General features: G+C 66.8%; 46 protein-coding genes (2 of these 46 running past the window's edge). 15 read left to right on the forward strand and 31 right to left on the reverse strand.

All coding sequences use genetic code 11. From position 1 onward, the window contains the following. The 8 genes from GO999_RS18880 to GO999_RS18915 form a co-directional block, all read left to right on the forward strand. Positions 1–359: the end of a NarK family nitrate/nitrite MFS transporter gene (locus tag GO999_RS18880; RefSeq protein ID WP_064478574.1), read on the forward strand. 1027 nt of this gene lie to the left of the window's left edge; 359 of the gene's 1386 nt are visible here — the last part of the coding sequence; the start codon falls outside the window, past its left edge; the stop codon is at positions 357–359. A 168-nt stretch (positions 360–527) separates the two neighbouring features. Then, complete coding sequence (locus GO999_RS18885) at positions 528–4265, forward strand: nitrate reductase subunit alpha (protein WP_058908450.1); 3738 nt, start codon at positions 528–530, stop codon at positions 4263–4265. Then, positions 4262–5809, forward strand: coding sequence for a nitrate reductase subunit beta (gene narH, locus GO999_RS18890; protein ID WP_011004267.1), 1548 nt, complete (start codon positions 4262–4264; stop codon positions 5807–5809). The genes GO999_RS18885 and narH overlap by 4 nt, the downstream gene beginning before the upstream one ends. A 17-nt stretch (positions 5810–5826) precedes the next feature. After that, positions 5827–6507 carry a nitrate reductase molybdenum cofactor assembly chaperone gene (gene narJ / locus GO999_RS18895; RefSeq protein WP_211907111.1) on the forward strand — a complete coding sequence of 227 codons (681 nt, stop codon included), beginning with the start codon at positions 5827–5829 and terminating at the stop codon, positions 6505–6507. A gap of 7 nt (positions 6508–6514) precedes the next feature. Beyond that, complete coding sequence (gene narI / locus GO999_RS18900) at positions 6515–7198, forward strand: respiratory nitrate reductase subunit gamma (protein ID WP_019719643.1); 684 nt, start codon at positions 6515–6517, stop codon at positions 7196–7198. Between the two features lies 1 nt (position 7199). Further along, complete coding sequence (gene mobB / locus GO999_RS18905) at positions 7200–7721, forward strand: molybdopterin-guanine dinucleotide biosynthesis protein B (RefSeq protein WP_011004270.1); 522 nt, start codon at positions 7200–7202, stop codon at positions 7719–7721. A 61-nt stretch (positions 7722–7782) separates the two neighbouring features. Then, entirely contained in the window at positions 7783–9738 is a 1956-nt protein-coding gene (locus GO999_RS18910; RefSeq protein ID WP_028854380.1) for a type IV pili methyl-accepting chemotaxis transducer N-terminal domain-containing protein, read from the forward strand. Between the two features lie 35 nt (positions 9739–9773). Continuing rightward, positions 9774–10442, forward strand: coding sequence for a response regulator (locus tag GO999_RS18915; protein WP_016727496.1), 669 nt, complete (start codon positions 9774–9776; stop codon positions 10440–10442). A gap of 485 nt (positions 10443–10927) precedes the next feature. Here the strand turns inward: GO999_RS18915 and GO999_RS18920 are convergent, their stop codons facing one another. Further along, positions 10928–11515, reverse strand: a complete 588-nt coding sequence (locus GO999_RS18920) for a TetR/AcrR family transcriptional regulator (RefSeq protein WP_019719641.1) — start codon at positions 11513–11515, stop codon at positions 10928–10930. Between the two features lie 179 nt (positions 11516–11694). On the opposite strand from GO999_RS18920, the gene GO999_RS18925 reads away from it, so the two are divergent. Both GO999_RS18925 and GO999_RS24995 read left to right on the forward strand, forming a co-directional pair. Further along, entirely contained in the window at positions 11695–12738 is a 1044-nt protein-coding gene (locus tag GO999_RS18925; protein WP_028854383.1) for an SGNH/GDSL hydrolase family protein, read from the forward strand. A 426-nt stretch (positions 12739–13164) separates the two neighbouring features. Next, positions 13165–13287: a hypothetical protein gene (locus tag GO999_RS24995; protein WP_264297099.1), complete on the forward strand. Its 123-nt coding sequence runs from the start codon at positions 13165–13167 to the stop codon at positions 13285–13287. Positions 13288–13558: 271 nt separating this feature from the next. Here GO999_RS24995 and GO999_RS18930 read toward each other — a convergent pair whose 3' ends face one another. After that, a complete protein-coding gene (locus GO999_RS18930; RefSeq protein WP_225891710.1) occupies positions 13559–13825 on the reverse strand; it encodes a hypothetical protein in 267 nt (88 codons plus the stop codon). A 393-nt stretch (positions 13826–14218) separates the two neighbouring features. Here GO999_RS18930 and GO999_RS18935 point away from each other — a divergent pair, with 393 nt between their 5' ends. Beyond that, positions 14219–15022, forward strand: coding sequence for a helix-turn-helix transcriptional regulator (locus GO999_RS18935; protein ID WP_020830007.1), 804 nt, complete (start codon positions 14219–14221; stop codon positions 15020–15022). 39 nt (positions 15023–15061) lie between these two features. Here the strand turns inward: GO999_RS18935 and GO999_RS18940 are convergent, their stop codons facing one another. The 3 genes from GO999_RS18940 to gbd all read right to left on the reverse strand — a co-directional run bounded on the left by GO999_RS18940 (position 15062) and on the right by gbd (position 18430). Beyond that, positions 15062–15658: a thiamine phosphate synthase gene (locus GO999_RS18940; RefSeq protein ID WP_011004276.1), complete on the reverse strand. Its 597-nt coding sequence runs from the start codon at positions 15656–15658 to the stop codon at positions 15062–15064. 124 nt (positions 15659–15782) lie between these two features. Continuing rightward, on the reverse strand, positions 15783–17126 hold the full coding sequence (locus GO999_RS18945; RefSeq protein WP_211907187.1) for an MFS transporter: 1344 nt from the start codon (positions 17124–17126) through the stop codon (positions 15783–15785). A gap of 155 nt (positions 17127–17281) precedes the next feature. Next, on the reverse strand, positions 17282–18430 hold the full coding sequence (gene gbd / locus GO999_RS18950; RefSeq protein ID WP_211907112.1) for a 4-hydroxybutyrate dehydrogenase: 1149 nt from the start codon (positions 18428–18430) through the stop codon (positions 17282–17284). A gap of 94 nt (positions 18431–18524) precedes the next feature. Between gbd and GO999_RS18955 the strand changes: the two genes are divergently transcribed. After that, on the forward strand, positions 18525–18707 hold the full coding sequence (locus GO999_RS18955) for a hypothetical protein (RefSeq protein ID WP_043876849.1): 183 nt from the start codon (positions 18525–18527) through the stop codon (positions 18705–18707). Positions 18708–18841: 134 nt separating this feature from the next. On the opposite strand, the gene GO999_RS18960 is transcribed toward GO999_RS18955, so the two are convergent. Genes GO999_RS18960 through GO999_RS18985 form a run of 6 tightly spaced genes read right to left on the reverse strand, consistent with a single transcriptional unit; the run spans position 18842 to position 23232 of the window. Continuing rightward, positions 18842–18988, reverse strand: coding sequence for a hypothetical protein (locus GO999_RS18960; protein WP_211907113.1), 147 nt, complete (start codon positions 18986–18988; stop codon positions 18842–18844). Continuing rightward, on the reverse strand, positions 18957–19601 hold the full coding sequence (locus GO999_RS18965; RefSeq protein ID WP_211907114.1) for a hypothetical protein: 645 nt from the start codon (positions 19599–19601) through the stop codon (positions 18957–18959). The genes GO999_RS18960 and GO999_RS18965 overlap by 32 nt, the downstream gene beginning before the upstream one ends. After that, on the reverse strand, positions 19598–20281 hold the full coding sequence (locus tag GO999_RS18970; protein ID WP_165591910.1) for an SCO family protein: 684 nt from the start codon (positions 20279–20281) through the stop codon (positions 19598–19600). The genes GO999_RS18965 and GO999_RS18970 overlap by 4 nt, the downstream gene beginning before the upstream one ends. Positions 20282–20329: 48 nt before the next feature. Then, positions 20330–20941 carry a c-type cytochrome gene (locus GO999_RS18975; RefSeq protein WP_011004281.1) on the reverse strand — a complete coding sequence of 204 codons (612 nt, stop codon included), beginning with the start codon at positions 20939–20941 and terminating at the stop codon, positions 20330–20332. A gap of 18 nt (positions 20942–20959) precedes the next feature. Continuing rightward, positions 20960–21583: a cbb3-type cytochrome c oxidase subunit II gene (locus tag GO999_RS18980; RefSeq protein ID WP_019719634.1), complete on the reverse strand. Its 624-nt coding sequence runs from the start codon at positions 21581–21583 to the stop codon at positions 20960–20962. Then, a complete protein-coding gene (locus GO999_RS18985; protein ID WP_016727504.1) occupies positions 21580–23232 on the reverse strand; it encodes a cbb3-type cytochrome c oxidase subunit I in 1653 nt (550 codons plus the stop codon). The genes GO999_RS18980 and GO999_RS18985 overlap by 4 nt, the downstream gene beginning before the upstream one ends. A 402-nt stretch (positions 23233–23634) precedes the next feature. Between GO999_RS18985 and uvrA the strand changes: the two genes are divergently transcribed. After that, the gene (gene uvrA, locus GO999_RS18990) at positions 23635–29472 is read left to right on the forward strand and encodes an excinuclease ABC subunit UvrA (RefSeq protein ID WP_211907115.1); all 5838 of its coding nucleotides are present in this window, start codon (positions 23635–23637) and stop codon (positions 29470–29472) included. Positions 29473–29558: 86 nt separating this feature from the next. Here the strand turns inward: uvrA and GO999_RS18995 are convergent, their stop codons facing one another. Then, positions 29559–30902: a dicarboxylate/amino acid:cation symporter gene (locus GO999_RS18995; RefSeq protein WP_016725365.1), complete on the reverse strand. Its 1344-nt coding sequence runs from the start codon at positions 30900–30902 to the stop codon at positions 29559–29561. 147 nt (positions 30903–31049) lie between these two features. Next, a complete protein-coding gene (locus GO999_RS19000) occupies positions 31050–32135 on the reverse strand; it encodes a tartrate dehydrogenase (RefSeq protein ID WP_011004286.1) in 1086 nt (361 codons plus the stop codon). A gap of 114 nt (positions 32136–32249) precedes the next feature. Here GO999_RS19000 and GO999_RS19005 point away from each other — a divergent pair, with 114 nt between their 5' ends. Further along, positions 32250–33170, forward strand: coding sequence for a LysR family transcriptional regulator (locus GO999_RS19005; protein ID WP_011004287.1), 921 nt, complete (start codon positions 32250–32252; stop codon positions 33168–33170). A gap of 111 nt (positions 33171–33281) precedes the next feature. Here the strand turns inward: GO999_RS19005 and GO999_RS19010 are convergent, their stop codons facing one another. From GO999_RS19010 to GO999_RS19030, 5 genes are all read right to left on the reverse strand, one after another. Next, positions 33282–33875 carry a rhomboid family intramembrane serine protease gene (locus GO999_RS19010; protein WP_211907188.1) on the reverse strand — a complete coding sequence of 198 codons (594 nt, stop codon included), beginning with the start codon at positions 33873–33875 and terminating at the stop codon, positions 33282–33284. Between the two features lie 544 nt (positions 33876–34419). Continuing rightward, complete coding sequence (locus GO999_RS19015) at positions 34420–36120, reverse strand: hypothetical protein (RefSeq protein ID WP_028861742.1); 1701 nt, start codon at positions 36118–36120, stop codon at positions 34420–34422. A 158-nt stretch (positions 36121–36278) separates the two neighbouring features. Continuing rightward, positions 36279–37397, reverse strand: coding sequence for a hypothetical protein (locus tag GO999_RS19020; RefSeq protein ID WP_016725369.1), 1119 nt, complete (start codon positions 37395–37397; stop codon positions 36279–36281). 133 nt (positions 37398–37530) lie between these two features. After that, a complete protein-coding gene (locus GO999_RS19025) occupies positions 37531–39243 on the reverse strand; it encodes a hypothetical protein (RefSeq protein ID WP_029240553.1) in 1713 nt (570 codons plus the stop codon). Between the two features lie 140 nt (positions 39244–39383). Continuing rightward, positions 39384–40304, reverse strand: a complete 921-nt coding sequence (locus tag GO999_RS19030; protein WP_011004293.1) for a hypothetical protein — start codon at positions 40302–40304, stop codon at positions 39384–39386. A gap of 708 nt (positions 40305–41012) precedes the next feature. On the opposite strand from GO999_RS19030, the gene GO999_RS19035 reads away from it, so the two are divergent. Continuing rightward, entirely contained in the window at positions 41013–43010 is a 1998-nt protein-coding gene (locus tag GO999_RS19035; RefSeq protein ID WP_028861744.1) for a polysaccharide biosynthesis protein, read from the forward strand. Positions 43011–43043: 33 nt separating this feature from the next. On the opposite strand, the gene GO999_RS19040 is transcribed toward GO999_RS19035, so the two are convergent. From GO999_RS19040 to wecC, 13 genes are all read right to left on the reverse strand, one after another. Further along, positions 43044–44410 (reverse strand): IS3 family transposase gene (locus GO999_RS19040; protein ID WP_089190850.1). Its coding sequence is split into 2 segments (ribosomal slippage): positions 43044–43936 and positions 43936–44410, totalling 1368 coding nucleotides; the frame shifts between segments, so codons are not numbered across the junction. Positions 44411–44486: 76 nt separating this feature from the next. Beyond that, positions 44487–45158 (reverse strand): membrane protein, encoded by a 672-nt coding sequence (locus GO999_RS19045; RefSeq protein WP_020371946.1) that lies wholly within the window; start codon positions 45156–45158, stop codon positions 44487–44489. An 82-nt stretch (positions 45159–45240) separates the two neighbouring features. Further along, entirely contained in the window at positions 45241–46428 is a 1188-nt protein-coding gene (locus GO999_RS19050; RefSeq protein ID WP_028854397.1) for a DegT/DnrJ/EryC1/StrS family aminotransferase, read from the reverse strand. Positions 46429–46445: 17 nt separating this feature from the next. Then, on the reverse strand, positions 46446–47093 hold the full coding sequence (locus GO999_RS19055) for an acetyltransferase (RefSeq protein WP_211907116.1): 648 nt from the start codon (positions 47091–47093) through the stop codon (positions 46446–46448). A 3-nt stretch (positions 47094–47096) separates the two neighbouring features. After that, positions 47097–47708, reverse strand: coding sequence for a sugar transferase (locus GO999_RS19060; RefSeq protein ID WP_011004298.1), 612 nt, complete (start codon positions 47706–47708; stop codon positions 47097–47099). Positions 47709–47741: 33 nt separating this feature from the next. Next, positions 47742–48995 (reverse strand): glycosyltransferase family 4 protein, encoded by a 1254-nt coding sequence (locus GO999_RS19065; protein ID WP_118872696.1) that lies wholly within the window; start codon positions 48993–48995, stop codon positions 47742–47744. Further along, a complete protein-coding gene (locus GO999_RS19070; RefSeq protein ID WP_011004300.1) occupies positions 48992–50830 on the reverse strand; it encodes a heparinase II/III family protein in 1839 nt (612 codons plus the stop codon). The genes GO999_RS19065 and GO999_RS19070 overlap by 4 nt, the downstream gene beginning before the upstream one ends. Then, complete coding sequence (locus tag GO999_RS19075; protein ID WP_011004301.1) at positions 50827–52968, reverse strand: bi-domain-containing oxidoreductase; 2142 nt, start codon at positions 52966–52968, stop codon at positions 50827–50829. The genes GO999_RS19070 and GO999_RS19075 overlap by 4 nt, the downstream gene beginning before the upstream one ends. A gap of 2 nt (positions 52969–52970) precedes the next feature. Further along, entirely contained in the window at positions 52971–53483 is a 513-nt protein-coding gene (locus GO999_RS19080) for an acyltransferase (protein ID WP_011004302.1), read from the reverse strand. Then, positions 53480–54643: a glycosyltransferase family 4 protein gene (locus GO999_RS19085; RefSeq protein WP_011004303.1), complete on the reverse strand. Its 1164-nt coding sequence runs from the start codon at positions 54641–54643 to the stop codon at positions 53480–53482. The genes GO999_RS19080 and GO999_RS19085 overlap by 4 nt, the downstream gene beginning before the upstream one ends. 72 nt (positions 54644–54715) lie before the next feature. Continuing rightward, positions 54716–55972: an EpsG family protein gene (locus tag GO999_RS19090; protein WP_071013128.1), complete on the reverse strand. Its 1257-nt coding sequence runs from the start codon at positions 55970–55972 to the stop codon at positions 54716–54718. 76 nt (positions 55973–56048) lie between these two features. After that, positions 56049–57359: an MATE family efflux transporter gene (locus GO999_RS19095; protein WP_016724776.1), complete on the reverse strand. Its 1311-nt coding sequence runs from the start codon at positions 57357–57359 to the stop codon at positions 56049–56051. Between the two features lie 12 nt (positions 57360–57371). Continuing rightward, a protein-coding gene (gene wecC, locus GO999_RS19100) for a UDP-N-acetyl-D-mannosamine dehydrogenase (protein WP_011004306.1) crosses the window boundary here: on the reverse strand, positions 57372–57671 show its 3' end. The gene runs 972 nt beyond the window's last position; 300 of the gene's 1272 nt are visible here — the last part of the coding sequence; the start codon falls outside the window, past its right edge — the gene reads right to left on this strand; it ends in the stop codon at positions 57372–57374.

Below are 57671 nucleotides of genomic sequence, written 5' to 3' on the forward strand. Positions count from 1 at the left end.
CGGGCTTCCTCGCCATGTTCATCGTGCTGTTCGCGCTGACCGGTATCGGCAACGGCTCGACCTTCCGCATGATCCCGATCATCTTCCTCACGCAGCATCAGCGGGCGGCCCGGGGCCAGGACGACGCCGCGCAGCGCCAGGCCGTCCAGGACGCCGGCAAGGAATCGGCCGCCGTGCTGGGCTTCACCGGCGCGATCGGCGCGTACGGCGGCTTCTTCATCCCCAAGAGCTTCGGCACCTCGCTGGAGCTGACGGGCTCGGTCAATGCCGCGCTGTACTGCTTCATCGCCTTCTACGTGGTGTGCGCACTGGTGACGTGGGCCATCTACGCCCGCCGCAACGCGCCCATGCCGTGCTGAGCGCTGGCCGGGCGGCATAGTTCTTTCGAACTAGGTGCGCGGCGCGGGCTAGCTCCACCGCAGTGCATCGGCACACCGCCCGGCGAATAGGCGCGCCCGGCACCACTCCGTAAGCTCAAACCATCCCCGCAAACACCGCGTGCCGACAGGTGCGCGGACCATCGCATCATGAGTCACTTTCTCGATCGCCTGAAGTTCCTCACCCATGTCCGGTCGACCTTTGCCGACGGCCATGGCGCCGTCGTCAACGAAGACCGCCGCTGGGAAGACGGTTACCGCAGCCGCTGGCAGCACGACAAGATCGTGCGCTCCACCCACGGCGTGAACTGCACGGGTTCCTGCTCGTGGAAGGTCTACGTCAAGAACGGCCTGATCACGTGGGAAACCCAGCAGACCGACTACCCGCGCACCCGCCCCGACCTGCCCAACCACGAGCCGCGCGGCTGCCCGCGCGGCGCGTCGTACAGCTGGTATGTCTACTCCGCCCAGCGCGTGAAGACGCCGCTGATCCGCGGCCGCCTGATGCAGATGTGGCGCGAGGCCCGCAAGACCATGGACCCGGTCGCCGCCTGGGAATCCATCAGCCAGAACCCGGAGAAGGCCAAGCGCTACAAGAGCGTGCGCGGCCAGGGCGGCTTCGTGCGCGCCGACTGGGACACCGCCACCGAGATCATCGCCGCAGCCAACGCCTACACCATCAAGCGCTACGGCCCCGACCGCGTGGTCGGCTTTTCGCCCATCCCGGCCATGTCGATGGTCAGCTACGCGGCCGGCGCGCGTTACCTGAGCCTGATCGGCGGGGTGTGCCTGTCGTTCTATGACTGGTACTGCGACCTGCCGCCCGCCAGCCCGCAAGTGTGGGGCGAGCAGACCGACGTGCCGGAATCGGCCGACTGGTACAACTCCACCTACCTGATGGTGTGGGGCTCCAACGTGCCGCAGACCCGCACGCCGGACGCGCACTTCTACACCGAAGTCCGCTACAAGGGCACCAAGACCGTGGCGATCTCGTCCGACTACGGCGAGATGGTCAAGTTCGGCGACATCTGGCTCGCCCCCAAGCAGGGCACCGACGCCGCGCTGGCCATGGCGATGGGCCACGTGGTGCTCAAGGAATTCCACGCGACGGGCAAGTCCGCCTACTTCCGCGACTACGTCAAGCAGTACACCGACATGCCGATGCTGGTCCTGCTGCGCGAGGCTGAAAACGGCAGCTACACCAGCGACCACTTCCTGCGCGCCTCGCACTTGGCCGGCAACCACGGCGAGGCCAACAACCCCGAGTGGAAGACGCTGCTGATCGACGCGCCGACCGGCCGGCTGGTCGTGCCCAACGGCACCATCGGCCTGCGCTGGAACGAAGCGCAGCACGACGGCGGCGCCAAGGTCGGGCGCTGGAACCTCGAACTGAAGGACGCCGCCGACGGCGCGGCGATCGACCCGCTGCTGTCGCTGAACGGTGCGCACGACGAGGTGGTGGACGTCGGCTTCCCGTACTTCGGCGGCGAGCACGATGCGCGGCTCCTGCGCCGCGTGCCGGTCAAGCGCGTGACGCTGGCCGACGGCAACACCGCGCGCATCGCCACCGTCTACGACCTCCAACTGGCCAACTACGGCGTCGACCAGGGCCTGGGCGGCCCCAACGTCGCCGCCGGCTTTGACGACGACGTGCCCTACACCCCGGCCTGGCAGGAAAAGCACACCGGCGTGCCGCGCCAGCAGGTGATCCAGGTGGCGCGCGAATTTGCCGACAACGCCGACCGCACGCGCGGCAAGAGCATGGTCATCGTCGGCGCCGCGCTGAACCACTGGTACCACAACGACATGATCTACCGCGGCATCATCAACCTGCTGATGATGTGCGGCTGTATCGGCCAGAGCGGCGGCGGCTGGGCGCACTACGTGGGGCAGGAGAAGCTGCGCCCGCAGTTCGGCTGGGCACCGCTGGCGTTCGGGCTGGACTGGTCGCGTCCGCCGCGCCAGATGAACGGCACCTCGTTCTTCTACAGCCACACCAGCCAGTGGCGGCACGAGAAGCTCTCGGTGGACGAGATCCTCAGCCCCACGGCCGACCGCGCGCGCTACGACGGCCTGTCGCTGCTGGACCTGAACGCCCGCAGCGAGCGCATGGGCTGGCTGCCTTCCGCGCCGCAGCTCAACGCCAACCCGCTCGACGTGACCGATGCCGCGCAGGCGGCCGGCCAGGAGCCGGTGGCCTACACCGTCGAGCAGCTCAAGGCCGGCAAGCTGCGCTTCGCCTGCGAAGACCCGGACCACCCGGACAACTTCCCGCGCAACATGTTCGTCTGGCGCTCGAACATCCTGGGCAGCTCGGGCAAGGGCCATGAGTATTTCCTGAAGTACCTGCTCGGCACGCAGAACGCGCTGTTCAGCGATGAGTCCGCCGCCATCAAGCCGGCCGAAGTGGAAGTGCGCGAAGCGGCCGAAGGCAAGCTCGACCTGCTGACGGTGCTGGACTTCCGCATGAGCACGACCTGCCTGTACGGCGACATCGTGCTGCCCACCGCCACCTGGTACGAGAAGGACGACCTCAACACGTCCGACATGCACCCGTTCATCCACCCGCTGTCGGAGGCGGTGCAGCCGCTGTGGGAGTCCAAGACCGACTGGGAGATCTACAAGACCATCGCCAAGAAGTTCACGGAAATCGCCGGGCCACTGCTGGGCACGCGCCGCGACCTGGTCTGCACGCCGCTCATGCATGACACCCCGGGCGAACTCGGCCAGCCGTTTGCCCCCCGTGACTGGAAGCACGGCGAGTGCGACCTGATCCCGGGCAAGACCGCGCCGGCCATGACGGTGGTCGAGCGCAACTATGCCGACATCTATCGCAAATTCACCTCGGTCGGGCCGCTGCTGGACAAGCTCGGCAACGGCGGCAAGGGCATCAACTGGGATACTGAGCACGAGGTGCACGAGCTCGCCGGCCTGACGCACAAGGTGACCACGCCCGGCGTCAGCCAGGGCCGCCCGCGCCTGGAGACGGCCACCGACGCGGCCGAGATGATCCTGACCTTCGCGCCCGAGACCAACGGCCACGTGGCGGTCAAGGCATGGGACGCGCTGTCGAAGATCACCGGCCGCGACCACACGCATCTGGCCGTCGGCCGCGAGCACGACAAGATCCGCTTCCGCGACGTGCAGGCGCAGCCGCGCAAGATCATCTCCGCGCCGACGTGGTCGGGGCTGGAGTCCGAAGAGGTCAGCTACAACGCCGGCTACACCAATGTGCACGAGCTCATTCCATGGCGCACGCTCACCGGCCGCCAGCAGTTCTACCAGGACCACCGCTGGATGCTCGACTTCGGCGAGGGCGTGTGCCTGTACAAGCCGCCCATCGACACCAAGACCGTGCAGCCGATGCTGGGCAAGCATAGCAACGGCAACCCGGAGCTGGTGCTGAACTGGATCACGCCGCACCAGAAGTGGGGCATCCACTCGACCTACTCCGACAACCTGCGCATGCTCACGCTCTCGCGCGGCGGGCCGCACGTCTGGGTGTCCGAACCCGAGGCGAAAGCCGCGGGCCTGCGCGACAACGACTGGGTGGAGGTCTTCAACGTCAACGGCACGCTCACGGCGCGACTGGTGGTCAGCCAGCGCGTACCGCGCGGCATGTGCCTGATGTACCACGCGCAAGAGAAGATCGTGAACGTGCCGGGCGCCGAGACCAGCGGCATGCGCGGCGGTATCCACAACTCCGTCACCCGCACCGTCACCAAGCCCACGCACATGATCGGCGGCTATGCGCAGCTGGCCTACGGCTTCAACTACTACGGCACCGTAGGCAGCAACCGCGACGAATTCGTGATCGTGCGCAAGATGCAGCGCATCGATTGGATGGAAGAACAACTGGCCGAAACACTCCCGGGAGCCTCGCAATGAAAATCCGTGCCCAGGTGGCCATGGTCCTCAATCTGGACAAATGCATCGGCTGCCATACCTGCTCCGTGACGTGCAAGAACGTCTGGACCTCGCGCGACGGCGTGGAATACGCCTGGTTCAACAACGTCGAAACCAAGCCCGGCGTGGGCTACCCCAAGCAATGGGAGAACCAGGACAAGTGGCAGGGCGGCTGGCAGCGCAACGCCGACGGCAAGCTCACGCCGCGCCAGGGCGGCAAGCTGAAGATCCTCGCCAACCTGTTCGCCAACCCGAACCTGCCGCAGATCGACGACTACTACGAGCCCTTCACCTACGACTACGCGCGCCTGCAGAACGCGCCGCTGTCGCAGACGCCGCCCACCGCTCGCCCGGTCTCCGCCATCACCGGCAAGACCATGGAGAAGATCGAATGGGGCCCGAACTGGGAAGATGACCTGGCCGGCGAGTTCGACTCGCGTGGCCGCGACCAGCTCTTCGAAGACATCCAGAAGGAGATGTACTCGACCTTCGAGAACACCTTCATGATGTACCTGCCGCGCCTGTGCGAACACTGCCTGAACCCGACCTGCGTGGCCTCGTGCCCGTCGGGCTCGGTGTACAAGCGCGAGGAAGACGGCATCGTGCTGGTCGACCAGGACAAGTGCCGCGGCTGGCGCATGTGCGTGTCGGGCTGCCCATACAAGAAGATCTACTTCAACTGGCAGAGCGGCAAGGCGGAGAAGTGCGTGTTCTGCTTCCCCCGCATCGAGGCCGGGCAGCCGACGGTGTGCTCGGAGACCTGCGTGGGCCGCATCCGCTACCTGGGCGTGATGCTGTACGACGCCGACCGCATCGAGGCCGCCGCCAGCGTGGAAAACACGCAGGACCTGTACAACGCGCAGCTCGACGTGTTTCTCGACCCGCACGACCCGGCCATCCAGGCCGAGGCGCTGCGCCAGGGCATCGCGCAGAACTGGATCGACGCGGCGGTCAAGTCGCCGGTCTACAAGATGGCCTGCGAGTGGAAGGTGGCCTTCCCGCTGCACCCGGAATACCGCACGCTGCCGATGGTCTGGTACATCCCGCCGCTGTCGCCGATCCAGTCGGCGGCGGAGTCCGGCGTCATGGGCATGGACGGCATGATCCCCGACGTGAAGAGCCTGCGCATTCCGGTGCGCTACCTCGCCAACCTGCTCACCGCGGGCGAAGAGGCACCGGTGGTCAGCGCGCTCGAACGCATGCTGGCCATGCGCGCCTACAAGCGCGCGCAGACCGTGCACGGCGCGCAGGATCTCGACGTGCTGCAGCAGGTGGGCCTCACGCCCGCGCAGGTGGAAGACATGTACCAGATCATGGCGATCGCCAACTACGAAGACCGCTTCGTCATCCCGGCCTCGCACAAGGAGATGACGCAGGACAGCTTTGACGAGAAGGGCGCGTGCGGCTTCAGCTTCGGCAACGGCTGCTCGGGCGGCGTGTCCGAGGGCACGCTCTTCGGGCGCAAGAAGGCCAGCGTGTCGACCATCAGCATGCCGGTCTCGCGCAAGAAGACCAGCGCAGCCTGATGCCACCGGAGACCATCATGACCCAGCCTTCGCTGTACCACCTGCTCTCCACCCTGCTCGCCTACCCCGAGCCGGAGCTGCTGGACGCCCTGCCCGAGATCGACCGCCTGCTCAGCGCCACCCCCGATGCACACCGGCGGCTGGCGCCGCTGCTCGACACGCTGCGCGGCACCGATCTCATCACCTTGCAGGAACACTACGTTGCCACCTTCGACCGTAACCCGTCGCATGCGCTGCATCTGTTCGAGCACGTGCACGGCGAGAGCCGCGACCGCGGCCAGGCCATGGTCGACCTGATCGAGGAGTACCGCAAATACGGCGTCGAGCCCGCTGCCAACGAGCTGCCGGACTACGTGCCGCTGTTCCTGGAAGTGCTCGGCCACATGGACGCGACCGGGCACGGCGAGCAAGCCACGACCTTGCTGGGCGACGCCATCCACGTGCTGGCCGCCGTCGGCGAGCGCCTGGCGCGCGACGGCACGTCCTACGCCGCCGTCTTCGATGTCCTGCTCACGCGCAGCGACGTGCAGCCGCAGCCGCTGACCGAGCCGCCCATCCGCGACATGGACGAGGCCATGGAGCACTTCGGCCCCGGCGCGGACGGCGTCGAGCCGCTGCTGCGCCCCGCGCCGACGGCGGAGCAGCCCGTGCAGTTCCACCCGCGCAAGGGCGCGGCTGCGCACCCCACCCCTCTGTGAGCCTGACATGACGATGCTCAACACCCTGCTCTTCGGTATCTACCCGTACATTGCGGGCACCATCTTCCTGCTCGGCAGCCTGCTGCGCTTCGAGCGCGAGCAATACACCTGGAAGAGCGACAGCTCCCAGCTGCTGCACACCGGCACGCTGCGCGTGGGCAACCTGCTGTTCCACGTGGGCATCCTGGGCCTGTTCGGCGGGCACCTGGCCGGCCTGCTCACGCCGGTGGCGGTGTGGGACGCGCTGGGCGTGCCCCATGGCGTCAAGCAACTGGTGGCGATGACCGCCGGCGGCGTGCTCGGCAGCCTGTGCCTGATCGGCCTGCTGATGCTGATCTACCGGCGCCTCTCCAACCCGCGCATCCGTGCCGTCACGCGCCGCGGCGACAAGCTGCTGCTCGCCTGGCTGCTCATCACGCTGCTGCTCGGCCTGACGACCATCTTCACCTCCGCCGGCCATCTGGACGGCCACGTGATGGTGCTGCTGATGACCTGGGCCCAGCACATCGTGACCCTGCAGGCAGACGCCTCCAGCTTCGTCGCCGACGTGCCGCTGATCTTCAAGCTGCACCTGTTCATGGGGATGTCGCTGTTCCTGATCTTCCCGTTCACGCGGCTGGTGCATGTGTGGAGCGGGCTGGCGTCGGTCACGTACGTGGGCCGCGCCTGGCAGCTGGTGCGGGGACGCTGACATGGCAACGCGCAAGCCGGCCGTGTTCGGCATCACCGGCCGCTCCGGCAGCGGCAAGACCACGCTGATCGAGGCCGTGCTGCCGCTGCTGCGCGCCCGCGGCTTGCGCGTCAACGTGATCAAGCACAGCCACCACAGGCTGACGCTGGAGCCGCCGGGCAAGGACAGCGCCCGGGTGCGCGCCGCCGGCGCCAGCGAGGTGATGGTGGCCTCCCCCTACCACTACGCCATCGTCCACACGCTGCAGGACGTGCCGGAACCCACGCTGGATGCGCTGCTGGCGCGCATGAGCCCGGCCGACCTCACGCTGGTGGAAGGTTTCCGGCGCGAGCCGATCCCGCGCCTGGAAGTGCATCGTCCAGCACTCGGCAAGCCGCCGATGTATCCTGACGACGACAGCATCCTCGCCGTGGCCAGCGATGTGGCGCTGTCGCTGGACCGCCCGAACCTGTTCCTTGATCGGCCGCAAAGCGTGGCGGACTTCATCTGGCAGATACTCGAACTCGATCCACTGCCCGCATAAGGCCACCCCGACTCGATCCAAGTCCAGCGGAGGATGGCCGGGCTTTACACGCGCCCCAACCATGAACGCTGCCTCCGTCCCGCTTTCAGCGATGCTGCCTCCTGTGCGGCAACGGCTGTCGACCCGTATCGTCTCGGCCTCCCTGGCGGCGCTCACGCTGGTGCTGGCGATGATCTGCGGCACGCTGTGGCTGTCGTGGCAGCTTGAAGGCGCCGGCGCCGCCATCAACGACACCGGCAGCCTGCGCATGCGCGCCAGCCAGATCGGCGTGGCCGTGCTGCAAGCGCGCAACGGCGATACCCGCCTGCTCGACCAGCAGGTCAGCCGGCTCGACACCACCCTCGACAGTCTGAACAAGGGCGACGCCCAGCGGCCGCTGTTCCTGCCGGCCGACACCGATGTCCACAGCCAGTTCGACGCCGTCTGCGCCGCCTGGCGGAACCGCCTCAAGCCCAGCATCGCCGCCGACATCGTCCGGCCGCACGGGGCCCCGTCGGCCTATCTGGCGCATCTGCCGGGCTTCATCGACCAAGCCGACCAGCTCGTGCGCATGATCGAGCAAAGCAACGCCCACAAGACCACGCTGCTGCGGCTGTCGCAGTTCGCGCTGGCCGCCATGGCCAGCGTGGGCTCCCTGGCGATGATCTATCTGCTGTACCTGTGGATCATCCTGCCGGTGCTGCGCCTGCAGGACGGGCTCCAGCGCATGGCGGCGCGCGAGTTCACCACGCGCCTGACGGTGGAGTCGTACGACGAGTTCGGCCTGCTGGCGCACGGCTTCAACCGCATGGCCGAAGAGCTGCAGGGGCTCTACGCCGATCTCGCCTCGCGCGTGGCGCGGAAGACCGAAGAGCTGGCCGAGCAGAACCGCGAGCTGTCCGCGCTGTACGACATCACCGCGTTCCTCAACATCTCGTCCGATATCGACGCGATGTGCCGCGGCTTCCTGCATCGCGTCACCACGCAGTTCGGCGCCGCGGGCGGCAGCATCCGCGTGATGGACCCCGACGGCGAGCGGCTGCACATGGTGGCGTCCGTCGGCCTGCCCGCCGAGCTGGAAGAGGCCGAGCAATGCATGCGCGCCGATACATGCCTGTGCGGCCAGGCCACGCAGCAAGACGTGGTGATCGTGCACGACTTCCACCGCATGCGGTCCAAGGCGGAGCCGGCGGCGCCCATGGCACTGCCCTGCCAGCGCGAGGGCTACACCACCGTGGCGGTGTTCCGCATCCTGACGCAGCAGGCCGTGCTCGGCACCTTCTCGCTGCACCTGCGCGACGACCGCCAGCTGCCGCCCAACGATCTGCGCCTGCTGGAGACGCTGGGCCAGCATCTCGGCATCGCGCTGGAAAACCTCCGGCTGCAGGCCAAGGCCACGCAGCTGGCCGTGGTGGAAGAGCGCAACCTCGTCGCACAGGGGCTGCACGACAGCATCGCGCAGGGCCTGAATTTCCTGAACCTGCAAGTGCAGATGCTGGACACCGCCGTGCAGGACGAAAACCTCACGGAGGCGCGCGAGACCGTGCCGCTCCTGCGCTGCGGCGTGGAGGAGTGCTACCAGGATGTGCGCGAGCTGCTGCTGAACTTCCGCAGCAAGCTGGAGAGCGGCGAGCTGCGCCCGGCGGTCGAGCAGACGCTGGCGCGCTTTGCGCGGCAGAGCGGCATCGTGCCGACGCTGCGCTACCAGGAAGCCGGCGGCGCGCCCCTGCCGGCGGATCAGCAGTTGCAGGTGCTGTTCATCCTGCAGGAGGCGCTCTCCAACGTGCGCAAGCACGCCATGGCCAGCCGCGTGGACGTGGCCATCACCAACGGCCGCGACTTCGAGCTGCGCGTGGAAGACGACGGCCGCGGCTACGATGCCGCCGAAGTCGCCGAATGCGGCGAGGCCCACGTCGGCCTGAACATCATGCGCGAACGCGCTGCGTGGCTGTCGGCACAGCTGCGGCTGGAGGGCTGCCCCGGCCAGGGCGCCTCCGTTATCCTGCTGCTGCCCGGACAGCAGCGTCAGGCCGCCTGACCTCAACACTCCATCGCTCCACCGCGCCGACCACCATGACCATCCGCATCCTGCTCATTGACGACCACACCCTGTTCCGCTCGGGCATCCGGCTCCTGCTGCAGCGGCAGCCGGACTTCGAGGTCGTCGACGAAGCCGCCGACGGGCTGGAGGGCATCAAGCTCGCCAAGCGGCACCGGCCCGACGTGATCCTGCTCGACCTGAACATGCCGGGGCTGTCCGGGCTGGAGACCCTGCAACTGCTGGCGCAAGACCTGCCGGAAACGGCCGTGGTCATGCTGACCGTGTCCGAAGAGGCCGACGAATTGAAAGCCGCGCTGCGCGACGGCGCGCGCGGCTACCTGGTGAAGAACATCGAGGCGGACACCCTGGTGGCGGGCGTGCGCCGCGCGGCGGCTGGCGAGCCCGTCATCTCGGAGAGCATGACGGCCAAGCTGGTCGCGCATTTCCGCGCGCCGGAAAAGGCTGCGCCGGCGGCCCCCGCAGCCGCCGCGTCCGTCAGCGCCGACCGGCTCACCCCGCGCGAGCGCGAGATCGTCCGGGGCCTGGCACGCGGCGAAAGCAACAAGGAAATCGCCCGCGCGCTGGACGTGGCCGAGAGCACGGTGAAGATTCACGTGCAGAACATCCTCAAGAAGCTCAACCTGACCAGCCGGGTGCAAGTGGCCGTCTATGCCGTCGAACATGGGCTGAACAGCGCTTGATGGCGCTGGCGCACCGGCAACGCCGCACGCCCGATCCCGTTTTCGTTCTCCGTCGCCGCCCTTCCCCACGAGCGGCATCCTCGTCGGCGCGCCCCCTCTGCGTGGGCACGGTGGGCGCTGAAAACCTCGGACGCCCCTCCAGCCGCTGCACCAGCCTCGGTGCCGCCAGGACATCGCCACCACTGTGCCCCCCTCCAATCCCGGCATCCGACGAGGCTGCGGGCAATGAGCACGGGGGACTGGATCGCTGCAAGGTCATCCAAGCTGCCGATGTCGGTCTGATGGCCTGGCGTGCCGCGGGGAAGCTCGGCATCTCCAAGCACCAGGTCAAACTGCAGGCTGATCTCGATGCACGGCTTGGCCGATACAACAACCAGCGCGAACCTCAATGGCCATGGTGTTACGGTACCCCCCCATGCGCATCCTCTGACCGCGCAGTACCCTCCCGCCTCTGATCACCTTCGCCGAAATCGGCAGATTGATCATCATTGAGGTTTCAGGAAGCGAGAGATGAGCAGCTTCATGTTTGCGAAGCTCCGGTTCTTGTTCAGCTTCGGATCGCGGATGGTCATCGCCTGGGCGCCATCTACGACAGCCAGCAGCACCGCTGCCGCCATATCTGCATCGAGGCTACTGTCGACCTGCCCCTTTTCCTGCGCTGTCCTCAGGAAATTCGTCAATAGCGACCGCACTTCGCGGCTGTGATCCCTCACGATTTCGGCGACTGCCGGGTTGTGTCCAGCCTCTGCCAGCATATCGAGCACGAGCGACTGGCCAGCTTGCCCATGCCTCGTTTTTGCTGCCTGGTCAATGAAGCTACCGATCGGATCCAAGCTTGCCATCATCTCCTCAACGCGAGCGGTGCCGCGCATGAGTCCTGTCTCGACAATGGTGCGGAGAATCTCTTCCTTGCTGGAGAAGTAGTGATAGAGGTGCCCGGAGCTCATCCGGGCCTCGGCACAGATGTTGGAGATGCTGGCGCCTCGAAATCCGTCGCGGCGGAAGCACCGGTCTGCCGCCGCGAGAATTTCCTGCCGTCGCTTCTCATGTTTGACCGGGTCGATAGTCCTCACTGAAACACCTCATAACTAGATTGCTCACTCTAGCACACGGGCTCAAGCGGCTCCGTCGCAGCAGTGAGGTTCTTCTCCGGCCAGGTCAAAACTAGATCGATCGCTCTAGTTAACTTGACGGTCTGGCTGATCAATAATAGAGTGAACGATCTATCTATTAATTGAAAGGAAAACAGACAATGAGCCTGCGTCAATGGATGGTCGCCGCGACGGCTGCCCTCGCCCTGAGCCTGACCGCATGCGGGGGCGGGGAAACCGACCAGAGCGGCAATCCCAGCGTCGTCAAGGTGCAGCGCATGGTGGTGTTCGGCGACAGCCTGAGCGATGCTGGCACCTACACCCCGGTCGCGCAGGCGGTGGGCGGCGGCAGGTTCACCACCAACCCGGGCCCTGTCTGGGCCGAAACCGTGGCGTCGCAACTGGGCGTAGCGCTGACGCCGGCCGTGATGGGCTATGGCACCTCCGTCCAGAGCTGCCCCAAGGCCGGCTGCTTCGACTACGCGCAGGGTGGCTCACGAGTGACGGACCCGGACGGCATCGGCCACAACGGCGGCGCCGGCGCGCTGACCTATCCGGTCAAGCAGCAGCTCGCCAACTTCTACGCTGCCAGCAATAACGCGTTCAACGGTAACAGCGACATCGTCTTCGTGCTCGCGGGCAATAACGACATCTTCTTCTGGTCAGCCGCGGTGGCCACCAGCGGTTCGGGCGTGACGCCCGCCATCGCCACAGCCCAGGTGCAGCAGGCGGCGACGGATCTGGTCGGTTATGTCAAGGACATGATTGCCAAGGGCGCGACGCAGGTCTACGTGTTCAACCTGCCCGACAGCAGCCTGACGCCGCAGGGCGTGGCAAGTGGGACGACCGGCCAGGAACTGCTGCGTGCGCTGGTGGGCGCGTTCAACACGACGCTGCAAAGCGGGCTGGCCGGCACCTCGGCGCGCATCATCGACTTCAATTCGCAGCTCACCGCGGTGATCCAGAACGGCGCCTCGTTCGGATTTGCCAACACCAGTGCCACAGCTTGCGATGCAACTAAGGTCAACGCCCTGGTGCCGAATGCCGGGGGCAGCTCGCTGTTCTGCTCGGCCAACACGCTGGTGGCTTCCGGTGCGGACCAGAGCTACCTGTTCGCCGACGGCGTGCACCCGACCACGGCCGGCCATCGTCTGATTGCCAGCAACGTGCTGGCGCGTCTGCTGGCGGACAGCGTAGCGCACTGAGCGTGGCACACGGTTCTACAAAACGCCCGCAGTGGTCGCGGGCGTTTTTGCTTTCAGGTGCGGGACGCCGACAGTAATTTGATCTACCAGACCTTCATCCGACTCTCCGATCAAGGTTCTGATCGGACAACGCACAAGCACTGATTCGGTTGTCATGGATTTGGCAATCCTCATCCTCGTTTCTTCCAGGACACCTAGCCCGCGCGTCGGGTTGGGTTGCTCAATAGGCGAAAATTTCGGATAGTGACGGCAGGAAACGGATCGCTCCCTGCCTGCGCAGCTACCTGAAATCCAGATCAAATCAGGCGCCCGATTCAACCCAACCGCGACGCGCCGGCACACGATCCCCGCGAACGGGTGAGGCGAAGCGAAGTGTCTCACCCCTCCGTCAACCGCGGTTATTTCAGGCTACGCCGCCCCCAAAGCATGACCGTGAAAGCCTTGCTGCGGCTGGCATTTGCGTCACTGACCGCTCTGATGCTCGCGCTGGCCGGCATCGCCGTGAACTCGATGAATGACGCCAGCAATCAGGCTTCCCGCTACACCTAGGGCATCGGGGCCCGCGCCGCAACGATGGAAGCGTACCGTGCGTCCGTGCGCCGGCACGCCATTTCACTGCAGCGCGTGATGCTGGCGGCGAATCCGGCCGAACTGGAGGTGGCGCGGTCGATGGAATCGAAGGCAGCGACGCAGTCGCTCGAAGAACAGGCCACCCAGTTGACTGCCGCCCGCGCGGGGCCCGGCAAGCGCCACGGCCACGCATGCATCGCGCCGGACGGACGTCGATGCGGCGTCCGGTCTGCCCGGCTTCGGCCGGGGTCTAGCGCTGCAATCTGCGCAGCAGGCACACCGCAGCCACCAGCAGGAACCCCACGGCCAGCGGCATCCATGAGCGCCAGTCAACCATGACCCCGGTCACCCAGCAGATGGCCCGCTCCATCCCAACGGGATGCTTCCTGTTCAACATCGCGACGGCCATGACCAGGCTGAGGATCAGGAACAAGACCCCGAACGCCACACTCTGCTCGAAGACGTAGTCCCGGGCATCCTTGACGTGCACCCGCTTCTCGAGCGGATAGGCATCCACACTTCTTTCCCGCTTCATCGCTCCGACTCCATCGCACACGCACGTCCCACCACGTCTTGACGTGCGCAGAGGGAACATCTCTTCCGTTTCAGAAGTGCTTAGCCTGCCTCAATCGCAAACATTTATTGCAATTCACATCTGCAATAAATAATGCTCACGCCCATTTCCCCAACCGTCCCGCCAAATCAGCCGTAGGGGCTTGACTCGATGGTCATCGGACACCGACGACACTACAATTCGTGCCGAATGGTCTGCCCGGCGGATCCATTTGCGCGCCCACCCTGCAAAAAATTCAAGGTGGAATTAAGTAAAGGGTAATGATTGCCTTGGCAGTTCAGGCATTTTCTTACGAGCAATCCCACAAAACATCCGTACAAATTACGGACGAATCTTATGCAGCTTGACATTGCGATGAAGAAAACACCGGAATTCATTTTTTCAGGCGCCCGCAACTTATGCCAACCGTTCTTTAATGAAACCGGATTAAATTCCTTCTCGTATTCGCGCCTGTTCATGGATGGAACGCGATCCGAAGTGTGGAGCGACGCCGGGGCGTTCGAACACACCTTCCACAAGGCCCGCTACATTGTCGGCGCCTATACGCCGCAATATTTCGAACAGCGTGAACGCTATTCCATTTTAGACAGGAAGGTTGAAACCTATCCTGCACATCTTCGAACGCGCTACCGCCAGCAGCTCGCGGATCAACGTGATTACTTTGATTACGACCACTGTTTTGCGATATTGAATCAGAACCATGCGTTCAGCGAATATTTTATTTTTTACGCGCCGCGCAGCAATGTCATGGCGCTGAATTTCTACCTGAACAATTTTGATCGGCTCGAAAATTTTTCGAGCTACTTCCTGCAGGCCGCCGCCGGCCTGATCGAGCAGGCGGATCAGTACCGCATTCACCGCGCGGTCAATCCGCCCCCGGTTGCGACGAGCATTGAAGCGCTGGTTCAGCGCCCCTTCCCGGGCGAAAAGACGATGTTCACCCCACGGGAAGACGATGTCGCCAGGCTCCTCGTGACCGGTGCGACCGCCAAGGAAATCGGCAACACGCTCGGCATCTCGCATCGCACCGTCGAGAGCCATCTCGAGCACATGAAGCAGAAACTCGGGTGCACGAAGAAATCGATGCTCGTCAAGGAGCTCCTTGCGAAGCAGCATGCCCATTACCTGATGCATCAATAGGCATGCGGATCGCCTGGGCGATCGCCGATGCGCTGACGATCAGCCGCCGGCGGATGGGCGGCGCCAGGTCGCGGAAATCGCCGCGATGCCCCAGGCGCCGGCCTGCTTGGCTTGATCGAGCATGTCCGGGCGCATGCCGCCCAGCGCGAACACCGGGATGCGCGCACCCTGAACCAGCGCGGCGAAGCGCTCCCAGCCGAGCGGGTCGGCCTCCGGATGCGTGCGCGTCGGCAGGACCGGGGACAGGGTCACAAAGTCCACCGCCATCCTGGCGGCTTGCTCCAGTTGCTCAGCGCTATGGCAGGCCGCGGACACCAGCATCGTCTCAGGCACGGGCCTCGACCGCAGCGACATCAATGCATCGCTGCTCAGGTGCACGCCATCGCAGCCGGCCTCGCGGGCCATGTCGATCGGGCCATTGAGCATCAGAATCGTCCCAAACTGGCGGCACAGATCCCGCGTCCTTTGCGCGACCGCCAGGTGCTCGCGCGAGTCCAGCCGCTTTGCGCGAAGCTGAAGCAGGCGGACACCCGACCGAAGCGTGTCGGTCAGTTCAGCGAAGAACGGCTCAAAATTTGGCGAGCCGGCCGGCTCGGGCGTGACCTGGTAGAAATCCGGAAGAGAAACGCTTCTCATGCTGTGTCCGTGCCCCATGGTTGAAGGATGCCCCCTCGGGTTGGTTAGGCGCTGGGCCTGAAAAAGGTCCTTGAAGGGCAAGGCGGGAAATGCCTGGCGTGCGGAAACCGAGCCGTCCGCGGGGTCAGACTTTCCTGAGCCGTAGCGCGCTGGCGATCGAAATGACCGCCAAAGCGGCCACGTAGCCCCCAATATACGTGACGCCGTCCGGCACGTTCCCGAGCAGCGCGGTGGCGACGATCGGCGCCAGCCCGCCCAATGCCCCGGCGATGTTGACGGCAAGCGATGCACCGGTATATCTCGCAATCACCGGAAACTGCTGCACAAAGAGACTGGCCTGCTGGGCCGCCATGGAGAACGACAGCACGACGCTGACCGCCTCGGCCAGGACCACCCACACCATCGCGCGGGTGTTCACCAGCATGAAGAACGGAAGGATCCAGAGCAGCGCCGTGACAATGCCGGCGATATAGATCCGGCGCGCGCCCCATCGGTCCCCCAGCATGCCGCACAGCGGCATCAGGAACGTCGCCGCCGCCGCGCCCAGCGTGACGCCGTTGAGGCACCAGGCGCCGGGGAGGCCGCGCTGCTTCGTCGCGTACCAGAGCGTGAAGGCCGTCACGATGTAGAAGAACGAGATCTCCGCGACGCGCGCGCCGGCCACGCTCAGCAGCGCGCCGGCATGATCCTTGAAGACGTTGCGGACGGGGTATTTCAAGCACCGCCCCTGCTGCTTGGCCGCGGCGAACTCGGGTGTCTCGTCCACTTTGCGGCGTAGCAGCCACCCGAGCGCGACCAGCAGCCCGCTCGCGACGAACGGAATCCGCCACGCCCAGCTCAGCATCGCCTCGTGGCCGATCGCGCTCACGGCAGCCATGGCAAGCGACGACAAGGTCAGCCCCGCCGCCACCCCGGTCTGCGACAACCCGCCCAGCAGCCCCTTGAAACGCGGCGAAGCGTGCTCGACCGCCAGAATGACCGCGCCCCACTCCCCGCCCACGGCAAAGCCCTGAACGAGCCGCAGGACGATCAGCAGAAGCGGCGCAAGATAGCCGATGGCGTTGTACGACGGCAGAAGGCCGATCAGCACCGTCGGCAACCCCATTGCCAGCAGCGAGGCCAGCAACACGGTCTTCCGGCCCAGGCGGTCGCCGAAGTGGCCGAATGCGAGCGCGCCGAGCGGGCGCACCACGAACCCCAGCCCGTACGTGCCGAACGCCGCAATGGCGCCGCTCAGCGCACCCAGCTTCGGAAAGAAGACCTGGTTGAATACCAGGGCGGACGCCGCGCCGTACAGGAAGAAGTCGTACCACTCGATCGTGCTGCCCAGCAGGCTCGCGAGACTGGCCCGCACTGCCGCATAGCCGCCGGGCGGCGGATCCTGTGCCTTGACAGGGCTGAGCCCCCCATCCGCCGGGCGGCCGCCGGCCAGTGCAGCGATGCCATCCGCAGCGCCCTGCCGCCCCATCGAAGCCGCCGGCCCGGCCGGCCAGCCCCTACCTTTCGCTTGCATGTCGGTCACGTGTTTCCCTTTTTCGCGGATTGACGATTTCGCGGTCTGCAACCATGGCGCCATGGGCCGGCGCCGGCGGTTGTCATGCCCCTCCCGGATGGCAGGCCGGCTCACAGCGATTCGCGCAGCATGCTCCGGTAGTCGGCCGGCGTCGCTTCACGCGGATTCGTCCTGTGGCAGTAGTCCGCCCGCGCATTGCCGATCACGCGGTCGAACGTGCTTTCGTCCAGGCCCAATTGCCTGAGGCCGGTCGGCAGCCCGAGGCGGACGTTCATGTCGTAGACCGCCTGGGCGAGGTCGGCCTCCTCCGGCAGGCCCATCGCGCGGCGCAGGCGCACGTAGCGCCGCTGCTCGACGACGCTGGCCGCCGTCTCGTTGAAGCGCAGCACGGCAGGCAGCAGGACGGCGTTGAGCGTGCCGTGATGCAGTTGCGTCTGGCCGTCAATCGCGATCGCGCCCAGCGCGTGCGACAGCGCATGCGCGCAGCCGACGCCCTTCTGGAACGCCATCGCGCCCTGCAGCGATGCGCTCATCATGTGCAGCCGCGCGTCGCGGTCGTCGCCGTCGTGCGTGGCGCGCTCGATGTGGGCCCATGCGCGCTCCAGGCCGTCGAGGGCGATGCCCTCGGCGGGCGGATTGAACGCCGGCGCGAGGAAGGTCTCGATGCAGTGGGTGATGGCGTCCATGCCGGTCCCCGCGGTCAGCGTCGCGGGCAGTCCGAGCGTCAGCCCCGGATCGCAGATGGCGGACCTGGGCACCAGGTGCCACGAATGAAAGCTCAGCTTGCGCCCGTCTTCGACGATCAGGGCGGCGCCCCGCGCCACCTCGCTGCCGCTGCCGGCGGTCGTCGGCACGGCGATCAGGGGCGGCACGGCTTGGGTGATGCGATCGCTGCCCCCTTCGACCGTCGCGTAGCGGGTCAACCCGCCCGGGTGCGTGGCGGCGATGGCCGCGCCTTTCGCCAGATCAATGGACGAGCCTCCACCCACGGCGATCAGCCCGTCGCACGCCTGTTCGCGATAGCCGGCCGCGGCGGCCATGACCATGGCCTCGGTCGGGTTGGAGGGCGTCTCGTCGAACACGGGAACGCGCCCCATGTCCAGCGCGTCCAGCACGCGCTGCGCGAGGCCTACCGCGACCACCCCCTTGTCCGTGACGAGCAGCGGGCGGCGGATGCCGAGCCGCGCGCATTCCGCGGGCAGCTGGGCGAGCGCGTCGTAGCCGAGATGGATGTGCGTCAGGTAGTAGATGTAGGCCATATCCACGATCGGCGGGTGCGTCCGGTTTGCGGTCTCCGGAATGTGACCGGTTGCGCCATCAGGTCGAGGAACCGGCGAGCGGCACGCAACAGGCATGGACGCGGCATCCGCGGTTGCGGCCGACGCAAGCGGGCTGAAACGATCCGAACGGATCACGCTGCCGATTTCCGCAATGTTGACGCTGGCTCGGGTCGAACATCCCCGCAATGGCGCGGCGCAGATCCGTCAGCCGCCGGGCCCGGCGGGGCGCGGCAACCGCCGCGGCGGTTCTGCGTGACGCCAATGCGCCGGGTTTTCCAATAGAAAGCCGCGATATTAATTGCCGACTTGAACGAAAAGCAAACGGTTTATGGCCCGGCAGCAAAGCATTTCGAATGCAATTAGATAAGATAAATTCAATTCTGATTTGAATTAATCAAAGCCCATCACCGCCATCGCTTCCAGCGGGACAGGCTGCCGGGCCCGATCGATCGGCTCGCCGACATCGCCGTCGAGATGGACCGGCGCCCCCAGGCAGGCCGGCAGGTCATTGCCCGTCTCGATCCCGTTCCTGGGCAAGAAAGGTGAATCCGAAGCCGGGCAGGCGCCGCAGATGCAGGACAAGACCGGCTGCAACCGCAACGGCATAGCCCAGCAGGCCCACCCCGGTCAGCCGCTGATCGTCCAGCAGGTAGTTGGCGCACAGGCGGCTCGGCGTGTCGTGGAACAGCAGGCCCACCGTGGCGAGCATCCACACCATGTTGCCGGCGAAGAACACCAGGCCCCCGCCGGGCGCGCGCCGCAGACCGTGCTCCAGCGCGCCCCCCGCGACAAACAGCGAACCCAGCTTGGCCGCGTTGATGCCGGCATCGAGCCGCGCCAGATCGAGCGCCAGCGGCACCATCCAGAACATCAGGCACAAGGTCGCGCCGACCAACGGCGCCAGCCCCATGTGCATGACCGCCTCGACGACGCGGCCGTCACCAAGGCGTCGCGCAACGATGCGGGAAGCCACCCATCCCGATGCCATCACGAGCGGAAACTCCACCAGCATCTGCAGCGCCATGGTGGATTCGACGCCGTTGCGAACCGGCGCCAGCAGGAGCACCAGGGGCAGGAACAGGACACCCCGCTCCGCCCTCGCGCGGTGCAGGCGCAACGGCACTGCCGAAAGCCTGGCCGCCGGCTTCATCGCAGCGCCTGCTGTGCCGCGGACAGCGCGTCATTGAACGCGCTGTAGTCGTAAAGACCGAGCACGACGCCGCGCGCGTCGATGAGGTGGATCTCGCCGTTGTGCACGTATCCGCCCAGCCCGTCCGGTATCGCGACGACATCGAGCGAGCGCAGCAGCGCAGCCTTCGATGCGGCCGTCAGCGGCGCGCCGATGCGCCAGGCGGCAGGGTCGGCATGCTGCTGGAGGCCATACGCAGCAAGGCTTCGCGCATCGTCGTGGTCGGGGTCGATGGAAACCGACAGGAGCTCGACACGGCCCGCCAGCGCGCCGGCGCGAATACGCTGCTGGAGCTGGAAGAACTCGGCGCCCAGCGCAACGCACACGGTGGCGCAGCGCGTATAGATGAAATCCACCAGATAGACACGGTCGGCGCGGGCCGCCGGCGTCCACGGCACAAAGCGGCGCCCGAGTGCATCGCGCAGCGCCACGGGCGGCGCGATCAGCCTGCCCTCGGCGACCGCCAGGCCGCGGCGATCGTCCAGCGTCCACACTTGCAAGCCACGGGTGAGGCCGGACAGCGCGGCGAAGAAGCCGATGCCCAGCGCCAGGCAAGCGACGCCGGCGGCCCACAGGCTCGGCGGCTTCGGGGACGAGCCTGGCTGCCGGTCCCGGGACGCCGCTTTCGGCAATTCATGCATGCACGCCCCTTGCTCCGACCGATGGCTACCGGGCGCCCTGCGGCACGCTCACCATTTGAGCTTGCCGAGTTCGTCGTCACCGTTGTAGGGCGCGGTGCGTCCCTTGGTCGCGTCGCGCACCTGGGTGACCGCTTGCGCAAGGATGGGCGCCGCGGCGTTGCCCCACTGGCTGCGCACATAGCTCAGCACGGCAGCGATCTCGGCATCGCTGAGCTGGTCACTGAACGTGGGCATCGCGCCATTGAACTTGGCGCCCTTGACTGTCAGCGGGCCGGCGATGCCGTGCAGGACGATGGCGGCCACGGTCTCCGGGCGCCCCTGCACCCATTCCGAGCCCGCCAGTGGAGGGAACACCCCGGGCAAGCCCTGGCCGGCCGCCTGATGGCACGCCGCGCAGCGCGAAGCGAACAGGGCTGCGCCGTCGGCGGCGCCACTGCCGCCGCCAGCCTTCCCCTTTTCGAGATCGGCCACGGTCCGGCCATCCCCGAGACTCGAAGGGACATTGATCGGGGCATTCGCGATGTAATAGATCCCCCACACGATCAGTACCGCCACCAGCAGCTTGATGCCCAGGGGAATGGGCGTCTGGGATTCGCCGGGCTCGGCGTGCTCGCGCTGCTCTTGCCGGGTCGGCGGCGGTGCGGACTTGTCGTTCGGCATGGTCGTGGCTCCGCCGGGCTAGTTGGCGGCCGCGGACTTGCCGGCCTTGCCGGCCACGGCATCCGGCGCGGCAAGCGCCGCATACGTATGGTCGAGCGACTTCAGGTAAGCCACCAGATCGAGCGCCTCGGGCGCCGCCACGACGACCTTGCCCGGCGGCGCCACGCCCGGCGGCAGGGTCACCACGCGATCGCCCTGGTCGGCCGCGTCTTTCTCGTCGAACAGATACGGATAGCTCGGCATGATGCTCTGCGCGACGTAGGCTCTCGGCTGGTACAGGTGGCCGAGATGCCAGTCGGCGCTGGGCTGGCGCGCGCCGATGTTGAACAGATCCGGTCCGGTGCGCATGGTGCCGAGCAGATGCGGGTGATCGTAGTAGTAGTCCGCCGCCACCGACGCCCGCCCCCAGCCGCGCTTGGCGTCGGGCGCGAAAGAGGCATCGCGTGGCTGCTGCGAATGGCAGTAGACGCAGCCGTTGCTGATATAGATCTGGCGCCCGCGCAGTTCCGCCGCGGTGTACGGTTTGAGTTCCCGGGGCGCCTTCAATTCATGCAGCTGCAGGAACGGCAGGACCACCAATGCGCTGGTGGCCAGCGCCAGCATGAACATGCCCGATGCGATCAGGAAGGTGACGCTCCTCATGAGCCGGCTCCCGCTTTGGGCACGTCGGCCAGGGCGAACATCGCCGGCTTGTCCCGGTTCGGGCCCAGCCCGAAGATGACGCAGGCGAAGTGGACGACGAACAGCAGGTGGCCCAGCACCATCAGCGCGCCGCCGACGGAGCGGGCCTCCAGGTACGGCACCGTCACCGTGACCGAATCGATGAACGGCCGCGACGCATCGAGCATGGCCAGGCCCTGGAGCGTGCCCGCGATGGTCAGGGCGACGAAGTAGATGCCGATGCCGATGGCGGCACACCAGAAATGCGCCGTGATCAGGCTCGGATACGGCCACTCGCGCTGCGTGATGCGCGGCACGATGAAGTAGATCGAGCCGAAGAAGACGAAGCTGACGAACGCATACAGCCCGAGATGGGCGTGGCCCACCGTGTAATGCGTGAAATGCGTGATGACGTTGACGCTGCGCAGCGCTTCGAACGACCCCTGGACCGAACTCAGGGTGTACATCATCCCGCCGAAGGTCACGAACCGCAGCGTGGGCGAATACAGCAGCGCCTTGAAGTGGCCCCGCATGGTCTGATGCAGATTGACCGAGAACGCGACGACCGGTATCAGCATCATCATGCTCTGCACGATCGACAGCGTGATCAGCCAGCCGGGTACCGGCCCGCCCACCAGATGGTGGCCGCCCACCTGCCCGTACAGGAACGCGAGCGTCCAGAACCCGAGCAGCGACAGGCCGTACGACTGGATCGGCTTGCCGATGATCTTGGGCAGGAAGTAGTAGATGGAGGCCAGCGCGAGCGGCGTGTAGAACAGCCCCAGCACGCTATGCCCGAACCACCAGTTCATGGTCGCCTGCTCGACCCCGAAATGCACATAGGGCACCTTCGCCACCAGGTACAGCACGGGAAACCAGAAGAGCGCGCAGCCCATGTACCAGACCGACACATAGAGATGGCTGACCCGGGTCGCCAGCAGCGTCAGCACCAGGGGGATGCCGACCAAGGCGCCCCCCACGGCAAACAGGACGCCGATCTGCCAGGGAATCTCCAGCCATTCGAGCCCGTCGGACAGCCCGACCGCGATGCTGCCCAGGCCGGCAACGACGCCGGCATTCCACATCATCGCCCCCAGGACCGCGAAGTTTCCGCCCACCAGCGGGGTTTTCAGCACGCGGGGCAGGACGAACTGCGCAATGCCCAGGCCGGCCATCGGCGCCCAGCCGTAGGCCACCGCATTCAGGTGGATGGTGCGGATGCGCCCGAACGACAGCCACGCCTGCGTGGCAAGCGCATCGGGGAGATGCAGCTTGAGCGACGCGGTCAGCCCCGCCAGGGAGGCCACCAGCAACCACACCATCGCACTGCACAAGAACACGAAGACGACCAGCGACGATGAGCGGTCGGCGGCCGCGCGGGCGGCCAGGTCTGCGTCGGAGGTGGCGGGGGGCGCGGAGGGCTCGGCGGCCGCGCTGATGCCTTCCAGCGCGGTCCGCTGTTCGCCGGTCGCCGCGGGCTCTTCGGGCCGGCCGATCTCGTCGCGGCCGAAGATGATGCCCGCCGCGCCTTGGGAGCCATCCAGCAGCCCATAGCGGGTGCTCACGATGAACATGAGCAGGCCGACCACGGAAAGGATGAAGGCCGACAAAAGGATGGAGACCGTGCTCATGCAATCCGCTCCGTTTCTCGTGCTTCACGCCTGGACGGCGGACTGGAGGCGCACGCTGCCCAGGGCCGTGCGCCGGCGATGCTCTGCAGCCGGAGTCGCCCGCCCCGGAAGGGCGTGCACTCCAATCTAGGCGATCAACGGAAATTTGCAACCGGATGGGCGGGCGCGGGCCATGCGCATCGACCTCCCCCGTCACGTCTCCGAAGGGCCCTGCGGGCCGGAACACGCCCCGCTCGGCCGCCGCGCACCGCTCTGCCGTGCTCCGTTCCCGAGGCCGGGCCGCCCCCGCACCGCGACGGCCATCGGGCCCGCCGCGCGGGAATCGGCTACAGTTTACGGCTCGAATTTCCGGCCGCCGGCCCGCTGCGCGCCGGCGCACGCCAACCCCTGCAAGGAACGCCCATGTCTTCCGGTGTCATTCGCCTGCGCGGAGCCCGTCAGCACAACCTCAAGAACCTCGACCTCGACCTGCGCACCGGCGAGATGACCGTGGTCACCGGCCCATCGGGCTCGGGCAAGTCCAGCCTGGTCTTCGACACGCTCTACGCCGAGGGCCAGCGCCGCTATGTCGAGACCTTCAGCGCGTACGCGCGCCAGTTCCTCGACCGCATGGACCGCCCGCAGGTCGACCGCGTCGAGGGCGTGCCGCCGGCGATCGCGATCGACCAGACCAACCCGGTGCGCAGCTCGCGCTCGACGGTCGGCACGATGACCGAGCTCAACGACCACCTCAAGCTGCTGTTCGCCCGCGCCGCGCAGCTGTTCGACCGGGAGACCGCGCTGCTGGTGCGCCACGACACGCCGGAGACGATCTACACCGAACTGCTGGCGCGCACGCGCGAGGCCGATCCCCGCCTGGTGGTGACCTTCCCCGTGGAGCTGCCCGCCAGCACCACCGCCGATGAGGTGACGCAGTGGCTGTCCGTCAGCGGCTATACGCGGGTGCAGGCCGAGCGCGAGGTCGAATCGCCCACCGGCAAGCGCAAGCTGCTCGACGTGGTGGCCGACCGCTTCCGCCTGCAGGGCACCGAGCGCGTGCGGGCGCTGGAGGCAATCGAGTCGTCGCTCAAGCGCGGCGGCGGCCGCGTCAACGTCTACGTGCTGGCCGACGAAGGCGAGCCCGACATCTGGCGCTTCTCCACCGGCCTGCACTGCCCCGAGAGCGACCTGCGCTACGCCGATCCGCAGCCCGCGCTGTTCTCCTTCAACTCCGCCTACGGCGCATGCGACGCCTGCCGTGGCTTCGGCCGCGTGATCGGCGTCGATCTGGGGCTGGTGATCCCGGACGCGCGCAAGACGCTGCGCGACGGCGCTGTCAAGCCGATGCAGACCCCGGCCTGGAAAGAATGCCAGGATGATCTGATGCGCCACGCCGCCCGCCACGACATTCCGCGCGACACGCCGTGGGCCGAGCTGACCCAGGCCCAGCGCGACTGGGTCATCAACGGCGAACCCGACTGGAAGCGCGGCGGCTGGAACAAGCAGTGGTACGGCGTGCGGCGCTTCTTCGACTACCTGGAGTCGAAGGCCTACAAGATGCACATCCGCGTGCTGCTGTCCAAGTACCGCAGCTACACGCCCTGCGAGACCTGCGGCGGCGCACGGCTGAAGACCGAGGCCATGCAGTGGCGCCTGGGCACGAAGGACAACGCCGACGCCGTGCTGCCGCCCGCGCAGCGCTTCCTGCCGCGCGGCGTGGCCTGGCGCCGCGAGCCGCTCGAAGCCCTGCCCGGCCTGACGGTGCACGACCTCATGCTGCTGCCGATCGCGCGCATCCGCCGCTTCTTCGACGACTTGACGCTGCCCTCCACCCTGCTCGACGACGCGCTCAAGCTGCTGCTGGCCGAGGTGCGCACGCGGCTGGCCTACCTGTGCGACGTCGGCATCGGCTACCTGACGCTGGACCGGCAAAGCCGCACGCTGTCCGGCGGCGAAGTCCAGCGCATCAACCTGACCACGGCGCTGGGCACCTCGCTGGTCAACACGCTGTTCGTGCTCGACGAGCCCAGCATCGGCCTGCACCCGCGCGATCTGGACCGCATCGTCGAAGCCATGCAGCGTCTGCGCGATGCCGGCAACACGCTGGTCGTGGTCGAGCACGATCCGTCGGTCATGCTCGCCGCCGACCGCCTGATCGACATGGGCCCCGGCCCCGGCGAGCGCGGCGGCAGCATCGTCTTCGACGGCACGCCCGCCGCCGCCCGCTCGGCCGACACGCTGACGGGCGCCTACCTGTCCGGCCGCCATCGCGTGGCCGACGCCACCGACTGGCAGCGCCGCGCCGTCGACGAGGCAACGCCGCGCCTCGTGCTCGAAGGCGCGGGCGAGCACAACCTGCGCGACATCACGGTGGAGATCCCGCTGCAGCGGCTGGTCTGCATCACGGGGGTCTCGGGCTCGGGCAAATCGACGCTGATCCAGGACGTGCTCCACCCCGCCCTGGCGCGCCATTTCGGCAAGGCCACAGAGGCGCCCGGCGCCCATCGCGCGCTGCGCGGCGCGGACCAGGTCAGCGACGTGGTCTTCGTCGACCAATCCCCGATCGGCAAGACCGCGCGCTCGAACCCGGCCAGCTACGTCGGCGCCTTCGACGAGATCCGCAAGCTGTTCGCCCGCGCGCCGATGGCGCTGCAGCGCGGCTACACGGCCGGCACGTTCAGCTTCAACTCGGGCGACGGGCGCTGCCCGACCTGCGGCGGCTCGGGCTTCGAGCATGTCGAGATGCAGTTCCTGAGCGACATCTACCTGCGCTGCCCCGACTGCGACGGCACCCGCTATCGCGCCGAGATCCTCGAAGTGAAGATCGAGCGCGGCGACCGGATGCTGTCGGTGGCCGACGTGCTCGCGCTGACCGTGAGCGAAGCCGCCACGCTGTTCGCCGCCGATGCCGACGTGCTGCGCGTGCTCCAGCCCATCGTCGATGTCGGCCTGGAGTACGTCAAGCTGGGCCAGCCGGTGCCGACGCTGTCGGGCGGCGAGGCGCAGCGGCTCAAGCTGGCCGGCTTCCTGGCCGAAGCCGCGCAGGCGGCCCAGGCCGCGGCGCGCAAGCGCGTCAAGCCGGAGGCGGCGCCCAATGCCGGCCGGCTGTTCATGTTCGACGAGCCCACTACGGGCCTGCATTTCGACGACATCGCCAAGCTGATGCGGGCCCTCGGCAAGCTGCTCGGCGCCGGCCACTCGCTGATCGTGATCGAGCACAACCTCGACGTGATCCGCGCGGCCGACTGGATCATCGACCTCGGCCCCGAGGGCGGCGATGCGGGCGGCGAGCTGGTGTGCGCCGGCACGCCGGAGCAGGTCAAGGACTGCGCCGGCTCGCATACCGGCGCGGCGCTCAAGCAGTACGAGGCCAGCGTGGGCCGGCCGCAGGCGTCCGAAGGCGTGCCGCTGCAGACCGCCCTCGCCGAGCGCCGCGCGCGGCGGGCAGCCGTGGCTGAAGTCCAGGGCGACAACGTGGTGCGCATCGTCAACGCGCACGAGCACAACCTCAAGGCGCTGAACGTCGATATCCCGCACGGCAAGTTCAACGTCGTCACGGGCGTGTCGGGCTCGGGCAAATCGACGCTGGCCTTCGACATCCTGTTCCACGAGGGCCAGCGCCGCTATCTGGAATCGCTCAACGCCTACGCGCGCTCGATCGTGCAGCCGGCGGGCCGGCCCGAGGTCGATGCGGTCTACGGCATCCCGCCCACCGTGGCGATCGAGCAGCGCCTGTCGCGCGGCGGCCGCAAGAGCACGGTGGCGACCACCTCCGAGGTGTGGCACTTCCTGCGCCTGCTGTACGTGAAGCTGGGCGTGCAGCACTGCATCCACGACGGCACGCCGGTCACGGCGCAGAGCCCCGAGGCCATCCTCGCGCAGTTGCTGCGCGACCATCGCGGCGAGCACATCGGCCTGCTCGCGCCGCTGGTGGTCAACCGCAAGGGCCTCTACACCGATCTGGCCAAATGGGCCAAGGCGCGCGGCTACACGCACCTGCGCGTGGACGGCGCCTTCCTGCCGGTGGCCCCGTGGCCGCGGCTGGACCGCTTCCGCGAGCACACGCTGGAGCTGCCGGTGGGCGACATCGTGGTCACGCCCGAAAACGAAGCCGCGCTGCGCGCCCTGCTGGAGCAGGCACTGGAGCACGGCAAGGGCGTGGCGCACGTGCTCGCGCCGCTCGACGGCCTGCAGCGCGCCATGCACGACGGCGGCACCGCCCAGGTCGGCAGCGTCAAGGTGTTCTCCACCAAGCGCGCCTGCCCGACCTGCGGCACCAGCTACCCCGAGCTCGATCCGCGCATGTTCTCGTACAACAGCAAGCACGGCTGGTGTCCGGGCTGCGTCGGCACGGGCCTGGCGCTCACGCGCGAGCAGCGCGCCGCATTCGACGATACCGTGCTGGGCGGCGACGACCGCGGCCGCGAGCAGACCCTGCCGTCAGAGGAAGTCGACCCCGAAGGCATGAGCGACCTGCCCTGCCCCCAGTGCAACGGCACGCGGCTGAACCCGACGGCGCGCGCGGTGACCTTCACCGACCAGGCCATCGTCGACATCGCGCAGTGGACCGTGAGCCAGACCCGGCGCTGGGTCGAGGGGCTGGCGCTGGCGGGCCGCGACGCCGAGATCGCGCGCGACGTGATCGCCGAAATCCACAGCCGGCTGTCGTTCCTCGAAGAAGTCGGGCTGGGCTACCTGAGCCTGGACCGCGCCGCGCCGAGCCTGTCCGGCGGCGAGGCGCAGCGCATCCGCCTGGCCGCGCAGCTGGGCAGCAACCTGCAGGGCGTGTGCTACGTGCTGGACGAGCCCACCATCGGCCTGCATCCGCGCGACAACCGGATTCTGCTCGACGCCCTGCGCAAGCTCGGCGACAAGGGCAACACGCTGGTGGTGGTCGAGCACGACGAAGACACCATCCGCCGCGCCGACCACATCATCGACATCGGCCCCGGCGCCGGCAAGCGCGGCGGCACGGTGGTGGCGCAGGGCGGCGTGCGCGACCTGGCTTCGCAGCCGCAGTCGCTCACCGGGCAGTTCCTGGCCCAGCCGATCCTGCATCCGCTGCAGCCGCGCCGCGAGGTGGCGGCGCCCCGCTCCGGCGCGGCGGCCTCGCCCGAGCGCTGGCTCACCGTGCACGGCGCCTCGCTGCACAACCTGCGCAACCTCACCGCGACGCTGCCGCTGGCGCGGCTGGTGGCGGTCACCGGCGTGTCCGGCTCGGGCAAATCGACGCTGGCGCGCGATGTGCTGATGGCCAACCTGCTCGATGCCGTGGGCCGCTCGGTGCTGTCGTCGCCGGCCACGCGGCGCGCGCGCCGTGCCGCGCAGGCCGAAGCGGGCGCCGCCGCGAAGGCGCCGGCCAAGCTGAACGTGCGTCACGACTGGCAGGGCTGCGAGGGCATCAGCGGCTGGGAATCGATCGACCGCGTGCTGGAGGTCGACCAGACCCCGATCGGCAAAACGCCGCGCTCCTGCCCGGCCACCTACATCGGCGTATGGGACACCATCCGCAAGCTGTTCGCCGACACGCTCGAGGCCCGCGCGCGCGGCTATACCGCCTCGCGCTTCTCATTCAACACCGGCGACGGCCGCTGCCCGGCCTGCGAAGGCCAGGGCGTGCGCACCATCGCCATGAGCTTCCTGCCCGACGTGAAGGTGCCGTGCGACGTCTGCCACGGCCAGCGCTTCAACCCCGAGACGCTGGCCGTCACCTGGCGCGGCAAGAACATCGGCGACGTGCTGACGATGGAGATCGACGAGGCGGTCGCGTTCTTCGGCGCGATGAACAGCATCGCGCATCCGCTGCAGTTGATGAAGGACGTGGGGCTGGGCTACCTGACGCTGGGCCAGCCCTCGCCCACGCTGTCCGGCGGCGAGGCGCAGCGCATCAAGCTCGTCACCGAACTGAGCAAGGTGCGCGACGACCTCACGCGCCGCGGCCAGAAGGCGCCGCACACGCTGTACGTGCTCGATGAGCCGACCGTCGGCCTGCACATGGCGGACGTGGCCAAGCTGATCCGCGTGCTGCACCGGCTGGTCGACGGCGGCCATAGCGTGATCGTGATCGAGCACGATCTCGATGTGATCGCCGAGGCGGACTGGATTCTCGATCTCGGCCCCGAGGGCGGCGTCGACGGCGGCACCATCGTCGCGGCCTGCGGGCCCGAGGCGCTGGCGCAGGTCGCGGCCAGCCATACGGGCGCGGCGCTGGTGCCGGTACTGTCGCGCGGGCCGCGGGCGGGGCAATTGCGCGCCGGCTGAACGGGACGCACGGAAGGAACATGGCGCCGCCCTTCGACAGGGCGGCGCTATCGGCTTCACAACCCGCCGCGCGCGGGACGACCCAATCAGTGCGCCAGCGGCGGATGCGCCGCCTCGACATGCGCCACCGGTGCATGCACATGCACGGCCTGCGGCGGCGTCTGCGCTGCCTCCGGCACGCCATCCAGCGCGGCCTGCAGGCGCTCCCGGTCCACCGCGCCCACCCAGCGGGCGATGGCCAGCGTGCCCACGGCGTTACCGATGGTATTGGTGATGGCGCGCGCCTCCGACATGAAGCGGTCGATACCCAGCAGCAGCACCATCCCCGCCACCGGAATCTTGCCCAGCGAGGCCAGCGTCGCCGCCAGCGTGATGAACCCGGACCCGGTCACGCCCGCCGACCCCTTCGACGTCAGCAGCAGCACGCCCAGCACCACCAGCTGGTCGGTCAGCGTCAACGGCGTGTTGGTGGCCTGCGCCACGAAGATCGCGGCCATGGTGTAGTAGATGCACTGGCCATCCGGATTGAAGGTCAGGCCCGACGGCACCACCAGGCCCACCACCGGCTTCGACACCCCGGCCGACTCCAGCTTGCGCATGAGCTGCGGCACCACCGATTCGGACGAGCTGGTGCCCAGCACCGTGAAGATCTCGTCCCGGATGTACCTGAGGAACTTCCACAGGCTGAAGCCCGCCAGCCGCGCCACGCCGCCCAGCACGATCGCCACGAACAGCACGCACGTGAGGTACATCGTGGCCATCAGCTTGCCCAGCGCCGCGATCGAGCCCAGCCCGTACTTGCCCACGGTGAAGGCCATCGCCCCGAATGCCGCGATCGGCGCCAGCCGCATGATCATGCCGACGATGGAGAACACGCCCTGCGTGAAGACATCGAGGAAATCGACCACCGGCCGCGCCCGCGTGCCCATGCGCGACAGCGCGATCCCGAACAGCGTGGCGAAGACCAGGATCTGCAGGATGTCGTTGCGCGCCAGCGCATCGATGATGCTCGACGGCACCAGGCTGAGCAGGAAATCGACCAAGGTCTGCGGCCTGGCCGCGGCATGGGTGTAGCTGGCGATGGCCTTGGTGTCGAGGTGCGCCGCATCGACGTTCATGCCCTGCCCCGGCTGGACCAGGTTGACCACGATCAGGCCCAGCGCGAGCGCGAAGGTGGACAGCACCTCGAAGTAGACCAGCGCGCGCACGCCCACGCGCCCCAGTTCCTTCATGTTCTCCATGCGCGCGATGCCGAGCGTGACGGTCGCGAAGATGATGGGCGCGAACACCATCTTGATGAGCTTGATGAACACGTCGCCGAGCGGCTTGAGATCGCTGCCGAGGTTGGGCGCCGCCACCCCCAGCACGATCCCCGCCGCAACGCCGATCAGGACTTGCACGTACAGTTTGCCGAGCGTCTTGCGGATCATGGCTGTCTCCTGTGATGTGTCTGTGCCTGCGTTTCCGGGCGGCTCTGACGGCCGGTCCCCTTGATCTGGAAGGCAGGCAGCCGCCCGTGGGCGGCCGGCGGCAGCGGCGGCGTGATGACGCCGCTGCCCTTCACTGTCGTGGCGTGGTCATGCGGCTTGCGCCTGCGAGACCGCCAGGCACTCGCAGACCGCCCGCGTGACCTGCACCGTGGTGGCATTGCCGCCCAGATCGCGCGTATGCAGCGCGGGGTTGGCGGTCACGGCCTCGATGGCCTGCATCAGGCGGCGCGCGGCGGCCTGCTCTCCCAGGTGCTCCAGCAGCATCACCACCGACCAGAACGTGCCGACCGGGTTGGCCAGCCCCTTGCCCATGATGTCGAAGGCCGAGCCGTGGATCGGCTCGAACATCGACGGATAACGGCGTTCGGGATCGATGTTGCCGGTCGGAGCAATGCCCAGGCTGCCGGCCAGCGCCGCCGCCAGGTCGCTCAGGATGTCGGCGTGCAGGTTGGTCGCCACGATGGTGTCGAGCGAGGCCGGCCGGTTGACCATGCGGGCCGTCGCCGCATCGACCAGTTCCTTGTCCCACTGCACGTCGGGGAATTCCTTCGACACCTGCACCGCGATCTCGTCCCACATCACCATGGCGTGGCGCTGCGCGTTGGACTTGGTGATCACGGTCAGCAGCTTGCGCGGGCGCGACTGCGCCAGCCTGAAGGCGAAGCGCATGATCCGCTCGACGCCGGCGCGCGTCATCATCGACACGTCGGTGGCGGCCTCGATCGGATGCCCCTGGTGCACGCGGCCGCCCACGCCCGCGTATTCCCCTTCCGAGTTCTCGCGCACGATCACCCAGTCCAGGTCTTGCGGGCCGCAGCGCTTGAGCGGCGCATCGATGCCGGGCAGGATGCGCGTCGGGCGCACGTTCGCGTACTGGTCGAAGCCCTGGCAGATCTTCAGGCGCAGGCCCCACAGCGTGATGTGATCGGGAATCTGCGCATCGCCGGCCGAGCCGAACAGGATGGCGTCCTTGCCGCGCAGGGCGTCCAGCCCGTCCGCCGGCATCATCGCGCCGTGCTGGCGGTAGTAGTCACCGCCCCAGTCGAAGTTCTCGAATTCGAAGCGAAAGCCCGCGCCCGCGGCGGCGAGCGCTTCCATGACTTCACGCCCGGCCGGCACGACCTCCTTGCCAATGCCATCGCCGGGAATGGTCGCGATACGGTATGTCTTCATCTCCTGTCTCCTGATCGGATCGGTCATCGGTGTCGTGCCATTCTCGGCCGTGGACAGGGTTGCGGATCGGCCCTAAAGTTAATCCATTCTTAACCTCCGATTAACAGTGGAACCATGACCCCTTCCGGCACCCAGCCAGCGGAACTCGGCTTTTTCGTCGCGCTGGCGACGGCGGGCAGCCTGAGCGCGGCGGCGCGCAATCTCGGCATCACCACGCCCGCGGTCAGCAAGCGCCTGGCGCAGATGGAGGCGCGCATCGGCATGCCGCTGGTCACGCGCACCACGCGGCGCATGAGCCTGACGCCGGAAGGCGAGGTGTTCCTGGAGCACGCGCGGCGCATCCTGGGCGAGATCGACGATCTCGATCAACTGCTGACACAGGCCAAGGGCCGGCCGCGCGGGCTGCTGCGCGTCAACGCCACGCTCGGCTTCGGGCGCCGGCATATCGCACCGGCCATCTCGGAGTACGTCCGGCAGTACCCGGGGGTCGATGTGCAGCTGCAGCTCACGGCCGATCCGCCGCCGCTGAACGAGGATGCCTTCGACGTCTGCATCCGCTTCGGCGAGCCGCCCGACGCGCGCATCATCGCCAGAAAGGTGGCGCCCAATCGCCGGCTGCTGTGCGCCGCCCCCGACTACCTGCGCCGGCATGGCACGCCGCTCGCGCCCGCCGATCTCGCGCGGCACAACTGCATCGGTATCCGCCAGGGCAGCGATGCCTACGGCGTGTGGCGCCTGACCTCCGGCAAGGGCACCAAGCGCCGCACCGAGACCGTCCACGTCCGCGGCAACCTGACGACCAACGACGGCGAGATCGCCGTGAACTGGGCCCTGGAGGGCCACGGCATCGTCATGCGCGCGCAATGGGATGTCGAGCGCTACCTGCGCGGCGGCCAGCTGGTGCAGGTGCTGCCGCTCTATGCGACGCCGGAAGCGGATATCTATGCGGTCTATCTCCAGCGCCACCAGCTGTCGCCGCGCATCCGGCTGTTCGTGGAGTTCCTGGCCGGACGGTTCAGTGCCTCACCGCGCTGAAAGCGGCACAGCACCACAACGCCATGGCAAGCCCCATCGGGCCGGGATTCCGATGTGGCGGCGCCCCATCCGGGCAACATCCGGGCAACATCCGGGCAACATCCGGGCCCTTCAATGCCCGCCGGCCCGCCTGCGCAGCCACCGCCACAGCAGGACACCGCTGCCCGCCATGCCGCCCAGATGGGCGAAATGCGCGATCCCGCTATGGCTTCCGCTGATGCCGAGCGTCAACTCGACGAGCGCGTAGACCGTGGCGAACAGCCACGCCGGCATCGGAATCGGCGGAATGAGCAGGAGGATCATCCGCCTCGGAAACAGCACGGCATAGGCCAGCAGAAGCCCGAACACGCCCCCGGAAGCGCCCACGATCGGGCCGGCCGGCAAGGTGGAGAGCCCCATCACCGCCATCTGCGTGAATGCCGCGCTCAGCACGCTCGCCAGATACAGCACGCCGGTGCGTACGCTCCCCAGTGCGCGCTCGACATCCCGCCCGAACATGAACATCCCGAACATGTTGAACACCAGATGCGGAACACTGGCGTGCAGGAATGCGTAGGTCAGCAGCTGCCAGGGCGAAAACCCGCCGTCCGCGCCGATACCGGCAGCCCCCGGCGGCCACAGCGCGAAGCTGCGCAGCAGCGCATCCCCCGCGAACAGCTCCGCGACAAAGACGATCACGTTGGCGAGGATGAGCGAACTGATCATGGCCGCACCTACCTGTTTCTCTACAAGATACAGGCCCGCGACCTGGTTTGCTCGACCGGGCACGGCGCGGGTTCCGGCATGCATCGTCCTCCGTACGCCACGCCGGTTGCCGGGTTTCCCTTGAGCGCTTGGTCAACGCCAGACAGCCGATGGCGCCTCCACATGGCGTGACGTTTGCGTGAACGCCAGCAGGCCCGGACGGCTCCCGCCGCTGAACAGCCCAGTTCGAGTTCGCCCAATCCACCGGATACCGGATACCGGATACCGGGCAGGAATGGCCAGGCGCGCCACGCTGCCCGCCCGGGGCCCGGCTAGAACCCCGGGAACCACCCGCCGATCGACGCATGGCCATCAGCGCGATCGATCCTGCCCGCCGTTGCCGCGTTGCAGCGAAACGCAATGGTGCCGACAAAGTTGGCCACCGAAGACGGCGCCCGCAGGAACATATCGACGTTCTTTGTCACGGCATACCCGCCCCCAGGGCGGGATGCGGAAACCGTCCATGCGCTGCCGGCATGGACGGGTTGAACAATGCGCGCCAGGGTCAGGGCACCAGCGTCAAGCTGGTCTGGATGCCATAGCCGACCACCGCGCTGTCGCCGGTATCGACGCCCACGACCGACGTCGGCCGTGTCCCGCTGCCGGACACGGTTCTGACCCTGACTGGCTGGCCGGTTTCGCTGCCGATCACAAGCGTGATGTTGGCCGTGCCGGGTGCGGTCGGCGTCAGCGCCTGGATCTGCGCCGAGCTCAGGATGCCGGAACTTCTGAGCTTGTTCAGGAACGTGGCGATCGAAAGGGTCAACTGCCCACTGCCGCTATCGAACAGGCTGTCGCCGGTGCTGCTGATCGAGACCCGGGCGTTGACCGTCCCGTTGACAACGAACTGGAAGGCGGTACCCGGCGGGATCTGCGCAGCAACCAACTGGTTGTTGCTGAAGGTCAGCGCAACCTTTTCGATGACGACGATCACCTCATTGCCGTTGTACACGTAGCGCAAGCCTGCGCGGATTTCCGAGGCGCCATTGCCGAATGGTTGGCCCACCTGCGTCATGCCGGCCTTGATCTCCGTCAGCGTACTGCCGTTGACCGTCACCGCGCCGCTCAACGGAACCGCCGTTCCATTCATGGTGATGCTGTCGATCCGCAGATAGTCCGTCGGCTTGACCGCGCTGATAACGGACGAGATGCCACCGCCATCCACATTGTTGCCCAATGCAGCGGCAGCGCTGCTGATGGCGCTTTCGTCGCCAAGCGCTACCGCACTGCCAAGGGCGGCCAGACTGCTTGCCAATGCCGCATTGCCAAGGGCAGCCGCCGTGACCGAGGACACCAGCAGGCTGGAGCCGCTCGACTGTGCGCTGTCACTCAGAGCCTGGAGCGCCCCGGCCTTCTGCAGCGCGGCCACCGTTGCTGCCGGAGTCGCGCCCAGCGTTGCGTTGGCGAGCCCTGCGCTCACGTTGGCCACTTGGCTGGCAATCAGCGGCGTCACCAATGCCGCCACGTTGGCCGCAACCGCGCTGATGCTCGCCTGCACGCTGGAAGGCAGCGCAGCCTCACTGTTGGTCACCGCTGCAGCAACGGCATTCGATATCAGCGTGGTGCTGGTCAAATCGACGCTGCCGCTGGAGCCGATCACCGTGGTGCCCACAGCCTTCGCTGCTGCTGCGGCGGCGGCCTCGGCCGTCAGCGAACCACCCGTGCTCGCGGAGAGCCCGGCCAAGGCCTTCGCAATCTGTTCGATCAGTTGCTGCAAGACGACCGCGCCCTTGAGCATCGTCACGTCCAGCATCGGGTCCTGGGTCAGCAGGTTGCTCGACTGCACGCCGAGCTTGGCGGCCAGCGTGGCACTTTGATCCGTGCCCACTTGCGTCAGCAACGTGGTGAACGGTGTGACCACTGCCGTGCTGCCCTGCGCCACATCGCTCGCCGGCGCCAGCAGCACGCCACCGAATGCCAGGCCCGTGCCGATATCGGTACCGCCCGAAACCTTGATCGCACTCTTGGAGCAACCGCTCGGAAAGGTGAAATTGCCCGTGCTATCGGTGGTTGTCGCCTGATTGTTGCAGTCCGTAAAAACGACGTTCGCCTGGGACAAGTAAAAGTCGACGGCCTTGCCCTGAACCTGCCCCGTCGATGGGGACGAGCCAGAATCCGATCCCCCTCCCCCTCCGCATGCGGCAAGCGCTGAGGCTGCAGCGACCGCCAGACTCAAGACAAGATTTCTTTTGATCCGTGCTTGCATGTCGTTACTCCCGAGGTCACTACTGGTTGTCAATTGAATGTACCTTGCCGTTGCCCCGACAGCCACGCGACTCCTGCCAGGCAACACCACCCACGACGCGCACCTTGACCAAGCGTGCCTGCAGCAAACTGCCCCGCTCCGAATCAACCGGAGAACGGCTAGAACCCCGAAAACCGCACGCCGATCGACGCATAGCCGTAAGCGCGATCGAGCCTACCCGCTGTTGCTGTGTTGTAGAGAAACGGAATGGTGCCGACGAAGTTGTATACCGACGCCTGCGCCCGCATGAACACGTCGACGTTCTTGGTGACGGCGTACCCCAACTCCAAGCCTAGCGTATGGTTGGTCTTGATGGCGGAATAGCCGGCCGCGCTGACGCGGCTGTCGATATGGTTGCGTATCAGATACTGGAACTGGTAACCCAGCAGGGTCGAGAACCGGTCGTACTTCCAGCGCCAGGAGCCCCCCAGATTGACATAGCCTGAGGTGTAGTTGAAATCCTGGCCGACATCCACGCCGAACTGCGCACCGTTGACGGGGAGCGACGCGGAATTGATCGTCGTATTGCCCACCCGGCACGGCGCCAGGAGCGTACCGGTGCCGGCATTGTTCGAGCCGATGTCGACATTGAACTGACAGCTCCCCATCTGCAACCGCGCGTTGAGGCTGCTCATGGAGACCCGGCTGATCCCCAGCCCGAAGAAGCCGGTGAGCCGGTTGCGCTCGCTCAACTCACCCGAGACGATGAGGTCCGCCTGTGCCTGCACGTCGTTGGCATGACGGATGGTCACGCCGGTGAGCGATGCCGCCCCGGCCCGCAGCGAAGATGAGCGCTGCAGCGCCGCGGCGTAGTCCCCCCACGCCGAAAACCGGAACAGCGCGCGATCACGGGCGCCCGGCTCGGCCAGCGGGTCGTAATAGAGCGCCAGCATCCAGGTGTGGATGCGGTTGTTGTCCTGGCCGTAATCGATGCCGCGCCGCCAGTACGCGGCCGAAGCCGACCACGTCGGCGAGAGCTTGTAGCCCAGCATCAGGCGGCCCCCGCGATAGTCGCCGGCGTTGTCCGGCATCCCCTGGCTCCCGCGCAGGTTGAAGACATCGACCGTACTGTTGACCATGTCGTAGCTGCCCTCGGCCCGGAAGGTCGAGAACTCACCCGAAGCCGGCTCGGCCTGGAGGAAAACGTCATCGGGCGCGGCGTATGCACCACCGGAACAGATCGCGCCGAATATCAGGGCCGCAGCCACGCCGCGCCCGTGCGAGAAAGACACCCTCATAGATCCCCGTATGCAGTAGCGATCCATGCACTGAGGTGGTACGGGCTTGCGCCCCATCGCTCAGACATGGCAAAACCCGCCGTGCCCGCAACAGCTGCGGGCACGGCGGGCAGATCATTGCTCAGCGCGACAATCAGGGCAGCAGCGTGACGACGCTCCGCTTCCCGTAGCCGACCACCGAGCTATCTCCGGCGTTGATGCGAATCACCGGCAGCGACTTCGTGCGATTGCCGTGGCCGGTCGCCGCCCTCACCCGAACCATCTGGCCAGACGTGCCTGCAATCGCAAGCGCCATGTCGACCCGGGCGGGTGCCTTCGGCGTCAGCGCGTCGACCTGCGCTGCGGTCAGGATGCCCGAATTCTTGAGCTTGGCCTGGAGCTTGTCGATCGGCAGAACGAGTTGCCCGGTGCTGCCGTCGAGCAGGTTGTCGCCCGTGCTCGTGACCGAAAGGCGGGTGTTGGTATCGCCCTTCAGGACGAACTCGAAGTTGGTACCGGCGGGCACCTGCGCGGCCACCAGCTTGTTGCTGCTGTTGAAGGTCAGCACGATCCGCTGGATCACGGCATTCAGTTCGTTGCCGTTATAGCGATACCGCACGCCGGCCCGGATTTCCGAATTGTTGTAGCCGAACGGGCTGCCCACCTGCGTCACGCTGGTCTTCAGGCTCGAAATCGTGCCGCCCCGCAGCGTGATCGCGCTGGCAACCGGAACCACCGTGTCATTGACGCTGATGCTGTCGACACGCAGGAAGTTCTTGTACTTGACGCGGCTGATGATGTTGCCCAGGTTGTTGCTGTCGACATTGCTGCCCAGCGTGGCCGCGGCCTCGGTGATGGTGTCTTCGTCACCCTCCGCGACTGCGGTACCCAGCCCGGAAAGGCTGTCCGACAGCGAGGTATCGCGCAGCGCTGCCGGCGAGATCGCCGCCGCCAGCAGGTTGGACGCGCTCGACTGCACGCTATCGACCACGGCGTGCATCGAGCCGGCCTTCTGCAGCGATGCCAGCGTCTCGGACGGCGTGGCGCTCAGTTCCACGCTGTCGAGGCTGTCATTGACGTTGGCCACATTGCCGGCAATCACCGGCGCAATCAGCGCGGCCAGGTTGGCGGCGATCGCGTCGACGTTGGCCACCACACTGGCGGGCAACGAGGCGGCGCTGTTCTTCACCGCCGTCACAATAGCGTTCGCAATCAGGGTCGGATCGCTCAGATCAGCGGAGCCGGTCGAGCCGACCAGCACGCTGGCGACTGCCGCTGCGGCCGCTGCGGCTGCAGCAGTCGGGGTCAACGTGCCGCCCGTGCTCTGGGACAGCCCGGTCAGCGCCTTGGCGATCTGATCGATCAGCTGCTGCATGACCACGGCGTTCTGGAGCAGCCCCGAATCGTTCATCGGGTCTTTGTTCAGCAGGTCGCTGGCCTGCAGGCCCAGCTTGCTCGCCAGGACCGAACTCTGGCCCGTACCGACCTGCGCCAGCAGGGTGGTCATCGGCGACACCAGCGCCGTGCCGCCCTGTGTCAGATCGGCGGCGGGCGCCTGCAGCACGCCGGTGAACGGCAGCCCAGTGCCGATATCGGTACCGCCCGACACAGTGATCGCGCTCTTGGCGCAATTGCTCGGGATGGTGAAGTTGCCCTCGTTGTCCGTGGTCGTCGTCTGGTTGTTGCAGTCCGTGAAGACGACGTTCGCCTGCGATAGATAGAAGTCGACAGCCTTGCCCTGGACTTGGCTCGGGGACAGCGAGGCCCCCGATTCCGAGCCGCCGCCGCCGCCGCATGCGACCAGCGCCGCGATGGCGGATGCGCTTACCCCTAAAACCAATGCTCGCTTCTTGAACTGTGCTTGCACGTTGTCACTCCAAACTTACTTCGGTTTAGTTGAATGTGGCTGCTGCCACTCCCTTTCCACCACGCTTGTGCCACCGATACCGAGTGGCCCGGGCAGCCGCAACCGCGGCATGCCTCGGAGCGTGCCGGCATCTTGCTGAGTCAGTAAGCAACCCGCCCAGCGATGTCGTCCCTGCCTGGCGGCGGAAACGGTACGCGTCCGGTTGCCGGGTACGTTGCTCGGCCTCCCCGGCCGTCGCCGAACGGATCCTCCCGTTCCTTCGTGAGCAGGCTGACCCCGCTGCTTTCCTGCAGCCGGGGAAAATCGGCCGGCGCCAGCCAACGCGCGATATAGCGCCCCATCGCTTCGAGCAGCACGTCGGAAGTCAGCCCCGAAGCACCGGCCAGCGGCGGACTGATGATCCAGGTGGTGCCGTCGTGCTCGAGCACCTGCAGCGTCTTGGCGAGATCGGCCGGCTGAAGAATGAACTGGCGGGTTGCGGCCGCCTGCAGGCCGAAGGCTTGCACGTAGTCGTCCATGTGCCGCTCGCCGAAGCACAGCACGATCTTGGGCCTCCAGCGTTCCCGGATCTTCGAGATGAAGCGGAACCGGCTGCCGGTCCGGCACAGATCGACATAGCGCTGCTTCGGAACCAGCGCCGGCTGCCCGCGGAATGCCCGCGACCAGGGCGTGTCGCCGATCTGCTGCGCGGGCAGCGGAAACAGGCTGAGCTTGAACTCGGCGCCGTTCGGCGCATAGAGCAGGTCCGCAAAGTAATGCTTCCAGTCGCATTCGCTCTGCGGCCGCCGATGGGTCTCCGCACGCGCGGCCGCCATGATCCGCGCGATCTTCTGATGCGATTGCCACCGCTCCATGCTGTCCCGGTTGCGTGCGCGGAAGACCGTGCCCCAGGCGTTGGGCTGCTCACGCGGCCCCAGCGGGGCAACCAGCGACTCTGTCCATGGGTGCGGATCCCTGTCGCAGAACCAGACAGCCCCGGCGGGGTTGCCCCCCTCCATGCCGACATAGGAAGCAAAGTACTTGTCCAATTGTTCGCGCGAGAAGATGAGCTTCTGTTCCATTTCGGTAATTTCCCTCCGGATTTTGAATGCCGGTCGCCCCCGGGCGCACGCGCCCGATTACGGTCCAGCCAGCGAGGCCCCTTAAAGCATCGCTAAAATCTCCACAAAATCCCCCGAAATATCATTATTGAACCCTTGCGACAACAGGGACACTACACAGATAGGGCACATGATGCCCGCTCGCCAGACCCCTTTTCCACAAAAACCGCCTGAAATCCCGCTAAAAGAGAATCAAGATTTTTTAATATCACGGCGAGTGTGTAATGTTGCGCAGCCGGCCTCGCCCCCTCGGGGGGAGCCGCTAGCACATAGAAGAGGGTGCCAACACCAAAGAATGGCCTAAACCTCAGGAATACTGCATCAATTCTTACGAAATGCTGCGCAGCAGCAGATTTGACGAGTATTTCCCGGCTATCCAGCCATTCCAGCTTCATTGGCCTGAGTATTTTCTACAAACAAAAACGAATCCCCAATTTAGAGGGGATTCATTGACATTTGCGTTTTCCCTTCTCCCGCAGGGTACCGACGGCGTACTGGCGAACACATTATCAATGCACATGAATCGGAGGTTGGCCAGCGTGAAGAAGCAGCAGGTTTCTTTTAGACACCGCCCTTTATGCCAGCGCTTTCCTTTCTCTCTCGGTTTGATTGATTCGGCACGCCTGCCGATGACTTGATGATGCCGCTATTGGAAATGGGGCATAAAAAATGACCTCCACACTCATTCGCCGCTTGCTGGTATTGCCACGCCGGAGCAAAGTGCTTCTGATGGTGGCGACCGACGTGATCGTCCTGCCGCTGTGCTTTTCGCTGGCGCTGCTGCTGCGACGAGGCGACGCGGAACTGCTGATCCAGTACGGCGCGTTGCCGCCGCTCACCATCGCCGCGCTGACCATTCCGGTGCTGTATCTGAGCGGCCTCTATCGCACCGTGGTGCGCTACATCGATATCAAGGTGCTGTGGCTGTCCGGCATCAGCCTGGCCACCCTGATCGCGCTCACCTATTTCGTTTCCCTTTCCATCCAGCAGGAATACCTGCCCCGAACGGGGCTGCTGATCTACTGGTTCATCGCGTTCTCGTACGTGGTGATTTCGCGCTTCCTGGCGCGCACGCTGCTGCGCACGTCGCTGTACCACAAGAACCGGGGCAACCTGACGCGCCTGGCCATCCTCGGCGCCGGTGAAGCGGGCGCCCAGCTGGCGCAGGCGATGCACGCGAGTGCGGGCCACAAGGTGCTTTGCTTCTTCGATCACGACGGCACGCTCAACAACACCACCGTCGGTGGCCTGCCGGTCTATGGCGTGGACAGGATCACCGAGCAGATCGGCAGGCTGTGCCTCGATGAGATCGTGCTGGCCATTCCGTCCGCCTCACCGGAGAGCCGCCGCAAGGTGCTCGAGAGCCTGCGCCGGTTTCCGGTCAAGGTGCGTACGCTGCCGACCCTGCTCGAGTTGGTGGATGGACGGATCACGGCGCAGTCGATCCGCGAGATCCGCATCGAGGATCTGCTCGGACGCGACCCCGTTCCGCCCAACAAGGCGCTCTTCTCCAAGTGCATCTATAGGCGGGTGGTCTTGGTGACGGGCGCCGGCGGCTCCATCGGCAGCGAGATTTGCCGCCAGATCGCCACCCAGCGCCCGCGCAAGCTGGTGATGCTCGATCATTCCGAATTCGCGCTGTACACGATCGAGCAGGAACTGCGCCAGAGCTTCCCCGACCTGCAACTGGCGGCACATATCGGCTCGGTCTGCGATGTGAAGGCGGTCACTGCCGCGGTGAGCGATCACGGCGTCGATACGGTCTACCACGCGGCGGCGTACAAGCACGTTCCGCTGGTGGAATCGAACATGGCCGAGGGCATCCGCAACAATGTGCTGGGTGCGCTCACGGTAGCCGAGGTCTCGAGCACGTATGGCGTGCAGACCTGCGTGCTGGTGTCCACCGACAAGGCGGTGCGGCCGACCAACATCATGGGCGCCAGCAAGCGCATGTCCGAACTGGTCTTCCAGGCCGCCGCCGCGCGGGCGAATACCCGCACCACCTTCGCCATGGTGCGCTTCGGCAACGTGCTGGGCTCGTCCGGCTCGGTGGTGCCGCTGTTCCGGCGCCAGATCGAGCGCGGCGGCCCGATCACGGTGACGCATGCCGAAGCCGTCCGCTACTTCATGCTGATTCCGGAGGCCGCCCAGCTGGTCATCCAGGCCGGGGCCATGGCCGAAGGCGGCGAAGTGTTCGTGCTGGACATGGGCAAGCCTGTACGGATCGCCGACCTGGCCCGCGCCATGGTCGAAATGTCGGGCCTGCAGGAGAAGACCGCCGACAATCCGGGCGGCGACATCGAGATCAAGGTTGTCGGCCTGCGCCCCGGCGAGAAGCTCTACGAAGAGCTGCTGATCGGCACCGACGTCACGCCCAGCACGCACCCGCGCATCATGTGTTCGCACGAGCATTTCGTTCTCGAGCCGGAATTGAAACGTTTGCTGACCGGGTTGTTCGCCGCGTGCGAAAGCGGCGACGCGCTGCGGATCCGCGAACAGGTGCAGGCCATCGTGCCCGAATACGCGCCGTATTCCTCGCTGGATGGCCGCAAGCCGGTGGCCGTACCAGCGGAGCGCCCGCTGCTGCCGCTGCCCCGCCCCTTCAATATGCTCGGGCGCGGCGATGCGCAAGCCGCGCTGGATACCGCCACCGCAGAGGCCAGCTGATGTGAACTGACCCCGTAAAGTTGGACGGGTAATTTAGGCGGCCAAGGGCTGAGTCCTGTATTGCACAGGGCTCAGCCCTTTTAGCTTGATCTTGATGCGCTCGTGATTGTAGTACCGGATGTATTCGGCAATGGCGCGTCGCAGTTGGTCGATGTCCGCGAAGCGCTCTAACCGGAAGCACTCTGACTTGAGTGTGCCGAAGAAGCTTTCCATTGCCGCATTGTCTAGGCAGTTGCCTTTGCGGGACATGCTCTGGCGCAGGCCTCGCGCGGCCAGTTTGCGACGATACGCTGCCATTTGATACGGCCAGCCTTGATCCGAATGCAGCATCGGCGTCTCGCACGGGCGCAGCTTGCGCAACGCCTTGTCGAGCATCTCCCGGATCAGCGTGTAATCAGGTCGTTCACTGGTTTGCCAGGCGACGATCTCTCCGTTGTACAGGTCCAGGACGGGCGACAGGTACAGCTTTTTGCCGCCGACGTTGAACTCCGTCACGTCCGTTACCCACTTCTCGTTCGGCTTGCTCGCCTCAAACTCGCGCTGTAGCAGATTGGGAGCAACCCGCCCGACTTGCCCGCGGTAAGAGCGGTATTTCTTCGGCCGCACGAGTGACTTCAACTGTAGCGCCGACATCAATCGCTGTACGGTCTTGTGATTCACCAACGTCCCTGCCCGACGGAGCGTCGCCGTGATCCGGCGGTAGCCATATCGGCCCTTGTGCTGGGCATAGATGTGCTGAATGCGCTCCTTGAGCGCGCCGTGACGATCCTCTGCCTGGCTTGTCGCCATCTGGTAGTAGTACGTGCTGCGTGCGAGATTCGCGGCCTTGAGCAAGCTCGACAATGAATGCCGCTCACGCAGCGCACTCACGACTTGCGCTTTTTCTTTGGTGCCTGCTGCTGTTTGGCACGCAGCAGGGCATCTAACTTTTTTAGGTACGCCACCTCCGCGCGCAAACACTCGTTCTCTTTGAGCAAATCCTCGCGCGAGCGCTCGTCTTGAGCCGGCTGCGCAGCGGGTTGGGGATCTTGCTTGGACTGGGACATGATGGGTGCCCCGCCTTTGCGGCGCGGCTGTAGGGCGTCGAAACCGCCCTCATGATACTGGCGGTCCCAGCGGCTGACGCCGCCAGCCTCACGCAAATCGAACACAGCGCTGACTTGCTGATAGGACAACTCGTCGCGCCACATGCGCTGCAGCACCGTCAGCTTGAACTCGGCGCTATACGCTTCATGCTTCTTGCGTAGTCCGGATTTCCCATGGCGCTGCCACGCGTTGATCCAGCGCCGGATCACAGAACGGCCTATCCCGTACTTCTGGCTCAGCCCTGCGGTCCCAACGGCCCCCCTCAAATACTCCTGAACTACTTGGCGCTTGAACGCCTCTTCATACTTCGCCATGAAAAACACCCCAAAGGTTGAACAGATGTCCAACTTTTGGGGTGCAGTTCAATGCTGGCCTTTTTTTCGCGCCGCGCTACCAGGATTTTCTCCGCTCGATCAGCTTGATCTGCTGCCGGCCACTCAGCGGATCGGTCTCAATGTCGCGCCGGTACGAGTAGGTTGCGCCCAACCGGTGGGCGAGCCCCTGCCACATCGCTTCCTTGATCGGCCGGGCCCGTCCATGCAGGATCGCCGGCACGGCCAGGCAGAGCGGCAGCATCACGAGCAGAAGCCCGCCCAGCCGGCGCAACTCAAGCCGGACCGGGACGCGCAGGTTGTACCAGGCAATGAACAGGCCGATGGCGCCGCCGATCAGGGTTTCGACGAGCGTATGGTAGTCGCAGGCGATCAAGGTCGTGGCCAACGCAGCCGCCAGCACGAAGCCCAGTGCCGCGCCATAACGGGCGGCACGCTCCCCGAGGGAGGCGCCGAGCAGCATCAGCAGCATGGGATAGACCGCCGTCGTCAGCATGGCATGGCCGCTGACGCTGTAGAGGCCGAGCGCGGAGAGATGGAGCCCGCCGAGATCGAACGCCATCTTGCCGACCAGGATCAGCAGCACGCCCGCGCCGAAACTGGCCAGCCAGGCCAGTGCGCGCAAGCGGTATCCGGCCCCGAACAGGATCAGGCCGATCACGGCGGCCAGCGGGAGCATCCCGGTGCTGTCGCCGAAGGCGACGATGCGTGAACAGAGTGCCGCAGTCACGCGCCGTCGCCATCCTGGGTCACGCGAGACCCAGGCCGCCCGGCGGGGCCTGCCCCACCGGGCGTTCGTCCCGCAGGCGGGGTCACGCCGCGGCCCTCCGCGCCGCCATCGTCAGGACGGAGCGGGACACCTCCGCCGCGCGGGCCATCTCCGCTTCGGTCAGCGTCGGATGCACCAGCCACATCAGGCTCGTCTCACCGAGCCGCTGCGCGACGGGCAGCCGCCGCTCGGGGCGCCAGCCGGTATGCTCGAACGCCTTTTCCAGGTAGACCTCCGAGCACGTTCCCGCATAGCAGGGCACGCCGGCAGCATTGATCTCGGCCAGGATGCGGTCGCGCGTCCACCCCGGCTCGAGGTGCTGCGGCTCGACGAAGGCGTAGAACTTGTACCAGGCGTGGCTGATGTCGGACGGCGGCCGGGGCACCCGCACCGAGGCGCACGTCGACAGCGCCTCGGCGAGCACCGATGCATTGGCCCGGCGCAGGCGGCTCCACTCGGGCATGCGCTCGAGCTGGATGCGGCCGATGGCGGCCTGCATTTCCATCATCCGCCAGTTGGTGCCGAACGACTCGTGCACCCAGCGGAAGCCGACCGGGTGCTTGCGCTCATAGACGGCTTCCCACGATTTGCCGTGATCCTTGTATGACCACATCCGCTCCCACAGGTCGCGGCGGTTGGTGGTCACCATGCCGCCCTCGCCCCCGGTGGTCATGATCTTGTCCTGGCAGAACGACCAGGCGCCGACATCGCCGATGGTGCCGACGGCGCGCCCCTTGTAGAGCGCGCCGTGCGCCTGGGCGCAGTCTTCGATCACCGCCAGGCCGTGCGTGCGCGCGAGCGCCATAATGGGGTCCATGTCGCAGGGCCAGCCGGCGAGATGCACGCAGATCACGGCCTTGGTACGCGGCGTCAGCACCGCCCGGATGGTGTCGGCGGTGATGTTCTGGCTGTCAGGGTCCACGTCGGCGAAGATCGGCGTCGCGCCCGCCAGCACAATGCTGGACGCCGACGCCAGGAACGTCCGCGGCGTGACGACCACCTCGTCGCCGGGGCCGATCTCCAGCGCCTTGAGGGCGACATCCAGCGCCAGCGTTCCGTTGGCCAGCGCCACCGCGTGCGCCGCGCCCACCCATTCGGCGAATTCGCGCTCGAAGGCACGGCACGCATTGCCGGTCCAGTAGTTGACGCGGTTGGAGGCCAGCACGGCGCCGACCGCCGCGGCTTCCTCGGGACTGAAGCTGGGCCAGGGGGAGAATCCGGTATCGAGCATCGGCATGACTCCTGTTGCTATTTGACGAGAGAGCGCGCGGGATTGCCGACGACCGTCGCGCCGGCGGGCACATCGCGGGTCACCACCGCGCCCATGCCGACCACGGCCCCCTTGCCGATGACCAGCGGCGCGCCCGGCTTGCCCTGCTTGAGCACCGCGCCCGTGCCGACATAGGCGTGGTCCTCGATGACGACGTTGCCGTTGCACTTGGCCCCGGGCGCGAACGTGACGTAGTCGCCGATCACGCAATCGTGCGCCACGTACGCATAGATGTTGGCGTGGAAGTGTTTGCCAATCCGGATATTGCTGGTCAGCGTCACGAACGGACAGAGCACCGCGCCGGCGCCGATTTCCACGGCGTCCAGCACGACGGCGTTGGCCCCGCGCACCTCCATGCACGCGATGCCGTCGCCGACGGCACGCGTTGCCAGCTTTTCGCGGACCTGGCTGTTGGCGATCGCAAAACACAGCCGCTTGTCGGCGGCGGGCTCGGCCAGGAACTGCGGATAGGTCAGCACGCGGTGCCCGTTGCTGCCGCTGCCGTCCGCGCCGTCATCGACGAAGACGACCTCGCACGGCTGCCCCGCTGCACGCATCTGCTCCCGCACCAGCGGCATCACCTCTCTGCCGAATCCGCTGGCTCCGTAGACCCCGATCAATGTCATTGCTCATCCTCTGCGTTGAACTTCATCACTGCCGGTAAACTTTGTCATGGTCGCCTCCCCCGCCGCGCTGATGCCGTCACGCCGGAGCACCTTGCGCACCGTCATGCCCAGGATCCTCAGGTCCAGCCAGAACGAGCGGTGATCCACGTACCAGACATCGAGCGCGAACTTCTGTTCCCACGACAGCGCATTGCGCCCGTTGACCTGCGCCCAGCCGGTGATACCCGGGCGCACCTCGTGCCGCCGCGCCTGCGAGGGCGTGTAGAGCGGCAGGTAGTCCATCAGCAGCGGACGCGGGCCGACCAGGCTCATGTCGCCGCGGATGACGTTCCAGAGCTCGGGAAGCTCGTCGAGGCTGCTCGCGCGCAGCATCTGGCCCAGCGGGGTCAGGCGCTCGGCGTCGGACAGCAGCGTGCCGTCCGCGGCGCGCGCGTCCGTCATGGTGCGGAACTTGATCATGCGGAACGGACGCCCCGCCCGGCCGGGGCGCAGCTGCGTGAACAGGGCCGGCGACCCGAGGCGCGTGCGCACCCGCCAATAGACCACCACCAGCACCGGCGCGAGCAGCACCAGCACCAGGCTCGCCACCACGATATCGAAGATCCGCTTCAGCATGGCCTTTCCCCCCTGCAAGACAGCAGCCGAACGTCAGCCCGCATCGCTGGTCCTCACCTGGACGTGCTTGCCGTCGAGCGCGCCCGCCAGCCATTCGACGAAGCGGTCGGCCAGGCGCTCGCGGTCGAACTGGCTGGCGGCCAGCGCTTGGGCTTGCGCGCCCATTTCCGCGAGGCGATCGCGATGGTCCGCGGCCTGCTCCAGTGCGTCGGCGAATGCGGCCGGATCGCCCGGCGGCACCGCGAAGCCGCAGCCGTGTCCGGTGATCAGCTCCGCCAGCCAGCCCGGATAGTTGTTCAAGACCGGCAGGCCCGCGGCGATGTAGTCGAAGAACTTGTTGGGCGAAGTGCCGTAGTAGAACGCCGGCACATCGGCGAGGATCTGCAGGCCCAGGTCCGCCGAGGCCAGCAGGCCGGCCATCCGTGCCTTGTTGACCGGGTCGTGGAACACCACGTTGTCGAGCGCCAGGCTGCGCCCCCGCGCGACCAGGGCCGGCTTGCATTTCCCCTGGCCGATCAGGACCAGGCGGATATCGTCGCGGCGGCGCTGCTTGAGCACCGCCGCCGCATCGAGCACGGCATCGAGCCCGTTGGCCACGCCGTGCGTACCGGCGAACACGGCCATCAGGTGGCCGGCGTCCACGCCCTCCGGCCGCCACGGCTCGGCGGGGCTGGAGAAGATGCCCAGGTCGCAGCCGTTCGGCACGCTGGCGATACGCTCGTGCGGCACGCCGCGCCTGGCAATGCCTTCGACGATGCCGGGCGACAGGCCGATCAGCCGATTGGCGGAGCGGTAGGAAGCCCACTCCAGCCAGTCCAGCGCCCGCAGCACCGCGCGGTTACGGATCACGCCCATGGCGCGCGGCAGTTCCGGCCACAGGTCCCGCACTTCGAACACGAACGGCTTGCCGCGCAGCCAGCGCGCGAAGATGCCGGGAATGCCCGCCGTCAGCGGCGTGGTGGTCGCGAACAGGACGTCATAGGGCTCGGTCAGCGCCAGGCCGATGCTGCGCAGCGCGAAGCGAAGAAACATGGCCGACCGCTTCATGAAGCCGTCGGCATTGGAATACGCGAGATCGAACTCGATCACGCGGATGCCGTCGACCATGCCCTCCCGGCGCCCGCGCTGGAAATCCCCGCTCAGGCCGGTATGGCCCCCGGCATAGCTACCGCACACCATGGTGACCGCATGGCCGTGATGCACCAGCCGGCGCGCCATTTCGTAGGAGCGGATGCCGGCGGCACCGCGCGGCGTGCAGAAATGCTGATGGAAATAGAGGACTCTCATGGCAGGAATTGAAACTCTGTGGTGAGCGTGCCCGGACGATCCAGCTCGACCTCCAGCACGGGAATCGGCTCCGTCTGGAGGTAGTAGCGGGACTCCCGTCCGCTGGTCAGCTCGATGCGCCGGATCGGCACATCGGCCGTGACCGTGAGGTTGCCCGCCTCGCTCTGCACGACGTTGCCCGACAGCTGTGCCCCCGGACACAGCCGCCACCGCAGCACCGCACTGCGCCGGAAGCCGCCCACGCGATCCACCACGCGCAGGCTCTTGCGGCCGAGCGTGAGCGCGCGGTGGTGCGAGGCCCCCTGCCAGTCGCGATAGCCCGCGGCGCACGTCACGCCATCGGCCGTCTGCTTGACCGGCTCCACATCGCGTGCCTTGAGCCAGGCACCGAACAGGAAGCGGCTCAGGCGCGGCATCTGATCGCGCTGATCGAACTGCACCGTGTTGTGGCTCGCGGTGCCGCTGAAGTAGCCGGCCGATTCCGCGCTCGCGTAGCTGAAGCTGCCGGCATCGCGCAGCAGGTTCTTGCCGCCGAGCCAGAAATCGACATGCAGGGCATCCGCCTGACTCGGACGATGGCGATGGTGCGGCAGGTTGAACAGCGCGAAGGCGCGGCCGTAGCGCAGCAGCCCGTAACCGCCCGCCTCCATGTGAGTCGAGCGCGCCGGCGGCACGCGCTGCTCGGGGCGCGGCACGCCGAGCCAGCGCAGGGCATCGCTCCACTCGCCATCCCAGCCGAAGGCGTCGGCACGCTGGAACAGCGCGCAGGCAAGCTGGACCGAGGGGCGGAAGTCGCGGTGATCGGTGGCGGTCAGCGGCAGCAGGCGCGCGCCGTCGTTGGCGCCGAGATTGGGCGCATCGCCGGTGGTGCGGTCGATCATCTGGTACAGCCAGTTGCTCGCCCCCCCCAGCCGGGCCTGCAATTGCGCGGAAAACGCCGGCAGACTCCAGTGCCGGCGCCACACTTCGGCCATGGAATAGGTATCGAGCATGAGCCGGTGATACATGACCGAATGCTGGCTGAAGCTGCCGTCGTCGGCGATCAGCTTGCGCGCCCGGTTCTCCAGCCAGTGGCTGCCGGCCTGGTGCCACCGGCGGCCGTCCGGGTCGCCCTGCGCCGCCAGCCAGCTCCCGCCGATGAACAGCGCGGCAGCCTCCGAAGTGCCGTGGTTATTGTCCTGGGCGATGGCGTAGCCCAGGGTCGGCGCGATGCGCTGCAGGTGCGTGCGGACCAGCGCCATCAGCGCGGGCGCCGCCGAGAAGTGCTGCCCCAGCACCAGCGCGGCCATCGCCAGGTGCATGACGCGGATCGCCGCTTCCTGCCCGCACTTCCAGTTGGGACCGAGATACGGCGGATTGGCCCGCGCCCAGGACGTCAGCCACGCATTGAGCTGGGTCATGGCCTGGGGCCGGCCGCGCACCGCCTGCTGCGCCAGGACCAGGACCCAGTCGAAGCGCGACGCCTCCCAAATCGCCTTGATGTCGCCCACGGCGGGGTCGAAATCGGCGATCTGCCACCATGGCTGCGAGGGCTCGTTGACCCGCGCGCCGTTGAACGGATTGCGGTGCCAGTCCGGCTCCGCGTGCTGCGCGGGCTGGTACCAGCCGAAATAGCGCACCGCGACGGTCTCTTCCACGGCATGGCCGACCAGCCCCTCGGGCGCGGCCTTGATCCGGCTCTCGGAGAAGAAGGCGCCGGCGGGGATCTCGGCCCGCAGCCGGCGCACCGGATTGAGGCCGAGCTTCACGCCGATGCGATAGCGCAGGGCCCGCGCCAGGCTCGGCAAGCCGAGCGCGAACGCGGTGCGTGCCAGGACAAACGGGGGGCGCTTCATTGTTCACGCAGCTGCTTGGCTGCCAGGACGCTGATGCGCGCCACCTCGAAGATCTCGGCGGACGGAATGGGCGTCGCGGCGCCCCCCTCGAGCGCGCGCAGGAATGCCGCGGCGCAGGCATCCTGCCCCTTGTCCTGCCGCCACAGGTTCATGGCGCGGAAGCCCGGCCAGCCGTACCCCCGGAGCTTGCGGAAGTTGTCCAGCTGCAGCACGCGGCCCCCGCAGAACACCTCCACGCGCTCCTTCGGGAAGGCACTGCTGCCGTTCGCGAAATAGTGGATGGTCCCGAACGAGCCGTCGGCGAAGCCCAGCGTGATGCTCGCCTTGTCTTCGGTCACCGCCACCGCTTCATGGTCGCCCATGCGCCGTGCCTGCACCGAGACGATCTCCGAATCCGCCAGGAAGCGCATCAGATCGATGAAGTGGCAGGCCTCGCCGATAATGCGGCCGCCGCCGCTGGCGAGGTCCTGCGTCCAGTGCTGGGCCGGAATGGCCCCGGCATTCATGGTCATGATGAACGACTTCGGTTCGTTCAACTGCGACAGCAGCGCCTTCATCTTGGCCACCTGCGGGGCGAAGCGCCGGTTGAAGCCCACCATCAGGTGCGCGGCATGGCCGGTCGCATGCGCCGACGTGTAGGCGGATCTCACCTCGGTGACCTCTTCCAGCGTCAGCGCCAATGGCTTTTCGACGAACACATGCTTCTGCGCGCGCAGTGCCTTGATCACCAGGGAAGCGTGCGAGCTGTGGCGGGTGGCCACGGCGATCAGGTTGACGCTCGGGTCGCGCAGCACCTCGTCGACATCCGTCGAAGCCTCGGAAAAGCCCTGCGGCTTGCCGTGGATGACGCCGCTCACGCCACCGGAGGTCACCACGCTGTGCAGCTGCGCGCCGGCCTTCCTGAACGCCGGCATCAGCACCCGCGAGGCGTAGTTGCCGGCGCCGATGAAGGCACAGACCGGCTGCGCGGCATCGAACACCGGCGGCGCATCGATCAGCGCCAGCCGGCGCGCGAACGTGCTCGGTGGCGGCGCCTTGTACTCCAGCACGATGCCCAGCGCGGACTTGTCGCTGCTCAGCAGGTCATACGCGCGCGGCGCCTCGTCGAAGGGAATGCGGTGCGTGATCAGCGGGCGCACGTCGAGTCGGCGGTCGGCCAGCATGTCGAGCACCGCCTCGAAATTGCGCTGCTCGGTCCAGCGCACGAAGCCCAGCGGATAGTCCCGGCCCTGCTCCTCATACGTCGGGTCGTAGCGGCCCGGCCCGTACGAGCACGACACCTGGAACGACAGCTCCTTCTCGTAGAAGTCCGCCCGATTCAGCTCCAGCCCCGTCACGCCCACCAGCACGATGCGGCCGCGCTTGCGGCACATCTGCGCGGCCTGGGTCACCGGCTCGCTCGACGCGGTGGATGCCGTGATGATGACGCCGTCCACGCCCCGTCCGCGGCTGAACGCCAGCCCGGCCGCGACCGGATCCTCGCGCAGGCCCGGATTGCAGGTTTCCGCCCCGAACTGCGCGGCCAGCTTCAGCTTCTCCGAGTCGAAATCGATGGCCAGCACGCGGCAGCCGTGGGCACGCAGCAGTTGCACGGCCAGCAGGCCGATCAGGCCCACGCCGGTCACGACGAAGGCCTCGCCCAGCGTGGGTTCGGCCAGGCGGATGCCCTGCAGCCCGATGGCCGCGACGACGGTGAAGACGGCGGATTCGTCGTCGACCTCGTCCGGAATGCGCGCACAGAGATTGCGGGGCACGCGCACCACATCGGCGTGCGAGCCGTTCGACACGACCCGGTCGCCGACCTTGAAACCCTCCACGCCCGCCCCCACGGCGTGCACCGTGCCGACGTTGCAGTAGCCCAGCGGAATCGGCTGGTTCAGCTTCGCGCGGACCGCGCTGAGCGTGGTGGACAGGCCATCGGTGGCAATCTTGTTGAGCACCATCTTGACCTTTTCCGGCTGCTGCCGCGCCTTGGCCAGCAGCGAGGCGCGGCCGAAGTCCACCAGCATGCGTTCGGTGCCGGCGGAGATCAGCGTGGCCCGCGTCGTGGAAACGATCGTGCCCGGACTGGCCGCCACGCACGGGGCCTCCATGATATTGGTCGTGCCCGAGCCGAGATCCTGCAGAATTTGTCGCATGACTAGTCCCTCATCTTGATGGGTGTGGCCGGACACCCGCCGACCACGCTATAAGCAGGCACATCCTTGGTGACGATGCTGCCGGCGGCCACCACCGCGCCGTCCCCGATGGTCACGCCGGGGAGAATCACGCAGTTCGCGCCGATCCATACGTCCGTGCCGATCTCCACCGGCTTGCGGACATGGCCGGCCCCGAAGATGCGGCCGCGCCCCGCCGGGATCGCGTGGTTGCTCGACAGGATCTGGGAGCGGTACCCGATCAGCGTGCGGTCGCCGATGCGCACGCCGCCGTCGGAGGTCACCAGCACGTCCAGCGCGAAATCCACGTGATCGCCGACGCGCAGATTGCGGCCGGTGCAGATCCAGACGCCCGGATAAAACACCACCCGCCGGCCGATGCTCGCGCCGCACAGCCGCAGGAAGCCGCTCTTGAGCGCATTGGCCAGGCGGAAGCGCGGCAGCGCAAACAGCAGCCGCATGACCGACTCGAACACCACCACGGCGAAATACTTCATGGCTGCGCCGCCCGCTTGCGCCAGACCGAGGGCCCGCGGTAGCTCGTCAGATCCCGGCGGCGGATGATCTCCAGGTAGTGCTCCGCCTTCTGTTCGGCCGACGGGTAGGTGTCCAGCACGCCGGCGCCGCGCGCGACGAGCGACGCATAGAAATCCTTGTCCTCGTGCAGCCGCTGCAGGGCCGCGACGATGGTCTGCGGCCGCTCCGGATGCACATAGACCGCGCCGTCCGCGCACGAGGCCCTGGACCAGTCCGCATCCGTGACCAGCAGCGGCTTGCGCATCGCCCAGGCCTCAACGAAGTTGCTGCTGAAGCTTTCCAGCCGCGCCAGGTTGCACATGGCGTGGCAGCGCCGGATCAGCGCACCGGCGTGCTCCGGCTTGACCGTGCCCACGTTGACGAAATAGCGCTCCAGGCCGTAGCGGGCAATGCGCTCCATCAGCAGCCGCGTCTGCGGGGCGTCGGGCGGCAGGGTCAGGACGAAGCAGAAGCGGGTATCCGCCCGTGCATGCAGCGCCAAGGCAACGTCGATCAGCGCGCCGATCCGCTTGTTGGGATGCGGCCCCGCCAGATAGAGCGTCAGGAAGCGATCCGGCGGCAGTTCCGGAAAGGTGCGCGTCGTCACCGATTCCAGCACCAGCCGGCTGGGCGCCATGCGCACCACGAACACGCGATCGGGCGGAAACGAGAACCGCTCGATCGCCCGCCGCGCAATGGCGTCCGTCTCGAAGATCCAGTAGTCGGCGCGGGCGATGCCCCATCTCCGGTACCAGTCGATCACCGTCTTCTTCAGCCGGGCCAGCCCCTTGTGGTTGCTCCAGAAGTCGAGCTCCGGATAGAACAGGTTCGCGTAGGCGCAGCCGACCACATTGATCAGGCGCCCCTTGCTGAACACAGGCGGCGGCCCGAACAGCGTGAAGCACACCTGCTTGCCGTCGCCCTTGCGGGCGATGCCCCACTCCGCGCGCAGCCGGTACATCGCGCCGTGCGGAATGGCTCTGAGCGGAATCTCGCGCTTGGCCAATGCCGACTGGATGGACTTCAACCGGCGCGCATGCACCTCGCAATCGCGGCCGAGCGGCGCGGCCAGCAGAAAGCTGCACGCATTCTGCAGGCCGCCGCCAGCCTCCAGGGGAATGAGATTGATCAATAGACTCATGGGCTTACCTTGAACAATGCAATCGTCTGTTTCCGGAACCTCCGCTTCTTCGTCGAGCGGAGATCGGTTGCTTTAAAAAAACGGACCGGCCAGGAAGTGGTCGATGACGCCACCGGAAACAAACAGCCCCTGGTATCTGGCACTCACGATGAAAATGGCCCACCCAAAGGAAGCCAGCAACAACAGTGATGCCAGCGTCTTCTTCTGCCCCAGGCTTTCGCCCTGCCGAGCAAAGAAGAACGCGCATAAATAGACAATGTAAAAACAATAGGTATACCGAAACAGTCTCGCGCCCACCGCCGGTGCGAAAAGGCTTGTCGAAAAGCAAACCACGACGAAAAGCAGAAAGGCCATTTTTTCTTCGCGCGGCAGCTTGATCCTGAGCAGCCACGCGAACAGGCATGCCAGCACGGCTTCGACCGCGAGCTGGAGCTCCCAGGCCGATCCGGTCTGGCTCTCCGACAAGCGCGCCTGGATCTTCGACATAACGAATTCCGCCGACCCGAAGACCGCCCCCGCCGCCGCCAGCGCCAGCAGCACGATCAGCCGGCCCACGCGGCCCAGCCCGGACGATCGCCGCGCGAGCATCCCGTAATCCCTGGACAGGAACAGCACCACGACAGCGCAGGCCAGCAGCACCACGGCGGCACTGCTGTGCGTGCCCGCCGCGATCAGGCCGACGCCGGCCGCCGACACCAGCTTCCTGCGGATCAGCAGATCCAGCGCGATCATCACCAGGCCGGCCGCGACCGCCTGCCGGATGGCCGAACCCTGCAGGGCATACAGCGTGATGGTCGACAGGTAGGACACGAACACGACATAGGCAAACCGTTCGCTGCAGCGGTAGATCGCAAACCAGGCCAGCATCAGCGAGATGAAGATCAGGACCGCCCAGACCAGCAGCGGCGTATCGAACAGCTTGGCCACGGAATACGAGAGGAACCAGAAGACCGGCTCGCCGCCGCCGGCGCTCCGGATGCCCGTCTTGAGAACATCCAGCGGGCCGCAGCAGTAGGCCTGCTGGAACTCGTAGAACGCATTCATGTAGTGCAATGCGTCGTCGCCCAGGCCGGCCTCCACCAGGCCCTTGGACGGATTGCGCAGGGTCAGCAGCCACGCGAACGCCACCGACGAAGCCGTGGCCAGCACGTGCTGCAGCCGCCCGAGCGGAAGCAGGATCACGAAGATCGCGGCGCAGTACGTCGCGATGATGGGGAGCAGCGGAAAGGCCATCGGCACGACCAGCAGCATGCCGATGACGACCAGCACCCCATGCTGGGACGCGATCGCACCGAGGGTATTCAGTCGAATAGGCGCGCTGTACTTCATTGCATCGATCAGGGTTTCGGGTTGTCAGGCAGGTGCTGACGGCAGAGGGTTTCGCTCGCTCGGGCGGCCGGTCCGGTCAGGAGAAACTTCGTCCGAGCCGGATGGCGGCACCGCTGTCGGATTGCAGCGTCAGCGTCTGGAACAGGATCAGGCAGCAATAGGCGGCCGACATGGCCAGGCCGATCGACGGGGCGCCGTACCCGAGACGCAGCGCCAGGTAGGCCGCGGCAACGTAGATGACCGAGTACACGGCCGCCATTGCGAAATTGCGCCAGAACTTGCCTGCCGCCGCGATCCGCTGCTGCAGCAGCACGCTGATCCCGCACAGCGCGGCCGCCACCGCCAGCGAGCGCATGCTGGCCGCAGCGCTGCCGTACGCGGCTGGATAAAGCCACGCAAAGATCTGCCCGGCCAGCAGGAACGCCATGCACCCCAGCGCCAACGACAGCCCGCCGCCGAACAGCAGCGCCGATCGGAACCGCTGCCGGACCATGGCCTCCGTCGCGCCCGTATTCCGGGCAAGGAACGGGAGGGCCAGATTCCCCAGCGTTGCCGGGATGAAGGTGATGGCGATGTACCACTGGAACGCCACCGAGAACAGCGCGAGCTGGTGCGCGCCGTCGGTCATCGCCGCGAGCATGGACAGGCAGATCCAGTGGACCGGTGCCCCCATCGAGGTCGTCAGCACCGACGGCAGCGCATGCTTGAAGGCAAGCCGCAGCTCCTGGCGCCCGGTCCGCCACGGGCCGCGCTGATTCTGCGTCGTGCGCCCCAGGATCACCAGCTGGCTCGCGGCCGCGCCCGCGTTGATCGCCAGAAAGATGACGAGCGCCACCACCGGCTGCCGGATCGGCCCCATCGTCCACAGCATCGCCAGCAGCAGCAGCGCCGCGCCGATGGAAACCGAAGCGCTGGCGCGGTGCTCGTGCATCGCGTACAGAAAGGCCTGCAGCGCCTGCGTGAACGCGGTCGCGATCAGGACGATGGCGGCCATCCTCAGCGCCTCGCCGCCCTGCGCCGATCCGAACGCCGCGATCGAGATCGACGTGGCCGACAGATACAGCGCCGTCGCCGCGACGGCAATGAGCGCGACGAGCAGCACGATGAAAGCGCACAGCTGCCTGCGCCTGCGTTCGGGATCCTCGGTCAGAGGAAGCACGTGGCCGGCGGCCTGCGAGACGCCCGTCGCCAGGAACAGGCCCAGATTCAGCGCGGTCACGTAGGCATACGAAAACAGGCCGAAATCATGCACGGTGAGCGAATGCGCGAGCATGATGTTGGCCAGGAAGACCGCGCCCCGGCTCGCGACCGCTGCGCCCAGCCCCAGCACGGAGGCACTGAGAAACGAGATGCGCGCGGACGGCGGGCGCGGAGCGGTCTTCTGCATGGAGTCCGTGGCTCAGGCGGCAATGCGTTTGGCCGACCACATGCCGCGCGTGTCGATGACCACGCGCGACTGCAGCCGGTCCGTATCCAGCTTGCGGAACTGCTGGTGGTCCACCAGCAGCACGACGATGTCCGCGCGGCTGAGCGCGGCCTCCGCGTTCAGCAGTTCGACACCCTGCAGCGCAGCCGGCAGCACCTTGATATGCGGCTCGACCACCAGCACCGTGCCCAGCTGCTGCTGCACCATGGTCTGCACGATTTCGATCGCCGGACTCTCGCGCAGATCGTCGATATTGGCCTTGAACGACAGGCC

The organism is Ralstonia nicotianae (assembly GCF_018243235.1).
In the GTDB taxonomy this organism is placed as follows: domain Bacteria; phylum Pseudomonadota; class Gammaproteobacteria; order Burkholderiales; family Burkholderiaceae; genus Ralstonia; species Ralstonia nicotianae.

What these genes read in the sequence shown, in the direction of transcription:
- GO999_RS18925 (WP_028854383.1), top strand. Translation starts at nt 11,695, where the DNA reads ATGAGCCTGCGTCAATGGATGGTCGCCGCGACGGCTGCCCTCGCCCTG.
- GO999_RS19080 (WP_011004302.1), bottom strand. Translation starts at nt 53,483, where the DNA reads ATGAAGTATTTCGCCGTGGTGGTGTTCGAGTCGGTCATGCGGCTGCTG.
- GO999_RS18935 (WP_020830007.1), top strand. Translation starts at nt 14,219, where the DNA reads ATGCAGCTTGACATTGCGATGAAGAAAACACCGGAATTCATTTTTTCA.
- GO999_RS18910 (WP_028854380.1), top strand. Translation starts at nt 7,783, where the DNA reads ATGAACGCTGCCTCCGTCCCGCTTTCAGCGATGCTGCCTCCTGTGCGG.
- GO999_RS18955 (WP_043876849.1), top strand. Translation starts at nt 18,525, where the DNA reads ATGGACGCGGCATCCGCGGTTGCGGCCGACGCAAGCGGGCTGAAACGA.
- GO999_RS19030 (WP_011004293.1), bottom strand. Translation starts at nt 40,304, where the DNA reads ATGGAACAGAAGCTCATCTTCTCGCGCGAACAATTGGACAAGTACTTT.
- GO999_RS18965 (WP_211907114.1), bottom strand. Translation starts at nt 19,601, where the DNA reads ATGAAGCCGGCGGCCAGGCTTTCGGCAGTGCCGTTGCGCCTGCACCGC.
- GO999_RS18945 (WP_211907187.1), bottom strand. Translation starts at nt 17,126, where the DNA reads ATGGGGCGGCAGGGCGCTGCGGATGGCATCGCTGCACTGGCCGGCGGC.
- mobB (WP_011004270.1), top strand. Translation starts at nt 7,200, where the DNA reads ATGGCAACGCGCAAGCCGGCCGTGTTCGGCATCACCGGCCGCTCCGGC.
- narJ (WP_211907111.1), top strand. Translation starts at nt 5,827, where the DNA reads ATGACCCAGCCTTCGCTGTACCACCTGCTCTCCACCCTGCTCGCCTAC.
- GO999_RS19095 (WP_016724776.1), bottom strand. Translation starts at nt 57,359, where the DNA reads ATGCAGAAGACCGCTCCGCGCCCGCCGTCCGCGCGCATCTCGTTTCTC.
- GO999_RS18915 (WP_016727496.1), top strand. Translation starts at nt 9,774, where the DNA reads ATGACCATCCGCATCCTGCTCATTGACGACCACACCCTGTTCCGCTCG.
- GO999_RS19090 (WP_071013128.1), bottom strand. Translation starts at nt 55,972, where the DNA reads ATGAAGTACAGCGCGCCTATTCGACTGAATACCCTCGGTGCGATCGCG.
- GO999_RS19065 (WP_118872696.1), bottom strand. Translation starts at nt 48,995, where the DNA reads ATGAGAGTCCTCTATTTCCATCAGCATTTCTGCACGCCGCGCGGTGCC.
- GO999_RS19015 (WP_028861742.1), bottom strand. Translation starts at nt 36,120, where the DNA reads ATGCAAGCACGGATCAAAAGAAATCTTGTCTTGAGTCTGGCGGTCGCT.
- gbd (WP_211907112.1), bottom strand. Translation starts at nt 18,430, where the DNA reads ATGGCCTACATCTACTACCTGACGCACATCCATCTCGGCTACGACGCG.
- GO999_RS18970 (WP_165591910.1), bottom strand. Translation starts at nt 20,281, where the DNA reads ATGCATGAATTGCCGAAAGCGGCGTCCCGGGACCGGCAGCCAGGCTCG.
- narI (WP_019719643.1), top strand. Translation starts at nt 6,515, where the DNA reads ATGACGATGCTCAACACCCTGCTCTTCGGTATCTACCCGTACATTGCG.
- GO999_RS18975 (WP_011004281.1), bottom strand. Translation starts at nt 20,941, where the DNA reads ATGCCGAACGACAAGTCCGCACCGCCGCCGACCCGGCAAGAGCAGCGC.
- narH (WP_011004267.1), top strand. Translation starts at nt 4,262, where the DNA reads ATGAAAATCCGTGCCCAGGTGGCCATGGTCCTCAATCTGGACAAATGC.
- GO999_RS18995 (WP_016725365.1), bottom strand. Translation starts at nt 30,902, where the DNA reads ATGATCCGCAAGACGCTCGGCAAACTGTACGTGCAAGTCCTGATCGGC.
- GO999_RS19005 (WP_011004287.1), top strand. Translation starts at nt 32,250, where the DNA reads ATGACCCCTTCCGGCACCCAGCCAGCGGAACTCGGCTTTTTCGTCGCG.
- GO999_RS19035 (WP_028861744.1), top strand. Translation starts at nt 41,013, where the DNA reads ATGACCTCCACACTCATTCGCCGCTTGCTGGTATTGCCACGCCGGAGC.
- GO999_RS24995 (WP_264297099.1), top strand. Translation starts at nt 13,165, where the DNA reads ATGACCGTGAAAGCCTTGCTGCGGCTGGCATTTGCGTCACTGACCGCT.
- GO999_RS19075 (WP_011004301.1), bottom strand. Translation starts at nt 52,968, where the DNA reads ATGCGACAAATTCTGCAGGATCTCGGCTCGGGCACGACCAATATCATG.
- GO999_RS19010 (WP_211907188.1), bottom strand. Translation starts at nt 33,875, where the DNA reads ATGATCAGTTCGCTCATCCTCGCCAACGTGATCGTCTTTGTCGCGGAG.
- GO999_RS19060 (WP_011004298.1), bottom strand. Translation starts at nt 47,708, where the DNA reads ATGCTGAAGCGGATCTTCGATATCGTGGTGGCGAGCCTGGTGCTGGTG.
- GO999_RS19000 (WP_011004286.1), bottom strand. Translation starts at nt 32,135, where the DNA reads ATGAAGACATACCGTATCGCGACCATTCCCGGCGATGGCATTGGCAAG.
- uvrA (WP_211907115.1), top strand. Translation starts at nt 23,635, where the DNA reads ATGTCTTCCGGTGTCATTCGCCTGCGCGGAGCCCGTCAGCACAACCTC.
- GO999_RS19050 (WP_028854397.1), bottom strand. Translation starts at nt 46,428, where the DNA reads ATGCTCGATACCGGATTCTCCCCCTGGCCCAGCTTCAGTCCCGAGGAA.
- GO999_RS19070 (WP_011004300.1), bottom strand. Translation starts at nt 50,830, where the DNA reads ATGAAGCGCCCCCCGTTTGTCCTGGCACGCACCGCGTTCGCGCTCGGC.
- GO999_RS18980 (WP_019719634.1), bottom strand. Translation starts at nt 21,583, where the DNA reads ATGAGGAGCGTCACCTTCCTGATCGCATCGGGCATGTTCATGCTGGCG.
- GO999_RS19020 (WP_016725369.1), bottom strand. Translation starts at nt 37,397, where the DNA reads ATGAGGGTGTCTTTCTCGCACGGGCGCGGCGTGGCTGCGGCCCTGATA.
- GO999_RS18940 (WP_011004276.1), bottom strand. Translation starts at nt 15,658, where the DNA reads ATGAGAAGCGTTTCTCTTCCGGATTTCTACCAGGTCACGCCCGAGCCG.
- GO999_RS18885 (WP_058908450.1), top strand. Translation starts at nt 528, where the DNA reads ATGAGTCACTTTCTCGATCGCCTGAAGTTCCTCACCCATGTCCGGTCG.
- GO999_RS19055 (WP_211907116.1), bottom strand. Translation starts at nt 47,093, where the DNA reads ATGACATTGATCGGGGTCTACGGAGCCAGCGGATTCGGCAGAGAGGTG.
- GO999_RS19085 (WP_011004303.1), bottom strand. Translation starts at nt 54,643, where the DNA reads ATGAGTCTATTGATCAATCTCATTCCCCTGGAGGCTGGCGGCGGCCTG.
- GO999_RS18985 (WP_016727504.1), bottom strand. Translation starts at nt 23,232, where the DNA reads ATGAGCACGGTCTCCATCCTTTTGTCGGCCTTCATCCTTTCCGTGGTC.